The organism is Rufibacter aurantiacus (assembly GCF_017916345.1).
GTDB lineage: Bacteria > Bacteroidota > Bacteroidia > Cytophagales > Hymenobacteraceae > Nibribacter > Nibribacter roseolus.
The window spans coordinates 749,728-807,398 of record NZ_JAFMSV010000001.1; the positions used below are offsets into that span (position 1 = coordinate 749,728).

46 protein-coding genes, 1 tRNA gene and 1 riboswitch (2 of these 48 only partly in view) are annotated in these 57,671 nt (G+C 52.6%); of the genes, 25 read left to right on the plus strand and 22 right to left on the minus strand.

Translation table 11 applies throughout. The features are described 5' to 3' along the window. A protein-coding gene (gene secDF / locus J3P34_RS03030; RefSeq protein ID WP_210486368.1) for a protein translocase subunit SecDF crosses the window boundary here: on the plus strand, nucleotides 1-876 show its 3' end. It extends 2,115 nt beyond the left edge of the window; 876 of the gene's 2,991 nt are visible here — the last part of the coding sequence; the start codon falls outside the window, past its left edge; it ends in the stop codon at nucleotides 874-876. A 421-nt stretch (nucleotides 877-1,297) separates the two neighbouring features. On the opposite strand, the gene J3P34_RS03035 is transcribed toward secDF, so the two are convergent. Continuing rightward, a complete protein-coding gene (locus tag J3P34_RS03035) occupies nucleotides 1,298-3,541 on the minus strand; it encodes a monovalent cation:proton antiporter family protein (protein ID WP_210486369.1) in 2,244 nt (747 codons plus the stop codon). A gap of 290 nt (nucleotides 3,542-3,831) precedes the next feature. After that, nucleotides 3,832-4,236, minus strand: coding sequence for a hypothetical protein (locus J3P34_RS03040; RefSeq protein WP_210486370.1), 405 nt, complete (start codon nucleotides 4,234-4,236; stop codon nucleotides 3,832-3,834). A gap of 278 nt (nucleotides 4,237-4,514) precedes the next feature. Between J3P34_RS03040 and J3P34_RS03045 the strand changes: the two genes are divergently transcribed. Then, nucleotides 4,515-5,396 (plus strand): YitT family protein, encoded by an 882-nt coding sequence (locus tag J3P34_RS03045; RefSeq protein WP_210486371.1) that lies wholly within the window; start codon nucleotides 4,515-4,517, stop codon nucleotides 5,394-5,396. 104 nt (nucleotides 5,397-5,500) lie between these two features. Here J3P34_RS03045 and J3P34_RS03050 read toward each other — a convergent pair whose 3' ends face one another. Beyond that, the gene (locus J3P34_RS03050; protein WP_210486372.1) at nucleotides 5,501-6,925 is read right to left on the minus strand and encodes an APC family permease; all 1,425 of its coding nucleotides are present in this window, start codon (nucleotides 6,923-6,925) and stop codon (nucleotides 5,501-5,503) included. A gap of 609 nt (nucleotides 6,926-7,534) precedes the next feature. Here J3P34_RS03050 and J3P34_RS03055 point away from each other — a divergent pair. Further along, nucleotides 7,535-8,809, plus strand: coding sequence for a NupC/NupG family nucleoside CNT transporter (locus J3P34_RS03055; RefSeq protein ID WP_210466327.1), 1,275 nt, complete (start codon nucleotides 7,535-7,537; stop codon nucleotides 8,807-8,809). A gap of 402 nt (nucleotides 8,810-9,211) precedes the next feature. Here the strand turns inward: J3P34_RS03055 and J3P34_RS03060 are convergent, their stop codons facing one another. Together J3P34_RS03060 and J3P34_RS03065 are read right to left on the minus strand one after the other, a co-directional pair. Then, nucleotides 9,212-10,858, minus strand: a complete 1,647-nt coding sequence (locus tag J3P34_RS03060; RefSeq protein WP_210486373.1) for a peptide MFS transporter — start codon at nucleotides 10,856-10,858, stop codon at nucleotides 9,212-9,214. A 191-nt stretch (nucleotides 10,859-11,049) separates the two neighbouring features. Then, nucleotides 11,050-11,667 (minus strand): NifU family protein, encoded by a 618-nt coding sequence (locus J3P34_RS03065; RefSeq protein WP_210466329.1) that lies wholly within the window; start codon nucleotides 11,665-11,667, stop codon nucleotides 11,050-11,052. Nucleotides 11,668-11,876: 209 nt separating this feature from the next. On the opposite strand from J3P34_RS03065, the gene J3P34_RS03070 reads away from it, so the two are divergent. Next, entirely contained in the window at nucleotides 11,877-13,253 is a 1,377-nt protein-coding gene (locus J3P34_RS03070) for a sodium:proton antiporter (protein ID WP_210486374.1), read from the plus strand. A 730-nt stretch (nucleotides 13,254-13,983) separates the two neighbouring features. Here J3P34_RS03070 and aroC read toward each other — a convergent pair. Beyond that, entirely contained in the window at nucleotides 13,984-15,063 is a 1,080-nt protein-coding gene (gene aroC, locus J3P34_RS03075; protein WP_210486375.1) for a chorismate synthase, read from the minus strand. After that, entirely contained in the window at nucleotides 15,060-16,493 is a 1,434-nt protein-coding gene (locus J3P34_RS03080; protein WP_210486376.1) for a BatD family protein, read from the minus strand. Before J3P34_RS03080 ends, aroC begins: the two co-directional genes overlap by 4 nt. Nucleotides 16,494-16,770: 277 nt before the next feature. On the opposite strand from J3P34_RS03080, the gene J3P34_RS03085 reads away from it, so the two are divergent. Further along, nucleotides 16,771-17,526 carry a ferritin-like domain-containing protein gene (locus J3P34_RS03085; protein ID WP_210466333.1) on the plus strand — a complete coding sequence of 252 codons (756 nt, stop codon included), beginning with the start codon at nucleotides 16,771-16,773 and terminating at the stop codon, nucleotides 17,524-17,526. Between the two features lie 13 nt (nucleotides 17,527-17,539). After that, entirely contained in the window at nucleotides 17,540-18,388 is an 849-nt protein-coding gene (locus tag J3P34_RS03090) for a ferritin-like domain-containing protein (protein ID WP_210486377.1), read from the plus strand. 342 nt (nucleotides 18,389-18,730) lie between these two features. Here J3P34_RS03090 and queG read toward each other — a convergent pair whose 3' ends face one another. After that, nucleotides 18,731-19,705 (minus strand): tRNA epoxyqueuosine(34) reductase QueG, encoded by a 975-nt coding sequence (queG, locus tag J3P34_RS03095; protein WP_210486378.1) that lies wholly within the window; start codon nucleotides 19,703-19,705, stop codon nucleotides 18,731-18,733. Between the two features lie 269 nt (nucleotides 19,706-19,974). Here queG and J3P34_RS03100 point away from each other — a divergent pair, with 269 nt between their 5' ends. Further along, on the plus strand, nucleotides 19,975-20,403 hold the full coding sequence (locus tag J3P34_RS03100; RefSeq protein WP_210486379.1) for a RidA family protein: 429 nt from the start codon (nucleotides 19,975-19,977) through the stop codon (nucleotides 20,401-20,403). A 151-nt stretch (nucleotides 20,404-20,554) separates the two neighbouring features. Here the strand turns inward: J3P34_RS03100 and ruvB are convergent, their stop codons facing one another. From ruvB to J3P34_RS03125, 5 genes are all read right to left on the minus strand, one after another. Beyond that, entirely contained in the window at nucleotides 20,555-21,598 is a 1,044-nt protein-coding gene (gene ruvB / locus J3P34_RS03105; protein ID WP_210466337.1) for a Holliday junction branch migration DNA helicase RuvB, read from the minus strand. A 288-nt stretch (nucleotides 21,599-21,886) separates the two neighbouring features. Next, nucleotides 21,887-22,384, minus strand: a complete 498-nt coding sequence (locus J3P34_RS03110; RefSeq protein WP_210486380.1) for a hypothetical protein — start codon at nucleotides 22,382-22,384, stop codon at nucleotides 21,887-21,889. Between the two features lie 19 nt (nucleotides 22,385-22,403). Beyond that, nucleotides 22,404-23,582 (minus strand): acyl-CoA dehydrogenase family protein, encoded by a 1,179-nt coding sequence (locus tag J3P34_RS03115; protein ID WP_210486381.1) that lies wholly within the window; start codon nucleotides 23,580-23,582, stop codon nucleotides 22,404-22,406. Nucleotides 23,583-23,735: 153 nt separating this feature from the next. Beyond that, nucleotides 23,736-24,599, minus strand: a complete 864-nt coding sequence (locus J3P34_RS03120) for a transglutaminase family protein (protein ID WP_210486382.1) — start codon at nucleotides 24,597-24,599, stop codon at nucleotides 23,736-23,738. A 180-nt stretch (nucleotides 24,600-24,779) separates the two neighbouring features. After that, nucleotides 24,780-27,215 carry a TonB-dependent receptor gene (locus J3P34_RS03125; protein ID WP_210486383.1) on the minus strand — a complete coding sequence of 812 codons (2,436 nt, stop codon included), beginning with the start codon at nucleotides 27,213-27,215 and terminating at the stop codon, nucleotides 24,780-24,782. Between the two features lie 60 nt (nucleotides 27,216-27,275). Continuing rightward, nucleotides 27,276-27,373: riboswitch (TPP riboswitch) on the minus strand. A 161-nt stretch (nucleotides 27,374-27,534) separates the two neighbouring features. Between J3P34_RS03125 and J3P34_RS03130 the strand changes: the two genes are divergently transcribed. Next, on the plus strand, nucleotides 27,535-27,756 hold the full coding sequence (locus J3P34_RS03130; RefSeq protein ID WP_149092422.1) for a hypothetical protein: 222 nt from the start codon (nucleotides 27,535-27,537) through the stop codon (nucleotides 27,754-27,756). Between the two features lie 297 nt (nucleotides 27,757-28,053). Here the strand turns inward: J3P34_RS03130 and J3P34_RS03135 are convergent, their stop codons facing one another. Both J3P34_RS03135 and J3P34_RS03140 read right to left on the minus strand, forming a co-directional pair. Further along, on the minus strand, nucleotides 28,054-28,728 hold the full coding sequence (locus tag J3P34_RS03135) for a YceI family protein (RefSeq protein WP_210486384.1): 675 nt from the start codon (nucleotides 28,726-28,728) through the stop codon (nucleotides 28,054-28,056). A 59-nt stretch (nucleotides 28,729-28,787) separates the two neighbouring features. Beyond that, nucleotides 28,788-29,237 (minus strand): MarR family winged helix-turn-helix transcriptional regulator, encoded by a 450-nt coding sequence (locus J3P34_RS03140; protein ID WP_210466343.1) that lies wholly within the window; start codon nucleotides 29,235-29,237, stop codon nucleotides 28,788-28,790. 152 nt (nucleotides 29,238-29,389) lie between these two features. Here J3P34_RS03140 and J3P34_RS03145 point away from each other — a divergent pair, with 152 nt between their 5' ends. Next, a complete protein-coding gene (locus tag J3P34_RS03145; protein ID WP_210486385.1) occupies nucleotides 29,390-30,034 on the plus strand; it encodes a DedA family protein in 645 nt (214 codons plus the stop codon). 75 nt (nucleotides 30,035-30,109) lie between these two features. After that, complete coding sequence (locus J3P34_RS03150) at nucleotides 30,110-30,691, plus strand: DUF6799 domain-containing protein (RefSeq protein ID WP_210486387.1); 582 nt, start codon at nucleotides 30,110-30,112, stop codon at nucleotides 30,689-30,691. Nucleotides 30,692-30,792: 101 nt separating this feature from the next. Here J3P34_RS03150 and J3P34_RS03155 read toward each other — a convergent pair whose 3' ends face one another. After that, nucleotides 30,793-31,791 (minus strand): enolase C-terminal domain-like protein, encoded by a 999-nt coding sequence (locus J3P34_RS03155; protein WP_210486388.1) that lies wholly within the window; start codon nucleotides 31,789-31,791, stop codon nucleotides 30,793-30,795. A gap of 241 nt (nucleotides 31,792-32,032) precedes the next feature. On the opposite strand from J3P34_RS03155, the gene J3P34_RS03160 reads away from it, so the two are divergent. After that, complete coding sequence (locus tag J3P34_RS03160) at nucleotides 32,033-33,412, plus strand: dicarboxylate/amino acid:cation symporter (RefSeq protein ID WP_210466347.1); 1,380 nt, start codon at nucleotides 32,033-32,035, stop codon at nucleotides 33,410-33,412. 89 nt (nucleotides 33,413-33,501) lie between these two features. After that, entirely contained in the window at nucleotides 33,502-34,086 is a 585-nt protein-coding gene (locus J3P34_RS03165) for a thioredoxin family protein (protein WP_210486389.1), read from the plus strand. Nucleotides 34,087-34,369: 283 nt separating this feature from the next. On the opposite strand, the gene J3P34_RS03170 is transcribed toward J3P34_RS03165, so the two are convergent. Beyond that, entirely contained in the window at nucleotides 34,370-34,825 is a 456-nt protein-coding gene (locus J3P34_RS03170) for a hypothetical protein (RefSeq protein WP_210486390.1), read from the minus strand. A gap of 164 nt (nucleotides 34,826-34,989) precedes the next feature. Between J3P34_RS03170 and J3P34_RS03175 the strand changes: the two genes are divergently transcribed. From J3P34_RS03175 to J3P34_RS03195, 5 genes are all read left to right on the plus strand, one after another. Next, entirely contained in the window at nucleotides 34,990-36,165 is a 1,176-nt protein-coding gene (locus J3P34_RS03175) for an MFS transporter (RefSeq protein ID WP_246853514.1), read from the plus strand. Between the two features lie 120 nt (nucleotides 36,166-36,285). Further along, nucleotides 36,286-38,277 carry a type I pullulanase gene (gene pulA / locus J3P34_RS03180; RefSeq protein WP_210486391.1) on the plus strand — a complete coding sequence of 664 codons (1,992 nt, stop codon included), beginning with the start codon at nucleotides 36,286-36,288 and terminating at the stop codon, nucleotides 38,275-38,277. Nucleotides 38,278-38,578: 301 nt separating this feature from the next. Next, the gene (locus J3P34_RS03185; RefSeq protein ID WP_210486392.1) at nucleotides 38,579-39,937 is read left to right on the plus strand and encodes a M16 family metallopeptidase; all 1,359 of its coding nucleotides are present in this window, start codon (nucleotides 38,579-38,581) and stop codon (nucleotides 39,935-39,937) included. Next, nucleotides 39,937-41,556 (plus strand): M16 family metallopeptidase, encoded by a 1,620-nt coding sequence (locus J3P34_RS03190; protein WP_210486393.1) that lies wholly within the window; start codon nucleotides 39,937-39,939, stop codon nucleotides 41,554-41,556. The genes J3P34_RS03185 and J3P34_RS03190 overlap by 1 nt, the downstream gene beginning before the upstream one ends. 285 nt (nucleotides 41,557-41,841) lie before the next feature. After that, complete coding sequence (locus tag J3P34_RS03195) at nucleotides 41,842-44,178, plus strand: GAF domain-containing protein (protein WP_210486394.1); 2,337 nt, start codon at nucleotides 41,842-41,844, stop codon at nucleotides 44,176-44,178. 677 nt (nucleotides 44,179-44,855) lie between these two features. Here J3P34_RS03195 and fabV read toward each other — a convergent pair. Then, nucleotides 44,856-46,046: an enoyl-ACP reductase FabV gene (fabV, locus tag J3P34_RS03200; protein WP_210486395.1), complete on the minus strand. Its 1,191-nt coding sequence runs from the start codon at nucleotides 46,044-46,046 to the stop codon at nucleotides 44,856-44,858. Between the two features lie 154 nt (nucleotides 46,047-46,200). After that, nucleotides 46,201-46,914: a phosphatase PAP2 family protein gene (locus J3P34_RS03205; RefSeq protein ID WP_210486396.1), complete on the minus strand. Its 714-nt coding sequence runs from the start codon at nucleotides 46,912-46,914 to the stop codon at nucleotides 46,201-46,203. Nucleotides 46,915-47,035: 121 nt separating this feature from the next. Between J3P34_RS03205 and J3P34_RS03210 the strand changes: the two genes are divergently transcribed. Next, nucleotides 47,036-47,290: a hypothetical protein gene (locus tag J3P34_RS03210; RefSeq protein WP_210486397.1), complete on the plus strand. Its 255-nt coding sequence runs from the start codon at nucleotides 47,036-47,038 to the stop codon at nucleotides 47,288-47,290. A gap of 180 nt (nucleotides 47,291-47,470) precedes the next feature. Continuing rightward, on the plus strand, nucleotides 47,471-47,953 hold the full coding sequence (locus tag J3P34_RS03215; RefSeq protein ID WP_210486398.1) for a hypothetical protein: 483 nt from the start codon (nucleotides 47,471-47,473) through the stop codon (nucleotides 47,951-47,953). Nucleotides 47,954-48,023: 70 nt separating this feature from the next. Here the strand turns inward: J3P34_RS03215 and J3P34_RS03220 are convergent, their stop codons facing one another. The 3 genes from J3P34_RS03220 to J3P34_RS03230 all read right to left on the minus strand — a co-directional run bounded on the left by J3P34_RS03220 (nucleotide 48,024) and on the right by J3P34_RS03230 (nucleotide 49,807). After that, nucleotides 48,024-48,443, minus strand: coding sequence for a hypothetical protein (locus tag J3P34_RS03220; protein WP_210466359.1), 420 nt, complete (start codon nucleotides 48,441-48,443; stop codon nucleotides 48,024-48,026). A gap of 429 nt (nucleotides 48,444-48,872) precedes the next feature. After that, nucleotides 48,873-48,954, minus strand: a tRNA-Leu gene (locus J3P34_RS03225). Between the two features lie 133 nt (nucleotides 48,955-49,087). Then, nucleotides 49,088-49,807 carry a phosphatase PAP2 family protein gene (locus J3P34_RS03230; RefSeq protein ID WP_210466360.1) on the minus strand — a complete coding sequence of 240 codons (720 nt, stop codon included), beginning with the start codon at nucleotides 49,805-49,807 and terminating at the stop codon, nucleotides 49,088-49,090. 170 nt (nucleotides 49,808-49,977) lie between these two features. Between J3P34_RS03230 and J3P34_RS03235 the strand changes: the two genes are divergently transcribed. The 6 genes from J3P34_RS03235 to J3P34_RS03260 form a co-directional block, all read left to right on the plus strand. Further along, a complete protein-coding gene (locus J3P34_RS03235) occupies nucleotides 49,978-50,475 on the plus strand; it encodes a CinA family protein (RefSeq protein WP_210486399.1) in 498 nt (165 codons plus the stop codon). Between the two features lie 317 nt (nucleotides 50,476-50,792). Continuing rightward, a complete protein-coding gene (locus tag J3P34_RS03240; RefSeq protein ID WP_210486400.1) occupies nucleotides 50,793-51,464 on the plus strand; it encodes a class I SAM-dependent methyltransferase in 672 nt (223 codons plus the stop codon). 63 nt (nucleotides 51,465-51,527) lie between these two features. After that, nucleotides 51,528-53,360: a M61 family metallopeptidase gene (locus tag J3P34_RS03245; RefSeq protein ID WP_210486401.1), complete on the plus strand. Its 1,833-nt coding sequence runs from the start codon at nucleotides 51,528-51,530 to the stop codon at nucleotides 53,358-53,360. A 405-nt stretch (nucleotides 53,361-53,765) separates the two neighbouring features. Beyond that, on the plus strand, nucleotides 53,766-54,395 hold the full coding sequence (locus J3P34_RS03250; RefSeq protein WP_210486402.1) for a hypothetical protein: 630 nt from the start codon (nucleotides 53,766-53,768) through the stop codon (nucleotides 54,393-54,395). Between the two features lie 179 nt (nucleotides 54,396-54,574). Then, nucleotides 54,575-56,047: a sodium:solute symporter gene (locus J3P34_RS03255; protein WP_210466365.1), complete on the plus strand. Its 1,473-nt coding sequence runs from the start codon at nucleotides 54,575-54,577 to the stop codon at nucleotides 56,045-56,047. 217 nt (nucleotides 56,048-56,264) lie between these two features. After that, a protein-coding gene (locus J3P34_RS03260; protein ID WP_210486403.1) for a sodium:solute symporter crosses the window boundary here: on the plus strand, nucleotides 56,265-57,671 show its 5' portion. It continues 42 nt past the right edge of the window; only the first 1,407 of its 1,449 coding nucleotides appear in the window; the start codon lies at nucleotides 56,265-56,267; its stop codon lies off the right edge, out of view.

Consider the following 57,671-nt stretch of genomic DNA (forward strand, 5'->3'; position numbering starts at 1 on the left):
GTGGCCGTGTTCATTAAAGGCGACCTGCCGTTGGGCGTTGACTTCAAAGGCGGTCGTTCTTACGTGGTAGACTTCAAGAGTGCGGTTCCTGCCTCAGATGTAAGATCTGCCCTGGATGACGAGTTCAAAGGCGCTGGTACTGAGGTAAAAACCTACGGTGCTCCTAACCGCTTGAAAGTCACCACCAGCTACATCGCTGAGAATGAGTCTACCCAAGCCGATGAGACCGTAAGAACTGCCCTGGTACAAGGTCTGAAAGAATACCAGAACCTGAACCCGCAGATTGTAAGCTCTTCTAAAGTGGGCGCCACCATGGCCGATGACATTCAGAAGACAGCCATCATTGCGGTATTACTTGCCTTTGCGGGTATCTTCATTTACCTGGCCTTCCGTTTCAGCCGCTGGCAGTTCAGCTTGGGCGGGGTAATCGCCTTGATCCACGACGTGTTGGTGGTATTCTCCGCCTTCACCATCGCTAACCTGTTCGGGGTTTCCTTCGAGATGGACCAGGTATTCATCGCGTCTATCCTGACCATCATTGGTTACTCAATCAACGATACCGTGGTAGTGTTTGACCGTATCCGGGAGTTCTCTCATGAGAACCCACGTATGAAGTTCCGTGACATTGTGAACCCAGCCTTGAACAGCACCTTCAGCCGTACCATCATCACCAACTTAACCGTATTGTTGGTGGTAATCATCCTGTTCATCTTCGGTGGTGAAACCCTGAGAGGCTTCTCCTTCGCGATGTTGATCGGTTCCTTGACCGGTACTTACTCTACCTTGTTCATCGCCGCCCCAATTGTGGTGGATACTACCAACGTAGATAGAGAGAAACTGGTAGCTGTGAAGCCAACCGTGGTTGCTGCGAAATAACAGCAATAACTTACTCACATAAAAAAAGCCGGGCACCTGCCCGGCTTTTTTGTTTCTATGGTAATTGCAATGGATTCTGTTTAAAGCCTGCCCAAGAATTAACCAGGAAACTGGGCTAAGATTGGTTTTGAAAGCTTTAGGCGCCCGCCGTTGTTGATGTTATCACCAACAACTTCTACTCAGTTCAGTTTAAAGGCAGTTTTGAAAAAAGAGCCGATAAAGGATTGTTGGTGATAACACCAACAATGGGACGGAAGAATGGCACGGAGAGGTTTCTACTTGAAAGCTAAACTGAACTCATAAACTTCCTGTTGTTTCAAGGCCGATTCTAAGAAAACAGCCCTGAAACAGAAGTTAACAAGTTCAACTTTTCAGGATAGTTGGCTGGTTACATACAACATCAAGAAGATACCCGTCTAACCTAAGCGGACATCGCCTGAACATCGCCTCCCTCCAGAGACTTTATTTTCCTGGGGATGCCTACTACCCACACGATGTCTCCTTCCTGGAACACCATCTCAGAGTCTGGGTTAAGGATTCTCTCCCCTCTCCGCTCAAGTCCCACAATCAACCCCTTGGTTTTCTCTCTGATGCCGGAGTTCCGGATAGACTTGTGCAGCAGAACAGAGTGGCTCTTGATTTGAAGTTTCTGCAGACTTACATTTTCGCGCTCACTGTCTGACGGGGAGATTGACTTGGCCTGGATAAACTGCCGGAAAGCCTCCACTTGCTCTTCTGAACCAAACACGTAGAGTTTATCATGAGGGAAGAGTTGCTCGTTGCGGGTGGGCGCCATAAGGGTGCGGTCTCCCCGTTCAATCACGGCCACATTAACTCCGTACTTCTCCCGGATCTGCAGCTCATACAAGGTCTTTCCTACCACTTCGGCTTCGGGCGCCACATCCAGGCTGGTCAGATGAACATTCCAGGGGGTAATGGTGTGGTGCATCTTGGAGGCTTCTTGGATCTCGCGGGCGTTGAGGTTCCGCAGAAACCGGTTCTCGATCCGGATGTAAAAGCGCTGGATTTTTTTGGAGAAGATGACCATGAGCGCCGCTATCACCAACCCTACCAGGAACGCCAGTTGCACCGAGAAGAACTGGATCAGCAAGAACCAAATGAACAGGATAGCGACGGCGATTCTGGCAAAACCCAGAACAATGACCAAACTGCGGTAATTGCGGTTAGCCCAGATGCGGCCCTGTGCCTCTTTCTGCGGATGGTGCACCGCCAAAGCCCAGAGAAACGGCGCCATAAAAACCAGCGTGATGACCGTGGTGATGATGTCGCCTAAGTTGCCTTCCACCACATTTTGGGTGATAAACGGATTCAGGTACTGGGCCGACAAAAGCACAATACTGATGACGATGACCGAGTACACCACCAGGTTGATCACGTAAGACCGGAGCACCAGTTTCCAGTCGCTGGTGGTGGAGATGGTCTGCGTTCCGGAGCTATACTCATTCAAAGACTTCTGCCACCTCTCCGGCAACACCCTCTCCGCAAACTGGTACAAAGGACCAGACAGCCGAATCATGTATGGAGTAGTGAAAGTAGTGATAGCCGAAACCGCCACCGCTACCGGGTACAGAAACTCGCTGGTCACGTTTAAGGTAAGCCCCAGGGTGGCAATAATAAACGAGAACTCCCCAATCTGCGACACGCTCATCCCCGATTGAATAGAGGTTTTGAGACCTTGCCCGGAAATCAAACCGCCCCCGGTGATGCTGATGGCTTTGCCCAGCAACGTGACAATGGTGATAAGCGCAATGGGTCCGGCGTAGGTCACCATCATGGCCGGGTTGATCAGGATACCCACTGAGACAAAGAAGATGGCCCCAAACAAGTCTTTCACCGACGCAATGAGGTGTTCAATCTTCTCTGCTTTGGTGGTCTCAGCGAGAATAGAACCCATGATAAACGCTCCCAAGGCTGGCGAGAATCCGGCCTGGGCCGCCAAAATTACCATGAGCAGGCACAGCGCCAGGGAGACAATGAGCAACGTCTCGTCGTTCATGAGTTTGCTGGCTTTCCGGAGGAAGGTAGGAATAAGGAAAATACCGCCCAGGAACCAGAGCATCAGGAAGAAAGCCAGTTTGAGCACCGCCGTTAGCATTTCTGAACCGGCAAACTGCTGGCTCACGGCCACCGTGGAAAGCAGCACCATGAGTAAAATAGCCACCAAGTCTTCCACAATCAGAACGCCAAAAACCAGGCCGGCAAACCGTTGGGTTTTCACGCCCAGTTCGTCAAAGGCCCGGATGATGATGGTGGTGGAGGAAATGGAGAGAATACCGCCCAGGAAAATACTATCCATGGTGGTCCAGCCTAGGATCTTACCGGTGAGATAGCCCAACAGCAGCATGACCACCACTTCTATCAAAGCCATGATGGAAGAGGCCCCACCCACCTTTACCAATTTCTTGAAGCTGAACTCCAACCCTAGGCTGAACAATAGAAAAATCACGCCTATCTCGGCCCAAATATTAATGTTCTCCAGTTCTACGATGGTGGGAAGCAGGGAAAAATGGGGCCCCACGAGTAAACCCGCGATAATGTAGCCCAGCACCAAGGGCTGCTTCAGTTTTTTGAATAGAAGGGTAGTGATACCGGCAGCCCCCAGTATCAACCCTAAGTCAATGATGAGATGTGGTAAATGCGTCATAGATGAACAGGTGAAAAGAAAATTCTACTGCCCACGTTGAGGCAGCAAAAAGCATCAGAATGCTAAATAGAGGTACCAACCGCAGGAAAGAACAACTCTCCGGCAATCGGTCTGAAAGTGAAAAGGCAAGAAGGAGCAGTTTTTATCCGCCATGAACCAGCGGCATGTCTGGGTCCGGTGACAGGTAAAAACCACTTGATTTTAAATAAACGGCTGGAAAACGTACCAGCGAAAGTACGCCAGTACAGAAGAGGCACGGGCCTCCGGGTTCCCGATAAGGCTCTGGAAACCTAAGGGGCGTTGGGTTGAAGGGAAGAAAGGAGGTATTGTTTCTGGATAAATGCTTCCCCTGGAATCTCTGATGGGGAAGGCAGTAGATAGGCGAGTATCGGAGGATTAAAAGCCTCAGTTGTTTTGGCCAGCACGGCCGGACTTACTTTCAGAAGCGGGGTTTTGGCTGGCTTGGCATCTTTGAAGGCGTGCAAAGCCTCCTGCTGCACCTTTGCGGCCGATAATTTCCCCGCGCCTCTTTCCAGATACGTGGTGGCCGGAGCCGGTTTGCCCGTGGTAAAACTCAGCAGAAACTTATAAACTTCCACCTCCTGCCCGGGCAAGGTGAGCGCCCAAAGCAGCATCACTCCCATAAGGGAGAACTTGAAAGGGGACGTTATTTTTCTGAATACCCGGTGCAGCATTACCGTAAAGTTAAAAATTTTTAGGCCTCCATGCCAACCTAACCCTTAGTCTTTCAGGCATCTCCCTCCTTTCTAATTGGCTTTGCAGGCAAAAAAGGCAGCTTTTTCTGTCCTTAAGCCCCGTTTTCGGCCTGCTTTTTCTAAAAGACTCCTAAAAAGTAAACAGAGCAATTTCTTTTCTGGGCTTAGATGATTTGCCTGACAAGCCCTCTATTTTCATTATCTTGCTTTGCAAGCAACTGTCCGTTCCTGACTTCCACCAGATACTTCTGCCACCCATGATTTCCGCCGCCGCCCAACACGTTGATTTCCGAGCCGAACTCAAAAACATTCCCCTCATTCTGCTAGGAATCCTTTCCGCGGCGATGGGGCTCAAAGGGTTCCTGCTTTCCAGCCATTTCATTGACGGCGGGGTAACGGGCATTTCCATGCTTATCACGCACCTCTTCGGGATACCGCTCTCACTTTTGATTGTGGTCATCAACCTTCCCTTTATTTTCATGGGGTACCGCTATGTAGGGCGGGTGTTCGCCTTTAAGAGTGCCTTGGCCATTGTGGGGCTATCGGTGTGTTTGGCCGTGGTGACTTTCCCGGATATCACCTCAGACAAGATGCTGACGGCTATCTTCGGTGGGGTTTTCATTGGTCTGGGCATCGGCTTTGCCATGCGCGGGGGCGCCGTGCTGGACGGTACCGAGGTGGCCGCCGTGCTGGTGAGCAAACTGTACCCGTTGATGAAAGTGAGTGACGTGATCCTGCTGCTCAACATCATCATCTTCTGTACCGCCGCTTTTTTCCTGGGCGTGGATGTGGCGCTTTACTCCATCCTCACGTATTTCTCCGCCTCCAAGATGATCGACTTTCTCTTGCATGGAATTGAGCAGTACACCGGCGTGACCATCGTTTCCCGGCAAAGCGAGCAGATACGGGTGGCCATCACCGAGAAACTAGGCCGCGGCGTCACCATTTACCAGGGCAAAAGAGGTTTCGGGAAACGGGGCGATAACCTGGAGATCGACATCATCTTCACGGTGGTGACCAGACTAGAAATCCCAGCCCTGCGCAAAGAAGTAAAATTCATTGACCCCGAAGCCTTCCTCATCCAGCAAAGCATTGACGACACTGACGGCGGAATGGTCAAAAGACGGGCTTTGCATTGATTTGCTTAAAACAGAACTGCTTTAAAATGACTCGGCCTGCTGGTTTTAGGCCCGTTTTGATCAAAACGGGTCTAAAACCAGCAGGCCGAGTCTCTAGGACGAACCTAAGCGTGCTTCTCTATCTCGGCAGGCTCCTGATTTAAGACGTTCTTCTTCATAAACCAATAGTACATGGGAATACCGGTCAGCATCAGGATCATGCCAATGCCTGCCTCCCGGGGACGCACAATGATCGTATTGAAAAACAGAGCCACGCAGAAGATCACCATGATGGCCGGCACCACCGGGTAACCCCAGGCTTTGTACGGGCGAGGGGCATCGGGCATCTTACGGCGCAGGATGAATACGCCTAAAGTAGTGGCGCCATAGTAGATGAACACCGCGAAGATGATCATGTCGGTGAGTTGGTCAAAGGTACCGGACAGCACCAGCACGCAGGCCCACACGCACTGGAACAAGAGCGAATTGGCGGGTACCTGGGCCTGGTTCAGGTTGGCCGCTTTCCGGAAGAACAGTCCCTCCCGCGCCATGGCAAAGTAGGTACGGCAACTGGCCAGGATGGTGGCGTTGGTACAGCCCAAAGTAGTCACTAGAATCAGGATGGAAATGAAAAAGCCACCGCCGCTACCCCAGAAGCTTTTCACCGCCTCAATGGCCGCAATCTGGTTTCCGGCTTTGAAAATACCCTCAAGTTCCTGAATGGGCAGCAGCGCCAGATAAGTGGCGTTGACCAACAGGTAAATGGCAATCACGGTGAACACGCCAATGGTGATGCCGCGCGGAATGTTCACGTGCGGATCTTTGATCTCGCCGCCCACAAAGCCCACCGAGGCCCAGCCCTGGTACGCCCAGAACGCCGAGAGCATGGCCGCAAACACCGCGCTGAACGAAACCGGCTGATTGTTGGAGGTCTGCAGGTCAAAGCTGCGGCTGAGGTCGGCGTTTCCGCTGCCCAACCCAAAGAGGATGATAAGGCCAATGCCAATGAACACCAGAACCAGAATGGCGGTGCTCAGCCCGGCTCCTGCCTTCACGCCACGACTGTTGATCCAGGTCAGAAAAATGATGAGCAGAATGGCCGTGAGTTTCACGTTGAAATCGGCGAAGGGATAGAAAATGCCCGCGATGCTCACATCGGCTAACTCCGGCAGCAGCGGCGGCACCGCAGCCAGGCTGTGCAAAGACTGCGCAAACACGTAGGCCAGCGACGAAATACCCGCCGTCTGGATCACGGAGAACAGCGACCAGCCGTAGATAAAGGCGAAGAAGCGGTTGTAAATGCGCTTGTAATAGGCGTATTCGCCGCCCGTATCGGCGAGCAGACCGGCTACCTCGGCATTACTCAGAGCCCCGAACAAGGTGATGATTCCCCCTAAAATCCAGCAGATGAGCACCCACCCCGGCGAATGCAACTCTGCGGCCATGGGCGCCACTTTCTTGTACACCCCAGACCCTATAATGTTGCCAATCACCACCACCACTACCAGCTTAAGGCCCAATGTGCGGTGCAATTGCTTTGTATTATCCATATTTATGACTTATTTCTTACAAGAAACGAATAATCTCAGAAACCATCCTCATTTAGGGCCTCAGAGGTAGTTCCTCTGGGTCCACTCCTGTCCTAAACCAACTCAAAGTCAAATACATATTCCTGAAAGCTGGATCGGGTAAACTTTCCCAATTACGCCAACCTTTCTCGCTGGCTCACGCCCGGCTTTTAGAGCCATTTATTGAAAAATCGGCCCTAAACAAACTTAAACCCCAGATCTTTCCTGATGCTTCGGGACTAAGGATGTAGGACCCATTTTCATGGAAAAAGAACAATTCACTGGCAATTAGAAAAAGGACCAACCTTCTGCGCCGAAGGTGAACAGATAAAATTTTAGGGGCTAAGGTTTTACAGGTAAATATCTGTATTTTTGTCACCATGTTTTTTAACATATCCTACATGACGTCTTCCAGGACCGTTTTCGCCGTGACGACGTTGCTGCATTTGCCTGTTCCTTTTCACTTCCTTTCCTTTTTGGGCAGGCCTGGTAGTCAACGTAAATACCTGAGACGTTCAAAATGATCCATACAAATTACTGGTCATTGGTAGCCCCAAACCCAACTAACATCAAAAAACCTTTCAATTTTATATGAACCGATTTACCGGCCTGATTGGCATTGTTCTAATCTTAGGTATTGCATTCTTACTTTCCAATAACCGGAAAGCCATCAACGTGAGGCTGGTGGTGGTGGGCCTTGCGCTCCAGCTTGGACTGGCTTTTTTTATCCTGAAAGTGCCTTTCGGGCAGATGATTTTCCAGAAACTGGGGCACTACATCACCCAAATCCTGAGTTTCTCTGACCGCGGCGCGGAGTTCGTGTTCGGGGCGCTGGTGAACAAAGAGAAAATGGACCGGGCCTTCGGGGTGGGTAATGACGTAATCTTCTTCTTCAAGATTGTGCCTACTATCATTTTTGTGGCGGTGCTGGTGAGCATTGCCTACCATATAGGGTTAATGCAGCGCATTGTGTCTGTAGTGGCGCGGGGCGTGCACAAACTTATGGGGGTAAGCGGTAGCGAGGCGGTTTCCAACGTGGCCAGCGTGTTCGTGGGTCAGGTAGAAGCCCAGATCATGATCAAGCCTTACCTGCCAACCATGACCAACTCTGAGCTTTTGGCATCCATGGCCGGCAGTATGGCTTGTATTGCGGGTGGTGTGATGGCGGTGTACATCGCGCTTGGCGTTCCCGCGGAGTACCTCATTGCCGCCAGTATCATGGCTGCCCCCGGCGCCCTGGTGATCTCCAAGATTGTTTTCCCGGAGACCGAGGTTTCCGAGACCAAAGGGAAAGTAGGCATCGAGGTAAAGAAACAAGACGCAAACCTGGTAGATGCCATCTCTCACGGCGCTTCAGACGGACTTCGCGTAGGTTTGAACGTGGTAGCCATGCTCGTAGGCTTCATCGCCCTGATTGCATTGCTAGACTATTTCCTGGGCTTTATAGGTAGATCTCTGGCCGGTATGGGAATGTCCCTGGATGCTGTTGGTATTCCGTTGGAAAACCTGAGTATGAAGAGCCTGTTAGGCAGCGTGTTCTCCCTTTTCGCTCTGGCCATGGGTGTTCCTTCCCAAGATATGTTTACCGCCGGCTCCCTGATGGGTACCAAGATCGTGATTAACGAGTTTGTGGCCTACCTTGACCTGGCTGCCATTAAGGCCAACCTGCACCCTAAGACTTTGCTTATCACTTCTTTTGCTCTTTGTGGTTTCGCCAATTTCAGCTCTATCGCTATTCAGGTAGGTGGTATCGGGCAGTTGGTACCAGAACGTAGAAAAGACCTTGCCGCCCTCGGCTTGAAAGCCTTGATCTGCGGTACGCTGGCCTCTTACATGTCAGCTGCACTAGCTGGTATCTTGTTGTAAAAGGACTCTTTTGTGAATAAAGCGCCATCGGCGGCTATCCAGCTTTAAGGGTTGGGTAGTCGCCGATGGCGTTTTAGAGCAGTTTTGGGTAAAATAGCGTCAAATCAGAAAAAGCGGAAATACCTTGTTCGGATTATCAGGAAAAGAGGTACGCACCCCTCCAAGGAGGGGAATAACATGTTTTGAGCTTGATCTTTCGATCTGTCACCTGACAGACCGAAAGATCAAGCTCAAAACCTTCCGCCTGTGGGTTGGTCTGTCAGGGGACAAACCAATGAAACGGGGAACGAAAATGGGACTGGCTAGGACTACACACTACCAAAAACGAAAGGCCGCATGGATAACTAATTCCATGCGGCCTTTCGTTTTCTTTATCGGGCAATTACCCGATTTGCTTTTAGGTTAGATAGCTGGCTTTTCCATAATTCGGCGGAGCCACTTGAGCATGAGCACGAGGGCCAGAGCCGCAGAGACCGTTACCGCGAAATTCACCCAGAAGAAGTACTGTTTGTCATCGTAGGTGTCCCAGAGGCTGGCCAGGATACCGGATAGTTTGTTCCCTATAGAGGTAGCGATAAACCAGCCGCCCATCATGAGGGCTGTCAGGCGCGGCGGACTAACTTTGGAGACCAGAGACAAGCCCATCGGGCTGAGGCAGAGTTCGCCCAGGGTGACCACAAAATAAGTCCCCACGAGCCACAGGCTGGATACTTTGAATTGGCCATTATCGCCGGCCCATACAGCGCCTACCATTACCAGGGTAGAAAGGCCGGTAATGAATAAGCCCAAGGCCATTTTTGCCGGTGTGCTGGGTTCTTTTCCGTTCCGGCGCAGCAACCCAAAGAAGCCTACCACCAATGGCGTTAAGGCAATCACGAAGAACGGGTTGATGGATTGGAACAGCTCGGTGGAAATAAGTGAGAGGGAGTTTCCTTCCTGCGGCCATTCTTCTTTGGGCAGGTTGTTCAGGTAGGGGGCGGGTCCTTCTTTGGTGATCACCTTGCCATCGGCATCGGTGCGGGTACGGAAAGCGGCGTCAAAATCTGGAACGGTGGTGGTTTTGGCATCCACTTGCTGCACCATCCCCAAAGAAGCGGCTGGTTTCTCCAGCACTTCGGGCAGGCTACGGTCAGTATAATACTCGGCCCAGGTGGTGAGGGCGGTACCGTTTTGCTTGAACACGCCCCAGAACACCACCACCACCGCAAAAATAGAGAGCAGCGCCGCAATAGGGTTCTTGTCTTCCTTAGAGGCACGGGCCCAGAGGCTCACATAGAACAGGATAATGGGAATAGAACCAAAGATGAACGCATCAGTAGAGTCTGACCCGAACACATCACCTGGAATTAAGACCCAGCTCAACACACCAACAATGATCGCCGGCAGAATAACTAACCCGAAAACCTTCCATAGCGGCATGTCATGGGGTTGGGCGGGTTTCCGGATGTCGTAGTCGCGGTGGGTTTTATTTCCGGCCCAGAAGATGATGAGGCCTATGAACATACCAATACCGGCCGCCAGAAAAGCGAAGCCCCAGCCGTATTTGTTGCGCAGGTAAGCCGCCACAAAGTTGCAGATAAAGGCCCCCACGTTAATGCCCATGTAAAAGATGTTGTACCCGGTGTCTTTCTTGGGCAGATATTGCGGCTCTGAGTACAAGTTACCCAGCAGCGTAGAGATATTGGCTTTGAAGAACCCGTTCCCGATCACAATAAGGGCCAGCGAAAGGTAGAAGAAGGCATCACCGGGCATGGCCAGGCCGCAGTAGCCCAGCCCCATGAGAACTCCGCCAATGGTGATGGACAGGCGGTAACCCAGGAGTCTATCGGCCAGGAGTCCGCCGATGAAAGGCGTTAAGAATACCAGGGCAATGAAGGTTCCGTAGATATCGGAGCCCTGGTCTTTGGGCAACCCCATTCCGCCGCTCTGGGTATCGGTCATGTACAGGAAGAAAATACCTATCATGAGGTAATAGCCGAAGCGTTCCCACATTTCCGCCAGGAACAGATAATACAAGCCTTTGGGGTGCTTAGAAGCAGTTGTTGACATTAGGGTATATTTTGGAATCTGCTTTCAAAATAGGCAAAAGAAATGGAAATATACCGTTGCCGGAATATAGAACGAGCCTAAAAGGCCAAAATCGGCCTAAAAACCCAACTCTTTCTCTCTGAAACAGAAAAGCCCATGAATGAAAAAGGCCCTGACAGAGCAGGGCCTTTTTCATGTAGTTAGATTATTTCTTAGAGCACAACGCCTTCAGCAACCACTTCGGTTACTTCTGGTACCATGCGCTTCAGCAGGTTCTCAATACCGGCTTTGAGGGTAACGGTGGCAGACGGGCAGCCGCTGCACGAACCTTGCAGGTTCACCGTTACTACGCCTTCTTTGTAAGAACGGAAAGTGATGTTTCCACCATCCTGCTCCACGGCCGGGCGTACGTAGTTTTCCAGCAGGTCAATCACTTTCTGCGAGATTTCAGTGTCCTCAGCAGAAAGGTCAGCAGGAACCTCGGCAGCAGCCGATGCCGCGCTGGTAGTTACCGGGTTGCCCAGGAAAATAGGTCCGCCAGCCTCTACGTATGATTTGATGAACGTTCTCAGCTCAGGGATCAAATGCGGCCACTGCACCGGAGAGTTCTTGGTTACGGTGACAAAGTTGCTCGCGATGAACACGCGGGAAACGTAGTCAAAGTTGAACAGCTCCTGCGCGAAAGGAGAATCTGCGGCACTTTCCACGGTTGGATAGTCCACGCTTCCGCCCTCTCCCAACAAGGTTGAGTTCAGGACAAATTTCATTGACTCCGGGTTAGGGTTCGCCTCGGCGTACACAGAAACCGGTTTGGTTGTATTTTCAGTCATGGCTGTCTTCTTTATATAAAGTAAAAACTTACGCTCAGGTATTTAAGTTTCCAAAATTAGTGAGAATTTCCGATACCTGTTAGTTACTTCTTGGGTACCGCCCATTCTGTGTTTTAAGCCGGTTTTACTTAAACCAGGCCCTAAACGCCCACCCTTTCCCGGATAAACCTTAACTTTATCCGGATTGCTCCTTCCTTCATCACGCGCCTATGCTTTTTGACACCGTTCTGTTGGCGGCCACCGCACCAGATGTACCTGGTTTCCTTATCGCTCCCTTCGCCTTGCTGATTGGCCTAATTGCCACGGGCCCTATTTTCTTCCCGGGTTTCTGGCACCATCAATTCAAGAAAATATCCGTTGGATTGGGTTTGCTGGTACTGGCCTATTACCTTTTTGTGCTGCATGACACGCACCTGCCGGTAGAGACCCTGGCCGAGTATGCCTCTTTCGCCATTCTGCTGAGTTCTCTGTACATCGCCGCGGGCGGAATCTACATCAACGCCAACGCCAATGCCACGCCGCTCATCAACGTAGGGATTCTGCTCTTCGGCGCCATTATTGCCAACCTGATAGGCACCACAGGGGCCTCTCTCCTGCTGATCAGGCCATTCATCAGGCTAAACAACCACCGCATCAAGCCTTACCAGATCGTATTCTTCATCTTTATCGTGAGCAACGCCGGAGGCTTGTTGACTCCGCTGGGCGATCCTCCGCTGTTCATCGGTTTCCTCAAAGGCGTGCCTTTTTTCTGGACCCTGCAGCACCTTTTCACGCCCTGGGTTATTGCCGTGGGCGCCTTATGCCTGATTTTCTTTATTCTGGATAGCCGCAACAAAGAAACCTTTACGCCTAAACCAGAGGTGCAGGCCCGCAATGAAGCCAGAACCGAGTTCTTCTTTACCGGCAAACGCAACCTGCTCTGGTTGGGCGTCATCATTGGTGCTACCTTCCTGAACCCTGCCTCTTATGATTGGTTGCCGTACATTCCGCTAGAAGGCGGCGTCAAAGTTTCTTTTGTGCGGGAACTGGTGCAATTGGCGGCCGCCCTGCTGTGTTTCAAATTTGCCAGCCGAACCGCCCTTAACGGGAACCACTTCACCTTTGACCCCATTCTGGAGGTGGTATTTCTGTTCTTCGGGATTTTCTTCACCATGATGCCTGCCCTGCAACTTTCCGCGGAACTGGCCTCGTCTCCCGAGTTTGCCGCCAAACTGACCCCCTCAGTCTTCTACTGGGTAGCGGGCTCTTTATCCGGCGTGCTGGACAACGCCCCCACCTACGCCAACTTTCTGTCTTTGGGCATGGCCAAATACCACCTCAACTATGCCAGCACCACCCAAGTCTATAACTTCGCCTACGGCCTGGGCCAAACCCCTGAGACCCTGCTGGTGCTGGAAGCCATCTCCATCGGATCAGTACTATTCGGCGCGATGACCTACATTGGCAACGGTCCCAACTTCATGGTGAAATCCATCGCCGAGCAAGCCGGCGTCAACATGCCCCCCTTCTTCCAATACATGTTCAAGTACTCCATCGTCTACCTGTTGCCGGTACTAGCTTTAATTTGGCTGCTGGTGATTTTGTAAGGATTTTGGATGTTATTTGGGGTTTGTTTAGCGGCTGATTTATGGAAATCGGCCTCCAAATTGATCTTGTTTTATAGGGACGGGTATGATTGATAGGTTCTTTGTAGGTACCTCCCGGTTGTTGCGGAGGAGCCGTTGGAGACAAGGCGGTGCCTGGTCTCTACAATCTGCAAATGTCAGAATGCGTGGACTGAGTGGTGTAAACCTACCCCTCCCAATAGAGGAATTCGGGAATGCGAGCCTCTTTCCCGTCTGCAATACCGTCTGCTCATCTGCAATACCGTCTGCTCAAAAGACCTCGTAGGGTCCGAAGGTCCCGCGATTATCTGTGCCAATTGCCGGCCCAGAAGACACAAGGCATTGCATTTCTACAAAGGAAGACCTCACAGGTTTTCAAAACCTGTGAGGTCTGGGGCGTTCCTGCAAACTCATTTCCTTTTCCAGCCTTTCGGTGGAGCGCCTTTGTTTTAGACCTGGTGCCGCAGGCAGGCCAACCTGCCAAGGCTAAAACAGCAGCGCGAGGCCGGAAGGCGGGGCCTCGCGGCCGTGAGCGCACGGAGCCTAGCTATGCAACAATAAAGCTTATGAGCTAACGCTAACAACGGCGCCACGCCAGCACAAACGGACTACGTAACCAGTGAAGCGGCTCCAGAAGATAACCAACACACTCAAAAACAAACTTTTTAAAAACAAAAAAGGCCTGTTTTTCACAAAACAGGCCTTAAACATATCAAACTTTATTCGTCCGCTGCCGCAACACAAAATCAGCGAGCACCAGAGCCGCCATGGCATCTACAATCGGCACGGCGCGGGGCAACACGCAAGGGTCATGCCGGCCTTTGCCTTTCAGGGTGATCTCCTGTCCGCTCTGGTCAATGGTAGTCTGTGGCTGCAGGATAGTGGCCACTGGCTTGAAGGCAACTTTGAAATAGATGTCTTGTCCGTTGGAGATACCGCCCTGGATACCGCCAGAATGGTTGGTGCGGGTTTTCACCTGGCCGTCGTCATCGGTGTAGAAGACATCATTGTGTTGGGAGCCGTACATGCTTACGCCCTCGAAGCCGCTGCCGTATTCAAAGCCTTTCACGGCGTTGATGCTCAGCATGGCCTTGCCTAACTCGGCATGCAGCTTGTCAAACACCGGTTCTCCCAGGCCAGCCGGAACGCCAGTGATCACGCAGGAAACTACCCCACCCACAGTATCCAGCCGGTCGCGAGTTTCCTCAATGAGCTGGATCATGGTTTGGGCCGTCTCGGGGTGTGGGCAGCGCACAATGTTGCTGTCCACCTGGCTCAGGTCGAGCTTGGTGTAGTCAGCGGGCGCGTGGATAGGGCCTACCTGCGAGACATAGGCGGTTATCTGGATGCCTTGCTGGGCCAGGAACTTCTGGGCCAGCACCCCGGCAGCTACGCGGGCCAACGTCTCCCTAGCCGAGCTCCGGCCGCCGCCGCGGTGATCGCGGGAGCCGTACTTTGCGGTATAGGTATAGTCTGCGTGCGAGGGCCTGTAAGCGTTTTCTATGTGGGAGTAATCATGGCTTGCCTGGTCTTTGTTGAAAACCGCCAGCGTGATGGGCGTACCCTGCGTCTGGCCGTTGAAAATGCCGGAGAGGATCTGCACCTGGTCTTTCTCATCGCGGGGTGTGGTGATCTTGGACTGCCCCGGGCGACGGCGGTCCAGGGCGGCCTGGATTTCCTCAATGGCGATGGGCAAGCCGGCAGGGCAGCCATCCACAATTACGCCAACGGCCGTCCCGTGCGATTCCCCAAAGGTGGTGATCCGGAAAATGGATCCGTAGGTATTACTCATTTCCTCTTTAGTATGAAAATAAACGAAGCCACTCCCAGCAGCAGACCCAGCACCACATTGGTGTAAAGGCGCACTTCCTTGAACTGGTCTATGCTGATGAGCTCATTGCTTTCTGTGGCGGCAATATTGTAAAAATCGCCCACATCTTGCGCCCTGATAAAACTATTTTGGTCCTCCTGGCCGCGTACCTGCACCGTAAGCGCTGGCTTTAGCGTGTCATAACGGGCGGTGACGGGATTGAAAAACACCCACTGGAACAACTCCTTCAAGGGGAACTCGCCCGCCTGGCGGCCCACAATGAAATACCGGAACGTCTTGTTCCCCACCAACCGGCCCTGGGTTACTTGTTGGTTTTGCCGTATCTCGGGGGAATAGATTTCCAGCTCGCTGGAGATACCCATGCTCTGCGGGGCCGGCAGGGTCCTGATGTTGCCTTCGCCTTTGATGTTGAAATGGTACACCAGGTTCTGGTTAAGGGAAATGGTTTTGCGGGAAACCTGCTCTTCCAGGCGGAAAACGCCTACGGCTACCTGGTCCCGTAGCGGGTGCGACGGCAATCCGCGCACGGTCACTTCTTTGCTTTGCGCTGAGTAGGTTTTGTTTTCCGGCAGCCGGTTTTGGGTGAGGAGCGAGGGATTTTTCGCGATCTTGTATTTGATCATGCGCAGGCTCACCACCGGAAAGCTGAGCGGCTGCGGTGTGATGGGAAACAGGATGGCCTCATACAGTTTGTAGCGGGTGAACGGCTTCTCGCCTATCTTGATTTTCTCCGGCAGAATTTCCTCCTGCTGCACCACTTCCTCCAGGGTGCTACGCTGTTTCAGTTGCCGCACAATGGTGCCTATCTGCGACTCAAACTCAAAGAAATCCAGCAGGCCCAGGTCGGCATCTGCTACGTAGAACCATAGCGAGACCGGTACCGCTTCCCCCACAAACACCTTTTCTTTGGGCACGTGCAGCGTGAGGAAGGCATTCTCTTTCACGTCTACAAACTCGGGCGCAGCCGCGGTGGCGGGCACAGGAGAGGCCAGGCTATCCTTAGGTGCCGGAGCCGCAGGCACCGATGGTCCCACTTTCACCTTGACACCCGGTACCGCCACGTTCTTTCCGTCTACCACCAGGGTGAAGGGCTTTACGGTGACCTCTCCTTCCTTGAGCGGGGCATATTGCTGGGTGAGCGTGTAAACCATAGAGGTTTTGGTGCCTCTGGTTATGGTGGTGGTAAAGGATTTCTGGGTGCTTTTCTGCAAGCCTTCAATCTCTGGGAATCCTTCAACTTTGGCCGGCCGCACGCCAGGCGACTTTAAAGAAATAGTGAAATATTGGTCAATGGGGATAGCGGTAGGGCCAAATTCTACGGTAGGGCCCTGCGCGCTGCACCAGGCAGCCCAGCCCATAAACCATAGAAAGAAGATAACCGCCTTTTTCATCTGTTTTCTTTGAAACGGCCCTGAAAAGCCGTCTTTTAATTTTTACAAAAGTACGAATAACCGCTCAGCCTCCCTATCTATCTGGCGCATAGTTCAGAAACCTGCCAAAAGAAATACCTCAATTCTCATTTTTTTTCCTGGACCCGAAATCCGGGGCTACAACTCTCCTCGTAGGTCTCGCAAATTCCGCCGGTGAAAGGAGCCGGGCCAGGGCATGGCCTAAGGATGGGTAAGCCTTAGGCTATTGAAATTATTTCATCTTCAATTATTTAAAACTATGGCAAAAAACACAAATTCAGTTCCAGAGCAGGGCATCCTGCAGGGATTGAAAAACCCTCTCAACAGACGTTCTTTCCTTCAGTACACTGGGGCAGGCGTAGCAGCATCGGCACTTTTACTGGCAGGCTGCGATGACGATGATGACATGACCAACACCAACATGTCTGGTACCGTAAACTTGGGTTCCGGCGATGTAGGTATCCTGAACTACGCCTATGCCCTGGAGCAATTGGAGGCGGCGTTCTATACCGCGGTGGTAGCGTTGCCTAATTTCTCCACCCTGTTCACCAGCGCCACAGAAAGACAGGTGCTCACTGACATCCGTAACCACGAGGTAGCGCACCGCGAGTTCTTCAAAGCCGCCATCACCGCCAATGCCGCCAGTCAAATCATCCCAAGCCTGACGCCTAACCTTCCTTCCAGTGCTTTGGCTAGCCGTGCCTCTATTCTGGCAACCGCCAAAACGTTTGAAGACCTGGGCGTAGCCGCTTACAATGGCGCGGGCAAACTGCTTACCAACTCGGCATTCCTGAGCATTGCCGGTAAAATTGTTTCCGTGGAAGCCAGACACGCCGCCGAGATCAGAGACATGATTGAGAACGGCACCTTCGCCAGCGGCGCCGCCGGCATTACCGCAGGCAACATTGTAGACGCCAACGGCCTAGATGTAGCCCTTACGCCAGCCCAGGTATTGGCCGCCGCCCAGCCTTTCATCAAGGAAACCATTAACGCAAGCAGTTTACCAACCACCTAATCAACAGAAAGCCATGAATATCTTCAATATACTAAAAGAGGTAGAGAAAGTAGATCCGGAAATATTTGACCGCATTGATCCGCGCCGCGAAGTCTTCAAACACTTCGGTGGGTTCGGGAAGAAACTGGCTGCTGCCGCTATTCCTATCGCCTTCGGGTCTATGCTGAACAAAGCCTACGGACAGACAACCGCCAACCCATCGGTGAGAGAGGTGCTTGAGTTTGCGCTGTTGCTGGAAAACCTGGAATACCACTTCTACCTTAGAGCCGCTGCCACAGACATTTTCCCGAGTGCCGCCGGTAAAACCGCTTTCGGGGTCATCCGTGACCATGAAAAAGCGCACGTAGACTTCCTGCGGGCCGCTATCTCAGGCATGGGCGGCGCTGCCCCCACCACCTACACCGATGCCAGCTTTGACTGGACCGCCAATGGCTTGTTGGGTAACGCCACCTTCACCAGCTATCCAACCATGCTGGCAGTAGCCCAAGCCTTTGAAGACACTGGGGTAAGGGCCTACAAAGGAGCCGCTCCGGCCCTTATGAGCAATGACACCGTTTTGCAGGCCGCCCTGCAGATCCACTCGGTAGAGGCGAGACATGCCGCGCACCTGCGCCGTATGCGCCGTGACATGACCAATGGCGTGGCTGGCCTCAAACCATGGATCACCATGAAGGACAGAGGCGGACTTCCGGCCGAGTTCCAGGGAATCTATGACGGTGAGGAAAACACTACCCAAGCCACCGTGAACATCACCGGTACCTTCGGCGGGATCACGATTGATGCCAATGCTGCTTCAGAGGCCTTTGATGAGCCGTTGACTGTGGCCCAGGTGAATGCAATTGTAATGCCTTTTATTGCTTAATTTATTTAAATTATACAAAAACAGGCCGGACTTGTACAAGTTCGGCCTGTTTTTGTATAAATACGAACCTAATCAGTATAAATATTTCCACAAAAACTTTTAATATATGGAATTAAAAGATGCATATTTGCGTCTGCATAATATCTAATCCATCATAAATTAAATTACATCTTACTTAAAGACATGTTAGAGTACGTGAAATTGATTTTAGACAAAGTAAGCTTTGACTCGAGTTTGTTTGAAAAAGAACTGCGGAAAAGTATGCGGATGCTAATGCACAAAGAGTTGGAAACCTTGCGCGATTGGTGCTACAATCACTTCTCAGGCACTTATAACACTATTTTAGATAAGGTCTTCGGCAACGTCTTCACTGCCTAGGGAAGGAACGGGCTCAGTGGCCACAAAGTGCAGGTTGCGGGTAAGCCCGTCAAACCCTGTCCGTTTCACTGCCGATTTTCTGAAAACATCCTTAAAAACCTCCTGGGTTAGCTCCAGCCAATCGGTTTTGGAAAGGTGGAGCAACTCTGGATGGGGCGCGAAGGCCGGCTCACGGTGCGCTTTGCTGAAACGGTTCCAGGGGCAGACATCCTGGCAAATGTCGCAGCCAAATACCCAATTCCCAAATTTCCCCTCCACTTCCTGCGGAATCTGGTCTTTCAGCTCAATGGTGAAATAAGAGATGCACTTGCTGCCGTCTACTACGTACGGCTGTGAGATGGCATCTGTGGGGCACGCATCCATGCATTTGGTACAGGTACCACAATAGTCTTTGATGGGCCCATCAGGCTCCAGTTCCAGGTCCAGGATGAGCTCCGCGATGAAAAAGAAACTGCCCACCCCCGGCCGGATGAGGTTGCTGTTCTTGCCTACCCAGCCCAGCCCGCTTTTCTTCGCCCACACCTTGTCCATGACTGGTGCCGAGTCCACAAACACGCGTCCGCCCACCTCACCAATCTCTTCCTGAATGTAGTTGAACAGCGTTTTGAGCTTGTCTTTGATCACGAAGTGGTAATCCTGGCCATAAGCGTATTTGGAAATCTGGAAAGTATCCTCGGCCTGGGTTTCCTCAGGGTAATAATTCAGCAGCAGGCTCACCACCGATTTTGCTCCTTTCACCAGCAGGCGCGGGTCTAGACGCTTGTCAAAATGATTGGCCATGTAGTGCATCTGGCCATGCATGTTCTGGTTTAGCCAATTCTCCAGCCGGGGCGCCTCTTCCTCCAGGAAATCAGCCTTAGACACACCACAGTACATAAAACCCAGTTCCTGGGCTTTCTGCTTGATGAGTAGGGTATGCTTTGGGGCAAGATTGAACATTGGTATTGAGGTAAGCTGTGAGGACAGAACAAAATTGGGGGAAAAGAATTTCACTTACATCGTTTTTCTGCGTTAAGGGTGCGTTTCTGGGAAAATAGGCGCAAAACACCTCATGGTTGGCAAACAAATCCTTCCACTCCGTTGTGGAGGATAAACCCTGAGGTTTCCTTCCAAGTGGTTTATATCCCTAGCAGATGGACCCTTCCTAAACAGGCGAGTAGGGATGTTTTTGGTTTCGGCTGTCAGTATGAAAAACTTTCGCCTACACTATGACCAAATCTTTCTTTACCCTCCTTCTTATTTTACTGGCGTACACGTCACAGGCCCAGGAACAAACCGGGGCCACGCCAAAACTGTACCGTCCTAACCAGGAATGGAATTACGCCCAAGCCTACCGCAGCGGCAACCTTCTATACATCTCCGGCACCGTGGCAAGCGGCCCCATGGACAAAGCCATTGATCAGGTGTACCGCACCCTACAAGCCACTCTGAAGCAGTATAACCTTGATTTCACCCACGTAGTGAAAGAGAATCTGTACACCACCAACATGGAGGAAACCTCTAAGCACCACCTGGTCCGGAAGAAGTACTACGGCACCCACACCCCAGCCGCCACCTGGGTACAGGTAGTTCGGTTGCTGGAGCCTAATGTGGTCTTAGAAGTGGAGTTGATCGCCGAGATCAAGAAAACAGAATAAAGCAGTCAGGAAAAGAAAAACCTCACAGGTTTTTAAAACCTGTGAGGTTTGCACATACATTTTCAAGTACTATTACCTCATAGTGAACGCAGCTCCTACGAGTAGTGTCTTACTGTTTTAGCCTGTTATCACCTAATTAGCCTTAAAACGGCTACTCAGCGTTGTCAAACAAGGTACCGCTGCGCACGTGGTTAGGTGGAATTTTGCCCAGGTGACGGTACGCGGCCTCGGTGGCTTCGCGGCCCCGGCTGGTGCGCTTTATGTAGCCTTCCTGGATCAGGAATGGCTCGTATACCTCTTCAATGGTCTCGGCTTCTTCGCCGCAGGCCGTGGCGATGGTGGAAAGACCCACCGGACCACCTTTGAACTTGTCAATGATGGTGCTCAGGATACGTTTGTCCATCTCGTCCAGGCCGTTATGGTCCACGTCCAGAGCATTCAGGGCAAACTGTGCGATCTCCACCGTGATGGTACCGTCGCCTTTGATCTGGGCGAAATCGCGGGTACGGCGCAGCAGGTTGTTGGCGATACGCGGTGTACCACGGCTGCGGCGGGCAATCTCAAAGGCAGCATCCTCATAGATAGGTGAACCCAGGATCTCGGCGGAGCGCTGTACAATAGAAGTCAACAACTTGGAATCATAGTACTCCAGCCGCGAGTTAATCCCGAAACGGGCCCGCAATGGTGAGGTCAACAGACCGGAACGTGTGGTAGCCCCAATGAGCGTGAACGGATTCAAAGAAATCTGCACGGAGCGGGCATTAGGGCCCGAATCCAACATGATATCTATCTTGTAGTCCTCCATGGCAGAGTACAGGTACTCCTCCACAATGGGGTTAAGGCGGTGAATCTCATCAATGAACAGCACATCGTTGCGCTCCAGGTTCGTGAGCAAGCCTGCCAGGTCACTAGGCTTATCCAGCACCGGACCAGAGGTGATCTTGATATTGGAACCCAGCGAGTTGGCGATGATGTGCGAAAGCGTGGTTTTACCCAGGCCGGGAGGTCCGTGCAGCAGCACGTGGTCAAGTGCCTCGCCCCGCATGATGGCAGCCCCCACAAATACTTTCAGGTTCTCCACCACCTTGGCCTGACCGGTGAAGTCGCTGAAGTCCAGAGGCCGGAGGGCCTTGTCAAACTCCTTCTCGGCGGGCGAAAAGTTATCGGCAGAGCCGCTTAAATAGTCTTCTCTCATGTGTAAAATCTCTTAGCGGTCTAAGCAAAGATTCAGATGTAAAGATAACAGCTATCTGCCTAAAAACGCTCCATTGTTGGTGTAAAAAGCCATCTTTTTGCTACTATTTTTACCAAGACAGATCAACCAAACCAATTATTTTAGCAAAAATATTCCTTCCTTACTTTCTCATATTTAGCCTAAAAACAGAAAAGGCAGCCACGTTCCCGTAACTGCCTTTTCTTAGATTTCTAATGCTGGTTTGGTCATAAACGAAACCAACACATTAACATGGCTTTGCTCCTCAACCTATCTGAGGTCTGCTTCCCAATAGGGCTTTATTTTTTGGAGCTTCCATAGATACAGAACCAACAGGATAGGATCTAGCTTGAAGTTGAGAACGAAACCTTCAGACCTATCCACAAAAGGAAGTACAAACAAGGCAATCACACAAGCCACCAAGCCAATAATGGCATCAAAAACCCCTAATTTGACAGCCCAATCCTTTTCGGTCCATAATCCGAAGGCGGTTACTCCCTTTATCAATATCAGCAACGTAAGGATAATACCAGTTGGCGAAATGGGGTTGGTGGTCTCAAATCCATATAGAGAAATAGAAAAGCTTAACCCCATAACGGCCATGATTACTCCTATAGGTACTAAAGCCGCCATGAGGAGGAACATCCAGATAAAAATCTTCATCCACCAAGGCAACAAATCACGCCTTCTGCCTTTTACTTCTTCTAAGCTTTTGGTATCTACTAAATCCTCAAATCCAAAATAGGCGTCTTTCTGACTTTCTTCCATTTTTTCTCTCTACCAAAGCCTATTTGAAAGCCTGAATGCCGGTGATGTCGGCGCCGGTAATGAGCAGGTGGATGTCATGGGTACCCTCGTAGGTGATGACGCTTTCCAGGTTCATCATGTGGCGCATGATGGGGTATTCGCCGGTGATGCCCATGCCGCCGTGGATCTGCCGCGCCTCGCGGGCTACGTGCAGGGCCATGTCTACGCTGTTGCGCTTGGCCATGGAAATCTGCTGGGTGGTGGCTTTCCCTTCGTTTTTGAGCATACCCAGACGCCAAACCATGAGTTGGGCTTTAGTAATTTCAGTGACCATCTCGGCCAGTTTCTTCTGTATGAGTTGGAAAGAGGCGATGGGTTTATCAAACTGGATGCGCTGCTTAGCATAGTTCAAGGCGCTTTCATAGCAGTCAATGGCGGCTCCGATGGCACCCCAAGAGATACCGTAGCGGGCAGAGTCCAGACAGCCCAGCGGACCTTTGAGACCGTCTATGTTGGGCAGCAGATTCTCTTTCGGCACTTTCACGTTATCAAACACCAGCTCCCCAGTGGTGGAGGCACGCAGACTCCATTTGTTGTGGATCTCGGGGGTGGTGAAGCCTTCCATGCCGCGCTCCACAATGAGGCCTTTGATGCGGCCCTGTTCGTTTTTGGCCCACACCACGGCCACCTGAGACTCAGGCGAGTTGGAAATCCAGAGCTTGGCGCCGTTGAGCAGGTAATGGTCGCCCATGTCTTTGATGTTGGTGACCATACCGCCCGGGTTAGACCCAAAATCTGGCTCTGTTAACCCGAAACAGCCCAGCCACTCACCGGAGGCCAGCTTGGGCAGGTATTTCCGGCGCTGCTCCTCAGAACCGTAGGCGTAGATGGGGTACATGACTAAAGAACCCTGCACCGAGGCCGTGGACCGCATTCCGGAGTCGCCACGCTCAATCTCCTGCATGATGATGCCGTAACTGATGTAGTCCAGCCCGCCGCCGCCGTACTCCGTGGGGATGGTTGGCCCGAAGGCTCCTATCTCACCGAACTTGGGCACAATCTCAGACGGGAAGTGCGCGTCCTGCGCCCATTTCTCAATGTTGGGGGAGATTTCGCGCTTCACGAAGTCGCGCATGGTCTGCCGGATAAGCTTGTGCTCATCGGTGAGCAGGTCGTCTACGTTGAAATAGTCTGGGGCGCCGGAGTTGTCTGAAGCCATAGTTTTTGGGGTTAACTTCGATGTCTGTTTCCAAACTTAGCAAGAAACCGCACCTCTGCCAACACTTGTTAGCAAAACCTTTCACGCCGCTGGTTTGGCTCTTCGTTTTAGGGCTCTTTTCAGGAAATCAGGGCAGAAACAAACCCCGGCCACCTACTTCGCGGAGTTATAGCTGACTTTCAGCTTTTGATAGACTTGCCCTAATTGGGCAATCTCCTGACCGTACTGGTGCAAGTTGGTCTTCCCGGTAAACGCCTGGTAGCACTTCGGGCCCAGGGTAGCAAGGCTAGATTGCCAGGCTGCCCAGTCCGGTAAAGTTTGCAGCCGCTGGCCATAGTATTGATTAAAGGCCTGCACCAGGTAGTGCTGGGTGCGGTCTTCCAGCAGCTCTCCGCCGGAGCCCAACACAAAGATGGCCATGGGCACAATCATGTCATGGCCGGTGGGGTCCAGCAACTGCCGTTCCTCAAAAAGGACGCGGCTCTTGAGCCAATCCTGCAGCCCCACAAGACCCAGCGAGGGATCTACCGGTTGCCACTGTTTGGTGGCGGCATCGTACACTTCCAGCCAGACATGGTCATTGTGCTGCCGTCCGAAGACAGACCCTCTGTTTCCTTTTTCCTGCACCAACTGGCGGGCATTCTCCTGCCGTTGCTCACTTTCTTTGTGGAGGTTGATTTCCTGCACCGTGCGCTGCTGCACCTGCAGTTCTTTCAGCATGGCTTTAGTGATGGAAGCCAGTTCAGCGCAGTTCCCTCCGCCCCGGGCGATGATCTGTTCCACCGTGCGTTTCTGGTAATCGGTGGCTTTCCACTCAAAATGCTGCACCAGCCAATGCACCACTTCCTGGGTCTTGGCAAAGTCGGTGGGTGAATCGGCGGTGAATTCCCGGGCAAACTGCCGGTAGTCTTTCTTAATCAGTTGCAGCCAGTCAGCGTCCGTTCTGCGCTGCGCCGCAGCCTGAGAAACAACACAGAAGAGTGCCGCAAGAAGTAGTAATGGGAAAAGCTTTTTCATAGATATTGAGGTATTGGGGTTTAGTTATGGGTTTGATGAGTGACCGTTTGTAGGGCATGGACCCAAAAAAAATCGCCGGAGTTGCATCTGATGTGCAACTCCGGCGATTTTTGTTTCAGGTAAAGGTGAAAACCTAATTCAGACCAATTCCCATTTTAGGTCGATTTTTATAAAAAAGGCTTAGAAGCGCAGGCTGATCTGGGCCATGAAATTGCGGGGTGCCTGCGGGAAATAGTAGTTGTAGTCATAGCGGGTGGCGTCTCCGGCGTACAGCTCGGTGAAGGTATAGCCGTTGGCTTCGTACTCTTCGTTGAAGACGTTGTTCACCATTAGGCCCAGTTCCACTTCTTTCATCCAGTTCACCGGTCTGAAACGGTAGAACACGCGGGCATCCCCTACCTCATAAGGACGGATGCGGCGATTCTGGCTGGCGGTGTTGTCCAGGAATTGCTCACTCACGGTCTTGAACTGGAACGCGAACCGAAGGCCGGTCAAGGGCTGTACCTCCATCTGGGTAGAAGTCACAAAACTAGGCGAATACGCAATGGTGGTCTCGTCATACTGATTTACCACCACATCCTCGGGGTTGTAGTCAATGGGCAGGGTCTCGGTGAACTGCTTGATGCGGTTGCGGCTCAGGGAGAAGTTGGTAGACAGACGGGCCAAATCACCCAGACCCACGCCGGCGGCCAACTCTGCACCGGTGCGATAGCTTTCCGGGATGTTGGTCCTCAGGGCGGTTCCTACGTTATTGAGCTGGCCGGTCAGCACCAGTTGGTCTTTGTAGTCCATGTAGAAGTAGGTTAGATCAGTGGTGAAGCGCACTGGTAGGCCGTTCAGTTCTCCCAGGGGGTAGTTCAGGCGGTAACCGGCCTCGTAGTCGATCATGCGCTCTGCCTTGGCTCTATCGTTGGCCGGACGGTCCACAAAGTCTGAGCGGGTGGGCTCACGGTGACCTACCGCTACCGAGGCATACAGGCTGTTCTGGCCTGAGAAGGCGTAGGTGATACCCGCTTTCGGATTGAAGAAATTGTAGTCGGCACGGGTGGTGACGTCGCGTTGGTCATCATCAATGCCGTTCACCTTGTAATCTACCCTGCGGAGCTGCAGATCCCCGAAGAGGCTCAGTTTCTCGGTGGCCTGCAATGTGGCCTTGCCATACACGTTGAAATCGGTTTTCTGGGCATCGCCCTCGTAGTAGCGGTGGCGCGGCCGGATGGTGGAGGCGTACTGCGCCCAAATCACCTCCCCGAAGTGGTCTCCGGCGTAGCGGTTCCAGCCGCCGCCCAGCACCGCGGAGAGTTTGCCCTGTCCGTTGTACTGCAGGGAGAAAGTACTGCCATAAAAATCATTGTCCAGCCATTTGCGGCTCACCAGATCGGTGCGGGTGATAGCTGCTCCACCTGCCGTCACCGGCGGAATGTTATAGTTGGTGAGGCGTTCGTTCACCTTATACTGCTCATAGAACCCAAAACCGCGGGTATAGTGCAGGGCGGCGTTCAGGGTAAGGGCCCGGCTGAACTCGTGGGCGTAGTGTAGTTGGTAATGGTACTGCTGGTAGTCGTCTACCTCGTTGTCATACGGGATATCGGTGCTGCCGTAATCAGTGCCGGCGGAGTTGAAGGTGCGGTCTGTTTTCAGGGTCTCCTCGTCTACCCCGTTCCAGGCCTGGTAAGTGACTTCATGGCCACCAAACACCACCAGTTTCAGCAAATCCTTGGCTCCATAATAGCCTCCTGACAGGTAGAATGACTTCAGGTTGGAGGAAGCCCGGTCAATGTAGCCATCTGAGGTGATTCTTGATAAGCGCCCGTCCACGGCGAATTTGCCGCCCAGCAGACCGGTGCCAAACTGCACGTTGTTTTTCCAGGTGTTGTATGAGCCGAAGGCGTTGTCGGTGCGGGCGTAAGCTTCGGGGCTGGCATCCTGGGTCTGCAGGTTCAGGCTGGCGCCGAAGGCTCCCGGTCCGTTAGACGAAGTTCCCACGCCGCGCTGAATCTGCACATCCTGCAGAGAAGAGGCGAAATCTGGCATGTTCACGAAGAAAACGCCGTGGCTTTCGGCATCATTCACCGGAATTCCGTTCACCGTCACGTTGATGCGGGTGATGTCTGAGCCCCTGATGCGCATGCTGGTGTAGCCTACCCCGGCGCCGGCATCTGAGTTGGTCACCAAAGAAGGCGTGTTTTCCAGCAGATAAGGCAGATCCTGCCCAAAATTGCGGCTCTCCAGTTCTTGTTTGGTCACGTTGGTGTAGGTGGTGCCGGTTTTCTCATTGGCGCGGGTGGCAGTCACCAGTACTTCTTTGGTAGCCACGCTGGTGCGGGTAAGGCTGAAGTCCAGCGGCTGGGACGCGGGTACGGTGACTGCCTGGGTGGCGCTGGCGTAGCCCAGGTAGCTGATCTGCAGGTTGTAATCGCCGACAGGCAGATTGGAGAAGGTGAATCGGCCGGCGGCATCGGTGAGGGTGGCGCGGTTCCCGGTACCCAAAGTAACGGTGCTACCAGTAAGCGGAGCCTGGGTGGCAGCATCTACTACGCGGCCAGACAAAGTGTTCTGTGCCATGGCAAACCAAGGCAGCAGGCAGCCCAAGAGCAGGGCTAAAGCTTTTTTCATGTGAAAATTGAAAAATAGATAAAACAACCAGGAGCCACCAGGGGCCGGTGCTCCCACTCTGTTTTGTTCCCTTGTTTTTCCCTTCGCCGGCATTACCCGGATCAGGTTCAATGGGTATGATCTCAGCCCGTTATATTAAGGCACCCCTAAACTGAGGCAAAGCTACGCCCGCCTTCCTGGAAAACCAATTAGGGCCGGCATAACTTCAAATATTTTTTTGCCGATGCGGTCAACATAGCAAGGCCCCCATACGTTGAACAAAAAAGAGTCGCCTACTAGGCTGTGGATGTGATGTGAGACTTTTAACTCATCGGATTTTATGATGATCGTATACTCTTTGGCCATGTTTGCCCTGATTGCCTTTTTGGCGCTGGCCCCACGTAAAAGAATGAGCGTACCGCCGCAAGATGACAACGATGATGACGGGGGCGAACCAATCAATGATGGTTTACCCGATCTGGACCTCCCACCAGGCATCTGCCTGCCCATCAATGACTGGGAACCTGACTATAACCGGTCTTTGGTAAAGAACACCCTTTGACATAACCAGTTTTTTGCCCCAATTGCCAAAACCCGGAAGCATGGCCCTGAAGGCTAAGCTTCCGGGTTTTCGTTTTCGGGTTGATTTTATGGAAATGGGCTCAAAGAGGGAACCCACCTCTGACCCTCCCAGGAGGGGAAACATCAACTATTAACCGGAAAAACCGATTTTCGGGATACTTGCTTTTGGGCAGTGCTTCCCTGCTTCAGATTGAGGTCTGTTTTGAAAAAAGGGCACAAAAAAGCGGCCAGGACCTTACTGGAAGATCCTAGCCGCTTTTAGTATGTTTTGGTCTGCTTATTTCTTGGCTACTGCCTCTTGTCTGGCTACCAGCTCAATGTTCAGTTCAACGTCATCCATGATGGCTTTGTCGCCCAGGTTCTCAAAGAAGTTGCCGGAGCGGAATTTGATATCCCACTTGGTACGGTCAAATTTGAGGTTGGCTTTGGCGGTGGCCACGCCTTTTTTCACGGTTACCAGCGCCGGGAAGGATATCTGGTTTGTAATGCCTTTGATGGTAAGATCGCCGGTGATGGTGTAGTTGGCAGCATCGCCTTTGGCATTCTGCTTAGGTGTCAGGTTGGTGATGGCGAACTTGGCCGTAGGGTTTTTCTCCACCGAGAAGAAATCATCAGATTTGAGGTGGTCTACGAGTCTTTTGTTTGAGCCGCCCTGCAGGTCAGTATTGGTGATGGAGGTCATGTCCATGATGAAGGTTCCGCCGCGCAGGTTCGCTTTCTCCAGGAGAATGGTACCGCTGGCCAGCGTGATGTTGCCGGTGTGCTCGCCGGTTACCTTGCGGCCAACCCAGGTGATTTTGCTTTCAGCGGGGACTACTTTGTAGTTCTGAACGGCGGGCGCCACCACGGTTGCAGCGGCTTTTGCCTTGCCAGGCGTGCCTGGTGCCACCATTTTAAAGGCAGAAACCCCTACAGCGGCCGCTACCATAACAGAGAGTAAAACTTTTTTCATGGAGATACTGGTAAGTGGTTTAGTAGAAATTGCTTTTAAGGGTATAAGGTATAAAAATTTCAGCTTCTGACTTTATCCAGGAGATTATTTAAAACCTCGGCCTCTTCCTCAGTCAGGTTGTTCAGGCCGGTGAAACCCGCGTTGCCTAGGCCATCCATCTCGGTGAGCAGATCAAGTCCTTTCTGGGTGATGAGGATATCCACGGTGCGGCGGTCAGTGGGGCACTGCTCACGGGTAACCAGTTCCTTGGCTTCCAGTTTGTCTACAATGCGCGAGGCGTTGGAGGTTTTGTCCAGCATGCGATCTATGAGCAGGTTCACCGTGGCCGGCTTGGGAAACTGTCCCCGCAGGATGCGCAACACGTTGTACTGCGGCAGCGTGACCCCGTAAGACTTGAACATAGCAGACTGCCTTTGCTCCAACCAGTTAGAAGTATACACCACGTTGATGTACGCTTTCTGGTAAACGTCCTTGAAAACACTCTGCTTTATTTCTTCTTCTATTTTCATCTTAACCTCCAGTCTTCAGGCGATACTCAAATATATGTTCCTACCGCAAAATCAGCAACTTAGCGGGGCTTTTTCTGCGGCGGGCGCAAAGATACTACCAACATCCGGCTTCCTTCGTGCGTATTTCCCGTGAATCTATCTCTAATAACCGCATGGCAGACATTTTTTTGGTTTCCTGGGCAGATCTGTTCTCCAGCCCCGAGAACATGATCCGGTACGGCGGCCTCACCCTTATCCTGGCCATCGTGTTCCTGGAAACCGGGCTGCTCATTGGGCTAGTCATTCCCGGAGGCGACTCCCTTTTGCTGGCTACCGGATTATTGGCGGGCGCCGATGTGCTCACAGTGCCGCTGGCCGTACTGCTGGTCAGCATGACCGCGGCAGGCATTGCTGGCGACCTGTTGGGCTTTACCATAGGCCGCCGCATGGGCAAAAAACTCTACCGGAAGCAGGACACCTGGTATTTCAAGCGCAAGAACCTGGAGCGCGCTGAGAAGTTCTACCGTGAGAAAGGCAAAATGGCCATTGTGCTGGGCAAGTTTGTGCCGGTGGTGCGCACCTTCAATCCGCTGTTGGCTGGGGTTACCGGCATGGAAATGGCCAGGTTCCTGCTCCTGAGCAGCTTGGGCACCGCCCTCTGGATCTGCTCCCTGGTATTGGCCAGTTATTACCTAGGCCAGCAGTTTCCGCAGTTGAAAGACTATCTGCACTACGCTATTCCGGTCATTATCCTGCTGTCTATCCTTCCGGGTATCTTCCAGTACTGGCAGGAGCGCCGGAAAAGCGCCAATGCGTAAGCTAGCTCATAGCTCCGTTTTCGGGCTGTTTTAGAGAAATCATCGTATAAATACTCAAAACCACCATTGACCTATATGATCCAACGTTACCTTTTAGCCGGAGGCCTCTTTCTGGGCATTGCCCTTGCCCCGGAGATGGTTCAGGCCCAGAATGCCTATATTGGGAAAAGTGAGCGCGGCCGCACCACCACTACCAGCGTCGCCCCTTTGCGGCAGGGCCTTATCATGCGCAACGGCAAGATGATGGAAATAAACGGCCAGCAATTCACCCCCTTGACCCAGGCCCGGACTTTTCCCAACGGCGTCACCCTGCAACCCAACGGCACCCTGACGGCATCGGGTGGAGAGGCCATCCAGTTGAATGAAGGTGACCATGTAGACCTCAAAGGCAACATGCACCGCACCACCGTGATCACGCACAGAAGCACCACCATCACCGGCGATACCACCGGCATAGGCAAACAGCTCCTGCAGGCCCAACAAATGAACGACCGCCTCAGGCTCCTACAGGAAAAACAGCGGGTGTTACAGCAAAAGGGCGAGCTCCTGCAGAAAACCGTCCAGAACAAGCCCAGCCAAACCGAGCTTAAGAAACTAGACGCCGACTTAGCCAAACTCCAAGGGCAACTGGCCACCGAAGAAAAGAAAAAGCAGTAGCCCCTTCTCTCACGTAAAAACAGAACGCCTCCCAATGATCTGGGAGGCGTTCTGTTTTAGGCCGGTTTCTGGAAATCAGCCTTAAATCAATATTTTCAGCATTATGGCTGTTCTACGGGGTACAGGCGGCCGGCTTCTTCTTTTACCAGTTTGAATGGCTCATCTTTCACCACCAGCATGCCGTCCAGGTCCAGCAGGTGCACGCCGTGGGCCAGTTGCAGCGCCGACCAGATGGCCATGGACGTTTCCATCATGCACCCGATCATGGTTTTCAGGCCCATGGCCCGGGTCTTTTGCAGGATAGCCAGTCCGTTGAGGTAGCCGCCGGCTTTCATGAGTTTCATGTTCACCCCGTGGAATTGTTGCTGCAGCAGTTCCCAGTCGGCGTGGTCGGTGACAGATTCATCCGCGAAGAGATCATAGGGCGAGCGTTTCTTCAGGTAAAGGTATTCTTCCTGCAGATCTGAAGGCATTGGCTGTTCAATCATGAGCACGGGGTATCTTTTCAGCCCCTCAAAGAAGCGCATAAGGGAATCTGGGTCCTGCCAGGCCTCATTGGCGTCAATGATCAGGCCCTGGTTTGTGGCTTTGGTCACCTCAGAGAGCATGTCTAGGCCGCTTTCCTGGTTTACCTTCACTTTGAGATACTCAAACCGGTGCAGGCCATGTTCTTTGGTGAAGGCGGCAATCTTACCGGGGTCCATGATGGGGTAGGAATACGCCGTAGGGGCCGAGGCCACGGATTGTACGCCTAAAAACTCAGTCACCGTCTGTCCGTTTTTCCGGCAGAGGTAATGCACAAAAGCCGATTCTATGGCGAACCTGAGCGCGGGCAGCACCGGGTGCAGGCTCATGAGGTGCTGCAGTTCTTCCACGGAACCTACGTGGGACAGGCCGTTGGCCTGCAGGGTCTGGAACTGCTCTTGCAGCAGAACGGGGGTTTCGCCGTAGCGGGTGTTGGGGGCGGCTTCTCCCCTTCCCTGAAATCTCTCGTCACCAACGGTCACAAACAGATTGGTTTTCACATCTGAGGCATTGCGGGAGATTTTCCAGGTATAGCGCAAGGTGAGGTCCCGGGCCTCCAAATTCCAAAGTAGCATAGTAAATAGTAGGGGTTGCAAGCCTCAAGTGTAGTAAAAAAGACGCAAAGGCCAATAAAATTCGTGCTTTTGCCCGCATCTTTCAAAAACGGCCCCAGAACGCCTTGCCTCTTTAGGAACCGGAAGAAAAAAGTATATTTGTAGGTTCCAAGACCTTAGCCAGCTCTTTTGGGCCGGCGAACAAACTAAACCAAAACCTCCGCTCTTCCTTTTTCCTGAAGGAAGGGAGCTTAATTCATTTATGAAAAAATCCACGCTCGCCATCTCGGCTTTTGTGATTCTCACGGTGGCTGTTGTGCTCACGTTGTGCCAGAACTACGGCCTTCTCTCTCTCCCCGAAGTAGCCCTGACCGGTATCCGCTGGGTGGGTATTGCAGTGCTCCTGCTGTTTGCCCGCCAGAAGAAATCCCTCACCACCTGGATTCTGGTGAGCATGGTGGTAGGCGCTGAGATAGGCTACTCTTTCCCTGATTTCGCACAGGGCCTGAATGTTTTAAGCAAGATTTTCCTGAAGATGGTGAAAACCATCATTGCGCCGCTCATTTTCGCTACGCTGGTGGTGGGCATTGCCGGTCACTCTAACCTGAAACAGGTGGGCAAGATGGGCGTGAAGGCCCTGGTCTACTTTGAGATTGTGACCACCATTGCCCTTTTCATTGGGTTGGCCGCCATCAACCTGAGCCGCGCCGGCGATGGTATCCAGCTCAAAGGCCAGACCAGCAGCGAGATCACTGCGCCGCCCGCCCAGACCTGGCAAGACATCATCCTGCACATCTTCCCGGAGAACATCGCCAAATCGGTGGCCGAGGGACAGGTACTGCAGATTGTGGTGTTCAGCGTGCTCTTCGGGATTGCCCTGGCTATGCTGAATGAGCGTAAGCGCCGCCCGTTGCTGGAAGTAACCGAGAGCCTCGCGGAGACCATGTTCAAGTTCACCAACATCATCATGTTCTTCGCGCCTATTGCGGTGGGTGCTGCCATCGCCTACACCGTGGGTCACATGGGCTTCGGGATTCTGGTGAACCTCTTCAAACTGCTGGCTACGCTGTACGTGGCGCTCATCGCGTTCCTGCTTTTAGTATTGCTGCCTGTAGCGTTGATTTTTAGAATTCCGGTGAAAATGTTTGTGCAGGCCATCGCGGAGCCGGTGTCTATTGCTTTCGCTACCACCAGTTCTGAGGCCGCTCTGCCGCGCGCCATGGAAGCGATGGAATCTATTGGGGTGCCACGGAAGATTGTGGCCTTTGTGATGCCCATGGGCTACAGCTTCAACCTGGACGGTTCCACCCTGTACCTGTCACTGGCGTCTATCTTCGTGGCGCAGGCCGCGGGTATTGAGATGCCTTGGGAGCAGCAGTTGTTGATGGTTTTCACCCTGATGTTGACGAGTAAAGGGATTGCCGGGGTGCCGCGCGCTTCTTTGGTAATTCTTTTGGGTACAGCCGCGTCTTTCAACCTGCCGGTAGAGCCTATCTTCATCATCCTGGGCATTGACGAACTCATGGACATGGCCCGGACCTCGGTAAACGTGATCGGGAACTGTCTGGCCACCGCTGTCATCGCCCGTTGGGAAGGAGAGTTCGTGGACCTGGAGGCACCAAGGGCGCTGGAGACTGTCTAAAACAGAATCTGGCCAGAGGATATCTTTTGCGCAGGAAAATTCGTTTCTCCTTCATCTCCGTGTCTTAACTTCTTTAAAATACTTTGCAGATGCATTTCCGTTTGTGTTTTGTTCCTTTCCTGGCCCTGGGGGTTGTTGCCTGCTCCCGCCCGGCCGCTAATTCTTCCGTTGAACAGTCTGGGTACTCTGCCGCCGGGCAAACAGGTCTGGACGCGAACAAGAACCGGGAGGAGAAAAACAAAGCTGGCAACGAGAACATCCTTATTGGGGCCGTGGACCGCGCTGCTTTTGAGAATGCGCCTTACAGCACCTGGTTCCACCCGGCCTACCAACGCTATACGCCCAACCAGAAGATCATGGAAGAACTGGTGCCTTTGCTGGAGAACATCACCGTGAAAGCCTATATGGGCAGCTGGTGTGAGGACAGCCAGCGCGATGTACCCCGCTTCTACAAGCTACTGGACCAGGCCCATTTCCCGCATTCCCGCCTGCACCTTATTAGCCTGCGCGAAGACAAAACCGGCCCCAACGGTGAGGAGAAACTGGACAATATCACGGCCGTGCCCACTTTTATTCTGTACCGCGAGGGCAAAGAACTGGGCCGCATTGTGGAGACCGCCTATCCTACCCTTGAAATGAACATGCTCACCATCATCAAAGGCACAGGTAAATAAGCGTTTCAGGCCTGTTTGAATTGAAACAGCCCAAAAACGCCTTTCATATTACCAAAAAGAGAATCCGGATTCTTCCTGAGCACATCAGAAGGAATCCGGATTCTCTTTTTATTCAGCCTGTTTTATGGCCGGTATATTAAAAATGGAGCGCAAAAGCCCTGGTAAATGCCTGCGCATTTTCAGCCTGATTAATTTAAAAGGTCTTTAAAACGGAAATATCGCCTCTCCGCACCAGGTCAGTATCTGGATTTGAAGGTAAGCAGGAATCATGCTTGACGGTGCCTTATCGGCTCTTTTTCAGGCATTGGGTAAGCCAGGTTTCGGCGGCGGCACGGTCTTCGAAGAGTTTTACTTCAAATTTGCCTTTGATACGGGCCTGCAGCTGATCTGCAGACTGCGCCGAGAAAGTGCTGAGGTTATCCAGGTGGGCCCAGTATTTCAGGCCGGATTTTACGGCATACGGAATCCAGTTCTGCTCCAGCCAATCCATTGACCCATCCCAACGGCCCACCAGGTTCCGGTTATCGTTCAGTACGGCGGAGCAGCCTTTGGCTTGCATCCAGTCCAAATATTTGAAGGCCCCTTTGGCCACGTTGTCATGGGTGGGGTACCCAATCCAGTTGTTATAGATCCAGGGCCCTTGGGGCTGAAGATCAATCTGCAGGAAAATTTTTCCGGTAGAAGAGAGCATTTCTTCCAGGCGCGTAGAGGTTTTTTCCTCTGATAGCGGTTTGTACATTAAATGTATAAAAAGACAGGTAGGAGTTGTTTTTGCGGGATTAATCGCCTTCTGCCGGGCTGGTGCGCACAGGCCACTAGTGCTTGGTTTACAGGCGAAACCACGGTTATAGCCATGTACAGAAACCGCCCTTGTTTAGTTCCTTCCCGTAGAAAGATGTATTTTTGCCCGAATTTTATTCGCTCATGCTTTCTTCTGCTTCTCTCCCCCTCTCCAGAAAAACCCATAGAATAGCCGTTGGCACCCTGTTTTTCATGCTGGGCCTTTGCTTTTCCAGCTGGGGTTCCCGCATACCTTCCATCCAGCAAAAACTGCATCTCTCCGAGGCTGAGTTAGGCGCCGTGCTCTTCGCGCTGCCGGTGGGCCTGATGTTGTCTTTGCCGTTCACGGGTTGGCTTACCTCTAAAATAGGCAGCCGAAAGGTGGTCACCATTGCCCTGCTTTTATACAGTTCCACCCTGGTGCTCATTGGCATGAGCCAGAGTGTGCTGCACCTTACCCTGGTGCTGTTCCTCTTTGGCTTTGGGAGCAACATGGCCAATATCTCGGTAAATACGCAGGCCGTGGGTGTGGAAAGCCTTTACAATAAATCCATCATGGCTTCTTTCCACGGTTTGTGGAGCCTGGCCGGTTTTGTGGGTGCCGCCATTGGTACGCTCATGATCGGGGCCGATGTGGAGCCGCTGCAGCATTTCTTTATTATTATGGCGGTGATAATTGCGGGTCTGGCCATTGCCTACCAGTACCTCTGGCCCAAAGATGCCCCCGCCCCCGCAGATCAGCCGCTGTTTGTCATGCCAGACAAGTCGCTCATGGGTTTGGGCTTGATTGCGTTCTGCTCCCTTATCTGCGAAGGCGCCATGTTTGACTGGAGCGGTGTGTATTTCCAGAAAGTGGTGGGTGCCCAGAAAGCCTGGATCGCCGCCGGTTATACCGCCTTCATGAGCACCATGGCTTTCACCCGCTTCATCGCCGATTGGCTCACCACCAAACTGGGCCTGAAAAAGGTGCTGCAGCTCAGCGGTACGCTTACCGCGTTTGGGCTGGCCATCTCGGTGATCTTCCCGCACATGGTCACGGCTATCATTGGTTTTCTGCTGGTGGGGGCCGGGGTATCGGCGGTGGTGCCGCTGGTGTACGGTGTGGCCGGGAAAAGCAAAACCATGGCGCCCAGCATGGCCCTGGCGGCGGTGTCTACCATCGGCTTTGCCGGATTCCTGGTGGGTCCTCCCCTCATTGGCATGCTGGCGGGCCTGAGCAGTTTGCGCCTGTCCTTTGCCATTATCGCGCTTATGGGCGTGAGCGTGGCCCTGCTTTCGCGCCGCGTCAAGGCGGAGTAGGCGCGCTGCTCCGTTTTACTCTGATTTTATAAAAGCGGCCTTAATTCACGCTACAGGTGGGGTGATTTAAGGCCGCTTTGTTAATTTTACCTCAAATTCCACCGCTTTTCACCTAAATCAATGAAACGACGTAAGTCTTTTTCAGCACTCCTAATCTTCCTGTACCTGATGAGTTCTTCCGGCGTTTGGGCACAGTCCCATAAGTTTGACCAGTACCCTACCCCTGTAGAGGCGGACCTCTGGACGACGTATTCCCCGAAGGCTACTACCTTCAAGCTTTGGTCTCCGGTGGCGGAAGAAGTGGTGGTAAAACTCTTTGACCAGGGCAACGGCGGCTCGGCGCGGGAAAAATTGTCTATGGTGAAAGGTGAGAAAGGCTTGTGGTCACTCACCGTGAAGCGAGACCTGAAGGGCGTGTACTATACCTTCCACGTAAAAACCGGCGGCCACTGGTTGGACGAAACGCCCGGCATCTATGCCACAGCAGTGGGTGTGAACGGGCAGCGGGCCATGGTGCTTGATTTGGCTTCCACTAACCCCGCCGGTTGGGCGCAGGACAAAGGACCTTCCGTAAAAACGCCTAATGAAGTGGTTCTATGGGAAGCCCACGTGCGCGACATCACCACGCACCCTTCCTCGGGCAGCAAGAATGTGGGTAAGTTCCTTGGCCTGGTAGAGCCTGGCACCAAAAACAAAGCAGGACAGGCTACCGGCATTGACCACATGAAGGACCTGGGCGTGACGCACATTCACCTGTTGCCCTCCTTTGACCACCGCTCCATTGACGAATCTGCCTTAAACAAACCGCAGTTCAACTGGGGCTATGATCCGCAGAACTACAACGTGCCCGAGGGCTCTTATTCCTCAGATCCTTTCCACGCCGAGGTCCGCATCAAGGAATTCAAGCAGATGGTGAAGGGTTTCCATGACCGCGGGCTGGGCGTGGTGCTGGACGTGGTCTACAACCACACGGGCCTCACCAAAGGCTCTAACTTCAACCTGGAGTTCCCAGATTACTATTACCGCCAGACCCCCGAGGGGAAATATTCAGACGCCTCGGCCTGCGGGAACGAAACCGCCAGTGAGCGCGCCATGGTGCGAAAATTCATCATAGAGTCCTGTAAATACTGGGTCCGGGAATACCACCTGGACGGTTTCCGGTTCGATCTCATGGCCATCCATGACCTGGAGACCATGAACCAACTCACCGCCGAGCTGAAAAAGATCAACCCCAACATCATCATCTACGGTGAGGGCTGGACCGCCGGCCAAAGCCCCCTGCCCGACAATGCCAAGGCCCTCAAAGCCAATACGCACCTCCTGCAGCACACCGCCGCCTTCTCAGATGACATCCGGGATGCCATCAAAGGATCGGTCTTCGATGAAAAATCTAAAGGCTTTGTGAGCGGCGCACCTAACACCGAGGAATCCATCAAGTTTGGCGTGGTGGGCAGCATCGCGCATCCGCAGGTGGAGGTCAAGAAAGTGAACTACTCCAAAGCGCCTTGGGCCCGTGAGCCCTGGCAGGCGGTTTCCTACGTGTCCTGCCACGATAACCTGACGCTCTTTGACAAGCTGAAAGCCTCCAACGAGAAAGCCTCCGCGGACCAGCTCAAAAGAATGCACCTGCTCTCCAACGCCATCGTGCTCACAAGCCAGGGAACGGCTTTTCTGCACGCGGGCGTGGAACTGATGCGCACCAAGAACGGCGAGCACAACAGCTACAACCTCCCCGATGCCGTGAACCAAATCAACTGGAACTGGAAAACCGCCCATCAGGATGTCTTCACTTACTACAAGAACCTCATTGCCCTGCGTAAAGCCCACCCGGCCTTCTGGATGCCTTCTGCCCAGATGGTGAACAAGCACCTGGAGTTCAAAACCACTTTCCCCGGCCTGGTGGGCTACCAACTTAAAGACCACGCGCACGGCGATTCCTGGAAGAACATTCTGGTGTACTACAATGGCCGCGAAACCGCCGCCGACATCCGCCTGAACGGGGAATGGACCGTAGCCGCCGAGGGAGAAACCATCCAGCCGCAGGGCGGCCGCAAGGTGAAAGATAAAATAGCCGTTCCGCCGGTGTCTATGCTCATCCTTTACCAGGAGTAGTTTTCGACTTCGTTTAAAACAAGAATTACCTTCATGCCATTTCGGGGCTGATTTATGGAAATCAGCCCCGAAATAGTTTTAGGCCCACAAGTACCTGGGCCGTCTCAGTTGTTTCCTTCTGCTAAGTCTATTCTTCAAATCTCCCCATCACCATTGGCTAGATTTCAATTTTTCAGGGCCAAAGCAAAATCCCGTTTTCAGGCCGATTTATAGGAAACTGGCCTAAAACGGTGTTCCTTTTGTAAATTGGCACTTTCTTTGGCCGTTAGTTGCCATACCATTAATTAACCTTATTCTTTATATGAACAAAACAAAGCTGTTCTCTCTTTTGGTGCTTTGCTGCACGCTCGTTTCCGGGGTGTGGGCGCAGGGCCAAAGCGGAGACAAGATTCTGCCGTACCCTATCCAGCAGAAGAAGCTGGCCAACGGACTGAACGTGGTCACAGTGCCGTTCAACAGCCCGGGACTGGCGGCCTTTTACATTGTGGTGCGGGCGGGCTCGCGCGAGGAAGTGGAGCCGGGCAAGACCGGGTTCGCGCACTTCTTTGAACACATGATGTTCCGGGGCACCGAGAAATACAACACCAAGGAGTACGAGGCCGTCCTGAAATCCATCGGGGCCTCGGCGAACGCCAACACCTCTACAGACCGCACCGTCTACCACATGACCGGCAACGCCGATATGCTGGAGAAGATGTTTGAGATGGAGGGCGACCGTTTCCAGAATCTCAAATACTCGGTGCATGACTTCAAGACCGAGGCCGGCGCCGTGAAAGGTGAGTACACCAAGAACTCGGCCAGCCCGTACTCGCAGCTCAATGAGCTGGTGTACAGCACTGCCTTCAAGAAACACACCTACTCGCACACCACCATGGGCTTCTTCAAAGACGTGGTAGACATGCCCAACCAGTACGAGTACTCCAAGGTGTTCTTCAACCGGTTCTATCGCCCGGAATATGCCACTATTGTGGTGGTAGGCGACGTGAAGCAGGAAGAAGTGAACCGGCTGGCGCAGAAATACTTCGGGAACTGGAAACGTGGCAATTACCAGCCTAAGATTGAGACCGAGGCCCCGCAGAAAGAGACCCGTTTTGCTCACGTGAAACAGGCCGGTTTCCCGCCGTACCTCATGCTGGGCTACAAAGGCCCGGCTTTCTCAGACAAAAGCAAGGAGTTGCCGGCCCTGGATTTGATGACCAGCATCCTGTTCGCGCCTACTTCTGAGCTGTACAAGAAACTAGTGCTGCAGGAGCAGAAGGTGCGCTTTGTGGGCGGTGGCCCCAGCTTCTCCCGTGACCCTAACCTCATCAGTGTATCAGCGTCGGTGGTGAAGGCCGAGGATTTGCAGTACGTGAAGGACGAGATCGTGAAAGCTATTGAAGAGATGAAAACCAAACCGGTAGACGCCCAGAAACTCGCTGATACCAAATCAAACAACCGCTACAGTTTTGCCATGGGCATGGACAGCCCAGACGCCATCGCCAATTCGCTGGCGCGCTTTATCTGGCTTAACGGCGACCCAGAGTCCATCAACCGCATCTACGCGCTGTATGACCAGGTAACCCCGCAGGACATCATGGCCGTGGCCAAGAAATACTTTGTAAACACCGGCCTCACCATTGCCACCATTTCCCCTAACGACCAAGGAGGCGTGAAATAATGAAAAAGATACTCACCTATATACTGCCGCTGGCACTTTCGCTATCGGCTTGCCAGAAACAACCGCAGACCTCCGCATCAGACACCTCGGCGCAAGCCGCACCCACGGAGAAAAAGCTGGAGTTCATCAAACCCATTGAGGTGGTGGAACTGGCTCTGCCCGAGTCTGACAAAGTGATTATGAAGCTGATGTTCCGGAACGGCTCCGTGACCGACCCGGCCGGGAAACAAGGCCTCACCTACGCTACCGCCAACACCATCATGTCGGGCGGGACGCAGGAACTTACCAACACGCAGATCCAGGAGAAAATCTACCCTATGGCGGCCCGTTACGGTGCCACCGTAGACAAAGAAGCCACCGTGTTCACCTTCGCCGTGCACAAAGACTTCCTCGCGCAGTTCTACCCTATCCTGAAAGGGCTGGTGCTCACGCCCCGCTTTGAGGCCGCCGATTTCAACCGTGTGAAGTCTAACCAGCAGAACTACGTGGACCAGGTCATCAGGACGTCTTCTGACGAGGACTACAGCAAGAAAGCGCTGGAAGACCTCATGTTCCGGGGCACCAATTACCAGCATACCGCGCAGGGCACCAGCGCCGGTGTAAAGGCTATTACCCTGGAAGATGTGAAAAACCACTACCGGAATTTCTTCACGCAGGGCAACGTGACCATTGGCATTGCCGGCAGCTACTCGCCGGAATTCTTGCGCCAGTTGAAGAATGACCTCAAAGGCCTTTCCGCCACGCCGGCCTCCTTGCCGCAGGTGGCCCAGCCCCGTAAACCAAACGGCGTGGAGGTGGAGATCATCAGTAAACCCAGCGCGCTGGGCTCGGCCATTTTCACCGGTTCGCCGCTAACCATCACCCGTTCCTCAGATGATTTCGCGGCTTTGATGATAGCTAACTCTTACCTGGGTGAGCACCGAAAAAGCTATGGGCAGCTGTATGACAAAATCCGGAGCACCCGCTCCATGAACTACGGCGATTACTCTTACATTGAGTGGTACGAGAACGGGGGCGGCAACATGCTGCCGGTAGCCGGGGTGCCGCGCACCGCCAACTACCACGCCCTCTGGATCAGACCGGTGCAGACCGCCGAGGGGCTTAAAGACCAGTACAAGGAGCTCAGCAACATCAACGTAGGGCACGCGCATTTCGCGCTGCGGCTGGCCTTACGCGAGGTAGACAAGATGGTGAGGGAAGGCATCAGCAAAGAGAACTTTGAGCTCACCCGCCAGTTCCTGCGCTCCTACAACAAGCTCTACATCCAGACGCCTGAGAAACGCTTGGGCTTTTTGCTGGACTCGCACTTCTACGGTCGCAAAGACTACATTGAGGAGATGGATGCCCTGCTGGCCAAACTCACCGTGGACGATGTGAACCGCGCCATCAAGAAGTACTGGACCGCCGATAACGTGTTTGTAACCATCGTGACGGATGACAGCGAAGCCCAGCCTTTAGCGGATGCCCTGAAAAACAACACGCCTTCGCCTATGAGTTACTCCAACGTGGTGAAAGAAGGCCTGCCGCAAGCCGTGAAAGACGAAGACGCGCAGATCGCCAACTTCAAACTGAACGTGACCAGCGTGCGCGTGGTGAACACCAACGACACTTTTAAATAACCTTCCTCTTATCACCAAATTATGGAAAGCCGGTGCCCAAGCATCGGTTTTTCTTTTTAGGTCTCAGCTGTTCTGGGCACGTTTTCCGGTTTCAGGTCCATTTTCAGGATTCCAGACCCAAAACCCTTCCGGGCTTGGGTTATCGTTGCCTTCAGGTTTAGTTTAAGCCGGTAGACAGGGCCCCGCTCTCCCAATTTAGTGTCTGTTTTCCCTTGAAAAGCCAGGCTGTTTAATAGAAAGGCTTTTTATGTATCTGCCCTCCTGTTTTTGCGTTAAAAGCCCTGTATGCAATCCAACGATTATCAGATAAGTGTCTCTACTTTTCCGTTCAAGGCCAGTTTAAGCCTAAAGCCTATTATTACTTATTGGAAACAGTTTCAGGATGACTGCAAGAGCAGTTTCACGCTAAGCGCCCAGGAGATAAGCCGCCAACTGCAGGAGGTACCGGAGCTGTTAGACCCCATCACCGATGTCACCACGCTGAACGATGAGCACCATTGCCTCATTGACCTGCTCATGACAGCCATTTTCCCGCCGGCCACCCATGAGTCTGAGGCCAGTGGCGCGGTAAGTCCCCGCTATGATGCCAGCTTCTACTACACCCGGCCTTTCAAGCAGATCATCCTCAACGACCATAACCACCTCAAGCGTCCGCTCAACATAGACGAGCACCGCATGCTCTTTAACCGCGTACGCATGGTGTACCTGCTTATTCTGGAGAAATTCTACCAGGTGCAAGTGCCGCATGAGGAGTTCCTGATCTATACCGTGCCAGACTACCAACTGGGGCTCTACCGCCATTACAACGTGGTTTTGAACACCCAGTTCCTGGACATTACGGTAACTCAGACCCTGCCCGAGCTCAGTGAGGAAGATATCCAGACCATGCTGGACAACATCCGCGACATGGACATCTGGATGGAGCTGTTGCCGCCCCAGAACTTTGAGATCAGCGGTTTCTACATCATGAACCTGCTGGACGTCACCGACCAGGAAGTACTGTCATCGCTCAAGAACGATTTGCTGGAGCGCGACGTGATGCTGGCTCCTGACCGGTTTGAGCAACTGCAGGAAAAAATAAGGGTGCTGTTCAAACGACCGCACCTGCAATTGGGTGTGGCGGCTTTCCATAAAAACAAGAGCGCGTTCGTCAACTTCGGAAACAAGATCAACCACAGCTTTCTGCTGCAGAGTGAAATCACCAGCTCCAGCTACGCCGGTTTCAAGGCCATTTATGACGAATTGGTACGAGAGGGAGAGCCGCTGGTGATCAAGAACGTGGAAAATACCGTGCAGCTGCCAGAAGGCGTGCGCGAGGAGATGCTGACCATGGGCATCAAGAATATTGTGCTGGCCCTGCTGCGCTACGGCAATGACCCCATTGGTATTCTGGAACTGGGTTCGCCCAACCCTGGTGACCTGGACAATTTCTCCATTGCCAAGGTGGAGCAGTTTCTGCCCCTGTTTTCAGTGGCCGTGAACCGCAACTCAGAAGAGATTGAGGCCCGCGTGCAGTCCGTGATCCGAGAGAAGTTCACCGCCATACACCCGGTGCTGGAATGGCGTTTCCGGGAAGCAGCCATGAACCTGCTGGACAAGATCAACGCCTCGCCCATTGCGCCCAACCCCGAGATGGAGGCCATCATTTTCCCCGATGTGTACCCGCTCTACGCCGTGGCCGATGTGCGCAGTTCCAGCACCGAGCGGAACACCGCCATCCTGGGCGACCTGGTAGAACACCTGGAACTGGCCGAGGCGGTGCTGAGGAAAGCCGTGGAGGTGCATTCGCTGCCCATTCTGGACGAACTGCGGTTCTCCGTCTCCAAGCACCTTCGCCAGCTTAAAACGGGCGTGCTGGTGCAGGACGGCATCACCATCTTTGAGACCCTGCGCACCCAGGTAGAGCCCATGTTCCAGTTCCTGGAAGTCACCCATCCAGAGCTGATGGAAACCATTAACCTCTACCGTGAGGCCATGGACCCCAACTTGGGTATCCTGTACAAACGCCGGAAAGCCTTTGAGGAAAGCCTCACGCTTATCAACGAGACCATTTCTGAGTACGTGGAGCAGGAAGAGCTAAATGCCCAGCAGATGTACCCGCATTACTTTGAGCGCTTCGTCACCGATGGCGTGGAGTTCAACATCTACGTGGGCCAGTCACTGGTGGAGAATCTACCTTTTGACATCATGTTCCTGCGCAACCTGCGGCTCTGGCAACTGATGGTAATCTGCGAGGTGGCCCGCCGTACGCAGGCCCTCAAACCAAAGCTGAAAGTGCCCCTGGAAACTACCCAACTGATCCTCATCCACAGCCAGCCGCTGGCCATCAGGTTCAGGCAAGACGAGCGCAAGTTTGACGTGGACGGCGCCTACAACATCCGCTACGAGATAGTGAAGAAACGCATTGACAAGGCCCTGGTGCGCGACACTGAGGAACGCCTCACCCAACCCGGCAAAGTAGCCATCGTCTACTCCCAGGCCCGCGAAGCCAACGAGTACCTGGAGTACATTGAGTACCTGCAGAACAAAGGCGTTTTAACCGAGAACGTGGAACAACTGGAGGTGGAAGACCTGCAAGGCGTCAGCGGCCTCAAAGCCCTGCGGATAGAGATCAAGTGCTGAGTGAGTGAGTGAGTGAGTGAATGGTTGATTGAATGAGTGAGTGGAAAATCGGCAGCCGTCAACCCACCCCTACCCCCTCCGAGGAGGGGAATATCGGGTAACGTAAAAGCTTAGAGAAGAAAAATTCAGAATAGATAAGATCTTTAAACGGGTTTGCAAATCCCCTCCTCGGAGGGGTAGGGGTGGGTTGACGGCTGCAGATCTACTTTCAAAGAGCCTTCTTCCCAGCCACCTCCCAGTCACTCTCCCTCTTGATTCCAACCCGATTTTCTAAAAACAGCCTTAAAACCCAATTTGCTCTACAGTGTAAGTTGTCGGTTCTCCAAACGGCCTTGTCATCCCCCTACCCCCTTCAAAGGGGGACGGAATGCGTGCAATCCAGGGAGAATCAACGTGTAAGATGGAGAAGGAAAGAATGAAACTAACTTACCTGTCCCCTGACAGGCCAAATCATCCTTCTGATATAAGGTACATTCTTCAGTCTGTCAGGGGACAGACCAAGGAAGAAGGTCTATGCACCGACTAGCCATTCCGTTTTAAGCCTGAAAAACTGAAAGGACCTTGAAAACGAACCAGAAGCCTCCATAATTGAGGTGCTCCAATTCATTTACAAGGTCCTTTCTGGAAAAGATAAGTAAAGCTTCTTACGCTTTTACTTTTTGATCTTCTTATTCAGTTTATACCAGGCCTGGCACTTCCACTACCTCATTTACATCAGTGCCGTACTCCACGCCTTCCACTTCAAATCCGAACAGGTTGAAGAAATCGGTGCGGTAGCCTTGGAGGTCGCCAATTTGGGGGAGTGTCTCGGTAGTGGCTTGCTCCCAGAGGGCGGCAACTTCGGCCTGCACGTCATCGCGCATTTCCCAGTCATCAATCCGGATGCGGCCTTTCTCATCTACCGGCACGTCTGCCCCGGTGAAAAGTCTTTCCTGGAACAGGCGCTGGATCTGCTCAATGGTACCCTCGTGGATGCCTTTGGCTTTCATCACTTTGTAAAGCAAAGAAATGTACAGCGGAATCACCGGGATGGCTGAGCTGGCCTGAGTCACCAAGGCTTTATTCACAGACACATAGGCTTTCCCGTTCAGGTCCTTGAGGGAATCGGAGATGGTGAAGGCGGTGGCCTCCAAGTGGTCTTTCGCCCGCCCGATGGTGCCTTTACGGTACACGGCCTCGGTCAAAGCCGGCCCGATGTACGAGTACGCCACGGTGGTGGCACCCGGTGCCAGCAAATCAGCAGCTTTCAGGGCATCAATCCACATGGCCCAGTCCTCGCCGCCCATAACGGCCACGGTGTTTTCAATATCTTCCTCAGAGGCTGGCGTGATGCTCACCTCAGACACGTTGCCGGTATGGAAATCAACGGTTTTATTGGAGAACGTCTGCCCGATAGGCTTCAGCACGGAGTTGTGGGTAACGCCGGTTTTGGGGTGCACCCGGCGCGGAGAGGCCAGGCTATAGATCACCAGGTCTACCTGACCCAGATCGGATTTGATAAGGTCCAGCGTTTTCTCTTTGATCTCGTCAGAGAAGGCGTCGCCGTTGATGCTTTTGGCGTACAGACCGGCTTCGTGGGCGTGTTTCTCAAAAGCGGCGGTGTTGTACCAGCCCGGTGAGCCTGGTTTCCCCTCGGCCGAAGGCTTCTCAAAATACACTCCAATCGTAGCCGCGTTGGCCCCGAAGGCGCTGGTGATTCTGGACGCCAGCCCGAAACCGGTGGAGGCGCCAATCACCAATACTTTTTTAGGGCCTTCCACAGAACCCTTGGATTTCACATAGTTGATCTGGTTCACTACATTCTGCTCGCATCCTTTAGGATGGGCGGTAAGGCAGATAAAGCCACGTACTCTTGGCGTAATAATCATATAATGCTGGTTTAACAGACGGGTCTGTACGTATGGGATGTCGTTTGCTGGCGTAAATTTGTCAATTTTATTGACAAAATACACCAGCATCAGCGCTTTGCTACCGGGTTTAGAGGCTAGTTTTTAGAAAACGAGCTCAAACAGAGTATTTCTCTTACCTCTGCTGCATCTCTTTGTCTACCCGCCGGCCAAATCTACGCTGCAGTTTGTTAAGCAGGAATATGGCGATGATGAGCCAGAAAATGCCCGCCGCCCAGCCCGCCAGCACATCAGAGGCATAATGCACGTTGAAGTACACCCGGCTAAAGCCGATGAGCAGAATCCAGATGGACAACAAGATGCTGAGAACCCACTTGAGCCAGACCTGCCGCACATTGGTCCAGACCAGGTACACGAGCAAACCCCAGAACGCGCCGCCGATCATGGCGTGCCCGCTGGGAAAACTGTTGCCGCTCACATGGAAAAGGGCGCTGGAAGGCCTGGGCCGGTCAAAGAAGATTTTCATGCTCTGGTTGAACAGCGTAGTGGTGGCCGAGATGGCAATGATCTTGAGCGAATAGAACCGCCATTTCTTAAAGACCAGGAAAAGCAACGCCAATCCCAGAGACCCGAAGATGAGGAAATTCTTGGACCCGAAAAACGTGATAAAGTACATGGCATCTGTGGTCTCGGGATCTTTGAGATCACCGGCGAAGGCAAAAGCCGCCTGATCAAGGGCCTTCTCCTGCTCAATGAACACTACAGTGGCCATCCAGAAAAACAACAGTGCGCAGCCCACAAACACCAGCCATGCCACCACCATCTGCAGCGTTACCACCGCCAGAAACGTCCCCGCTTTCTTTCCTTTCTGTTCCACTTCCTCCTGCATAGGCAAGTCAATCTTTTCCCCGCTTGTACGCAAGAGAGCCCCCAGATAGATACACCATCAGTCTTCTTCCTAGCCGGGCCCGCCTAAAATCCGGGACCCGCGCCTGCTGCGTATATGGGGTATGTTGTACCTCTTAGGCTTTCTCTACCTTGATTTCGCCGGCCGCGCCGACTATCTGTTGACGCACGGTCGTCACCTGGCCAGCCGTACCGAGGGCAACTATGAGATTCAGCTATACTGGACCAGAAACTTCTTTGCCGAGGTCTATTTCTCCAGCCTCAGCGGCCGCAATGAGCAGATCAATGCGCTCACCGAGGAGCCAGATTTCACCGCCTACTTGGATGGAATAAGCCTGAACAATTTACAAATACAGTGAGGGTTGCCCTATCCAGAAAAAGACGCACAGGCTAAAGCGTGTTTAGGTCTTCCTGGGCAACCATCCTTAGGTGGCTACATAAATTTACCAGACCAGGGGCTAAGCTATAGGAAGAAATTCACAAGGCTTTGAAAGAGAGTTCTTAACAAAGGATTGCTATCTTAGAAGAAACAAAGGACTATGAGAAAAATTATACTTGTTTTATTAGCCCTCACCGTTTCATTTGGGGGTATGGCCCAAACCACTTTGGCGCTTGCCACAAGACCTAAAGCAGGGGCTGCCATCAACCTGTCTTTGCCTTCTTCAGCAGAGGAAACCTACCCGTACGTTTACACCAAAAGAGCAGACCGCTTTTTGTTAGTAGGCTTGGCCTTGATTATTGTCAGCGCGGGTTACTACATGATGGCACCGGGCTTATACAAGAAACCATATGATCCCACACTGGAATACAGCTATGCCCTGGCAGAAGCAGCCAAAAGCAACCCTGCGGCCTATCAACAGCTAACTAATGAATACAACCAGGCCATGCAGGTCTACCAACAACAAGCCAGTGAACGCAATAAGAAAGTCAGGAATACCCGGGCGGCTTTTGCTGCGGCTTTCACCGTAGGCATGGCGTTTGATTTGGCGGCTATCTTAACATTTAAAAAGGGGGGGCAGTAGATTTTTGAATTAAGAATATGGGGCTTTTTGATGTTACTGTCCGCATGAAAGCCATTAGTCAGGCACTAGTCTATTGTGCCGGCGCCTTCAACCATGCTACTGCAGATTCCAAATCCGCGAAAACCCTGAAACTTATAGTTGAGCCTACTTTTTGAAAAATCTCGTTTACCGCTGATATAGCTCGGGTTTCCAGGTTTAGAATAGAACTGTTAAGCCTGGCAAACCTTTCAAGACGAGTCAAGGTTAGTTTAAAAAGAAAGTCATTTATAGTCGCCCTATAATCCCTATCCTCCATCTTCTCCACTGAAACATTCGTTGAATCCAGAATCAGATTTTTCACAACGTAGTTAAGAACATTGTCAGAAACTATCTCCAGGGCATGCTTCAGTTCATTTGCACCAAACTCCTCTACACTGGGCAGCTTAGCCAACATAATATCCTCAGCCGGTTCGTAGTTAATAGTAATTAACCAATTTTGGAGTATAAGCATTACTGTACTTTTTCATAAAATTATTTTAAAAAATACAAAAAAGCATAAAAGCACGTTAAACCCTTCTATTTCCCCGTTGAATCGGCCTTGATGCTCGTTGAAATTTTAAGATGTTTTAGGTGGTAAGACTTTCACCAATATTGAAGGAAGGTAGAAACAAGATAGATAGTGATTCAACTGCTTACAGTGTCCAAAATGCTATCCAGTGCTTTGCTAGTGAGAGGCTATACCATTTGTTTATTAGGCGTTAATCCAGAAACGTGGTGATTTCGTCATCGTCAATCAGCAGAACCTTTTAAATTCCTTCATAAGAAATTCAAGGTTGATAGGATTGGTGAGAAGCATTGAGCCACAAAGATGCTCATACTTTTACATCCACCTCAAAACAAAAAAGCCTTGCAACTTTTCAGTTACAAGGCTTTTCTTTTGTGCGCAGGGGGAGATTCGAACTCCCACACCCGAAGGCGCTGCCGCCTGAAGACAGTGCGTCTACCAATTTCGCCACCTGCGCATCAATGTCCCTTAATTGCTTTAGGGAGCACAAAACTACCTACTTTTTCTTTATCCGCAATAGCTGTGCCTACTTTTTTGCGCAAAATTTTTCCTGTTTTATATTTCGCCCACGCGCTCAGGCACTTATTTTTTCAGGACACCACCTGCCCCTCGCCTTTCACCACCGGGTTAAGGTTCCGCTTGGAGAATTTCTCCATTCGGTTCAGCAGAAAAATGGCCAGAATAACCCAACCCAGGCCCGCGGCCAACCCGGCCAGCACATCGGTGGCGTAGTGCACATGCAGGTACACCCGGCTAAACCCGATAAACAAGATCAGCAACGAGAGCAACGTGATCAGCAGAAAGCGCCAGGCAGGCTCCTCAACGCTTTTGTAGACCAGGTAAATGAGCAGGCCGTAGAAGGAGGCGCTGATCATGGCGTGCCCGCTGGGGAAACTGAGTCCGTAAGACTCCACCAGGTGCGGCACCAGCGGCCTTGGGCGGTTGAACAGGTACTTGAGTAGCAGGTTCAGGGAAATACTGCCCACCGCAATCACCGGCACTTTCACAGAGTACCATTTGTGTTTCTTCACAAAAAGGAAATACCCGATGAGCATAAGCCCGGCTCCCGAGATGAAATTGCGCGAAGCCAGAAACGTGATGCCCTTGATAAACTCGGTCAGGCTGGGGTTGGCCCGTTCATCGGCCCAGGCGAAGGCCTTACTGTCAAACTTAAGTTCCTGACCCGGCAGCACTTCTTTGGCCAGCCAGAAAAACACCACCAAACACAGAATAAACACCGTCCAGATCACTACCAACTCCACGGTGAACAACGCGGTACTGGCCACAAATTTCCGAAATCTTTTTTTCATAGTCTCAAGTCAAGGCGACGGCCATTTAAAGGCTGTTTTCAGAAAACAAGGCCCAAAACGGCAAGATTCTTAAAATACGTAACCGGCCAAGTCCATGTTTGGCTAGGCTGTTTGGGCAACCTGCGCCCCTAAAAACAGTATCATGCCTCATAGGCCAAACAGGAAACCGTATGAAACCAGAAGAACTGACCCAGCTCATGATGAAATTGAAAGACAAGGACCTCTCCCTGGCTTTTGCCGAAAGCTGTACCGGCGGCAGCCTGGCTGCGGCGCTAAGTGAGGCCACCGGCACCACCGATGTCTTTCTGGGCAGCATGGTTGCCTACAGCGCTGAGGCCAAAAACAAGGTTCTGGGCGTGAAAAACGAAACTCTCAAGCTCTACACCGCCGAGAGCCAGCAGGTCACCAACGAGATGGTGCAGGGTCTCTACAAACTCCTGAAGGCTGATGTCTGCGTGGCCGTGACCGGGCTCTTCGGGCAGGGCGGCTCCGAGACCGCCGAAAAACCCATCGGGACTACGTTCATCTCCATCCTTTTCAAAGAAAAAGTGGAGGAGTACCGCCAGGTTTTCAAAGGCGATGCCCAAAAGATGCGCGACCAGGCCCAGGACTTTATCTTCAACAAACTCAGCGATACCGTTGACCGGCACTATCAGCATGCCGTGTAAGGTATCCTCGGGCTCATACCGCCCTATCAAAACCCATTTTTGTCAAAGCTGTTTTCATAGCTTTTTCAGATAACTGAGCCTGAAACAGGATTGAATTGCCACGGCTGTAAGACAGGTCAACTTTGTTGGCCAGGGTTGGAGTTTAAAACCCCACATCCGTCCTTATAAACGCTTAAATGCAGCCAGGTACCGCTACAAAAGGAAAGAAAATGCTTAGCCTATTCTCCGCCCTTTTCTGATTTCCCTGACCGACGGGTATTTGTTTTTGGGCTACTTTTGGGAAAGCGGCTCTAAAACAGCTCAGCTTGTTTCTTCAGATGCAGCCAAGCCTAACTCCAGACTTCAACTTTATCGCGCCGGTGTATGACGTCCTGGCGCAGCTGGTCTATGGCAAAGCACAAAAGCAGGCGCAGGCACATTTTCTTTCTTTGATTCCGGAAAAGGCGCGGGTGCTGGTTCTGGGCGGCGGCAGTGGCTGGATTCTACCCGAACTCCTGCGCCAAAGCCAACCAAATCATGTATTGTTCCTGGAGTCCTCCGCCATAATGCTACAGCAGGCCCAAAGAAGATTCACCCAGACATTAATTCAGGACAAGGTGGAATTCCGGCTGGGCACCGAGGCTGACCTTCGGCCCGAGGAAAGATTCCACGTAGTGCTCACGCCTTTCGTGCTGGACCTTTTCCCTCCCGAGACAGCCCTCGCCATGATGCAGCGGCTGGACCAGGCCCTTCTCCCTACTGGTCTCTGGCTCCATACTGATTTCCGGTTAAGCTCCTCTCCTACCCAAAGACTCTGGCAGAAACCCATGCTGTGGGCCATGTACCGGTTCTTCAGGGCAGTCAGTCACATCCCGGCAAAAGGCTTGCCGCCGTTTGAGGCGCTTTTCGCAAAACTGGGCTATAAACCCCGGCAGCAGGCCTTCTTCTTCCAAACCTTCATCTGCGTCCAGGTTTACCAGAAGCCAGGCTCCCCTGCCCAGGACAACTAAATAGGCGCCGAGTGTAAGATTCTAGGATTGATGTGTATCTTGGGGGTTGAAACATCCTCCTCCATGAAGAAAACACTCTTCACTGCCTTGGCCGCCGCGGCCCTGGCGTTTGCTACTCCCGCAATGGCGCAACAGAGCGTCAACTACCAGGTATCCTTTGAGAACGCGGTTCACCGCGAAGCCACCATCATTGCAACCTTCAAAGGCGTGACCGCGCCGGTGCTGGAAGTGAGAATGGCTCGCTCATCGCCGGGGCGCTATGCCTTGCATGAATTTGCCAAAAATGTGTACAATGTGCAAGTCACCGACGGACAGGGCCGGACTTTGCAAGTGAATCGCCCCAACCTGCACCAGTGGAACGTATCGGGCCACGATGGCACCGTAACGGTGAAATACACCCTCTTCGCTGACCACCCAGATGGCACTTACGCAGGGGTAAATACCACCCACGCCCACCTGAACGCCCCGGCCACTTTCATGTACGCCAACGGCCTGGAGAAAGCGCCCATTCAGGTAACGTTCACCCCACCGGCTGGCCAGAACTGGACCGCCGCCACCCAGCTCAAGCGTGAAGCCGCCCCACTTACCTTCTCGGCCCCAGATTTTCAGTATTTCATGGACAGCCCCACCGAACTGGCCAACCTGCAGTGGCGCGAGTGGACCGTGCAAGAGAAAGACCGCACCCAGAAAATAAAGATAGGCCTGCACCACAACGGCACCCCCGAGCAACTGGACGAGTACACGAACCGGGCCAAGCGCATCGTGGCCGAGGCACAGGCAGTGTTCGGTGAGTTGCCAGCCTTTGACTTTGGCGAATACACCTTCATTGCCTGTTATTTGCCCGGCACCCCGGGCGATGGCATGGAGCACCGCAACTCTACTGTAATTACCAGTTCCCGTTCGCTGGAGGCTGGCATGAACCCTAACCTGAGCACCCTGTCGCATGAGTTTTTCCACGCCTGGAACGTGGAGCGCATCCGACCCCAAAGTCTGGAGCCATTCAATTTCGCGGATGCCAACATGAGCGGCGAACTGTGGCTCGCCGAGGGTTTCACCAGCTACTACGGCACTTTGCTCCTGGAGCGGGCCGGGGTTTCCTCCCAAGCCGATTACCTCCAGAATGCCGCCTATCCAATTACCTCGGTAATGATTTCCCCGGGCAAGGCGTATTTCTCGCCGGTGGAGATGAGCCAGCAGGCGCCTTTTGTGGATGCTTCCCGTTCGGTGGACCCTACCAACCGCACCAACACGTACATCTCCTACTACACCTATGGCAACGCCATCGCCATGGGGCTGGACTTCACCCTGCGCACCAGGTTCAAGAACCTGTCTCTGGACGACTACATGCGCCTGCTCTGGCAGCGCCACGGCAAACCCGAGAAACCTTACACCCTGCCTGACCTGGAACGCGCCTTGGGTGATCTGACCAAAGACCCGGCTTTCGCGCAGGATTTCTTTAAACGGCACATTTCCGGCAAGGAGACCATCCCTTACGAAGCCCTGGCCCGCGAAATGGGATTTGCTTTGCAGGCTTCCAAAAATGCAGTGCTGGGCTGGGAAGGACTTAAGTTCCAGAACGACCAGGCCACCATTGCCCAGGGCACCTTCTCCAACAGCCCGCTCTACAAAGTAGGCCTGGACCGCGACGATGTCCTTTTAACCATGAATGGCCAGAAACTGACCTCGGAGAAAACCCTTGACAGCCTCCTGACCAAATTCCAACCCGGTGATCAGGTGCAACTGGAGGTAATTCAGCAAGGCACGAAGAAAACGGTGCCGCTTACGTTGGCGCAAGATCCTGGATTGGCCCTGGTACCGCTGGAAAAAGTAAACCAAACTGTCTCCAAAGCCGCCAAAGCCCGAAGAGAAGCTTGGTTGGCTAAGAAAAGCAAGTAGTTCAAAGCGTAAACCTCCTTTTAAAAGTTGAAAAGGAGGTTTACGCTTTATAGGGGTAACTCTCTTTGAAGGGCAATTTGAAGAGCAACTCTTTTCTCTGCCATCCTACTGCTGTTATCCTGCCCCTATCCTATGTGTCATCCTGGAAGGATCTTGTAGGCGAACAGCAATGTCGCTTGGGTAAACGTCTTTCTCGTTTGCTAACAAGATCCTTTCAAGATGACAATAAAGTAGGAAAGAAACACCCCTGTTTCAGCCCCGCTTTTCAGAAATCAGGCTTGAAACGGAAAAGGGTAAACTATTGAGGGGAGTTCTTGCGTTAGAGGCTTAAATACCTTTATCTTAGCAGGGTAGCGACCCACCAAGTCATGCAGGCTTTCTGGCAGCGCTTATTCAAAATCCAAGATGTCAAACAAACTCATACATACCTTCATTGCCTTGCTGGTCTGGGTGGCAGGCGTGCTTCCGGCTCAGGCGCAGGATGTGACCACCCGCACCTCTTCCCTGGACTCAATCAAAGCCTCGGCTCCGTTTGTTCCCCGGGTGAGCTATGGCCTAAATGCGGGCGCGGCGTTCAGTAACTTCGGATCGGTGTCTTATGTAGAGCCCCGGTTGCAGTACCAGGTATCGCCCAAGTTCCACGTGTTCAGCAGCCTGACCATGCTACAGACCTGGGGAGGGCCTACTTTCAGAACCACTACCGGCGAGGGCACTTCTACGTTGATGACTTCCGCTCCCAGCCGCCAGTACTTGTTACACGTGGGCGGTACGTACGCCATGACCGACCGGCTTTTGCTCAGTGGCAGTGTCTGGAAAGACCTGAACCCATCAGCGGCCAACCGCTGGAACAACAGCAATCCTTTGACTTACGGCCGACTGCCTAACCAGGGCTTTCATTTTCAGGCCCAGTACCAGGTAGCGCCTAACTTCACCGTTTCGGGTGGGGTGCGTTACAGCAACGGCGGCAATGCAGGTTATGGCTACGGTTACGGCGGCGGATATCCGGGCGGGTTCAACTCTCCCTGGGGCTTCTAAGAAAACCAGCCGTTTTTAAGATATTGCATCAAAAGCCTTCCCTCTATAAGTGGGGAAGGCTTCTTTTTGTCCTTCGGCTCCGGTTTTGCCCTCATTCTTTCAATTACGCCCTATTCTTTTTTGGTTATATTTGCCTTTGCACCAAAAACTAAAACGCACAAAACCCTACTTCCCCGCACATGTCGTCAACGCTTATCCTGGGTATCATTGCCGCTTATTTCTGTATCCTTATCCTCATCTCTTTTCTCACAAGTAAAAAAGGAGAATCCACCGATAGCTTCTTCCTGGCCAACCGCCAGTCGCCGTGGTACGTGGTGGCTTTCGGGATGATCGGGACCTCGCTTTCCGGGGTGACTTTTATCTCGGTACCGGGCATGGTGGAAAAGGCTCAGTTTTCTTATTTGCAGCTCATTCTGGGCAACATGCTGGGGTATTTTGTGGTGGCGCTGGTGCTCATGCCTTTATATTATCGGCTTAATCTGGTGTCTATCTACACGTACCTGGAGCAGCGTTTCGGGTATTGGTCTTATAAAACGGGCGCCGGGTTCTTCCTGCTGTCCAGAACCCTGGGCGCTGCCCTGCGCCTGTACCTGGTAACCGGGGTCTTGCAACTAGCCGTTTTTGACAATCTGGGCGTGCCTTTTGAGGTGACCGTGATCATCACCATCGGGTTGATCTGGGTATATACCTTCCGGGGCGGGATGAAAACCATTATCTGGACCGATACTTTCCAAACCCTGGCCATGCTCATCTGCGTGGGCATCACCATCATCACCATCTCGCAGGACCTCAACCTTTCTTTCAACGGTATGGTGAACACCATCAGCGAGAGCAAGTTCTCGCAGGTGTTTTTCTGGGACGTGAAAGACTCCAAATACTTTTTCAAGCAGTTCTTCTCTGGCTTCTTCATTTCCATTGTTATGGTAGGCCTGGACCAGGACATGATGCAGAAAAACCTGAGCTGCAAAAACCTGAAGGAGGCGCAGAAAAACATGTTCTCCTTCACCCTGATCATCCTGTTCGTGAACATCCTGTTCCTGAGCCTGGGCGCCTTACTGTACCTATACGCACAGTCAAAAGGCCTTACCTTGCCTGAGAAAGGCGATAACGTATTCCCGTTCCTGGCCCTGAACTACTTCTCGGCTTTCATGGGCATTGTGTTCATCCTGGGCATCACGGCCATCACCTACGCCTCGGCAGACTCGGCCCTCACGGCTTTGACCACCTCTTTCTGCGTGGACTTCCTGGACTTCAAGAATCGCCCCGAGGCGCAGCGCATTAAACTGAAGAACTGGGTGCACCTTGGCTTCTCGGTGACCATGGCGGTGGTGATTGTGATCTTCAAGATTGTGAACGATGAGAGCGTGGTGCAGGCGGTGTTCAAGGTGGCGGGCTACACTTACGGACCGTTGCTGGGGCTCTACTCCTTCGGGGTGTTCACCAACCGTCCCGTGCGCGACAGCCTGGTGCCTTTAATCTGCGTGTTGGCGCCTATCTTAACCTACATTATCAGCTTGAACTCCGTGAATTGGTTCTGGGGCTACGAGTTCGGGTTTGAGGTGTTGATCCTGAACGGCTTCCTCACGTTTATGGGCCTTTACTCCATCTCCCGGAAAAGGTCTGAGTTTGTGGATGTAACCCAAGCCTATTAACAACATCTTTTTGCGAGCCCCTGCGCTTTGGGCCTGTTTTACAGAAAACAGGCCCAAAGCGCAGGGGCTTGTTGTTTGTCCCGGAACTGGTTTTGCGGCTCTTTTCCCGAAAGCAGGCCTAAAACAGCTTTCTTCCGTGTACTTTTGCGCAGGCAATTCCCCACGGGATAGCCTCATGTAATTCTTAATTCCCGATTCTTAATTCCTAATTCTCCCAGTGTCTCCTCTGCTTATCCTCGGCATCATTGTCGCTTATTTCTGCTTGTTGCTGGCCGTTTCCTTTATAACCAGTAAGAAAGGCGAGTCAACGACCGCTTTCTTTTTAGCCAACCGTGAGTCGCCGTGGTACGTGGTGGCGTTTGGCATGATCGGGACTACGCTCTCGGGCATCACGTTTGTGTCAATCCCGGGTATGGTGGAGAAATCGGGGTTCACGTACCTGCAGATGGTACTGGGCTACGCGCTGGGTTACCTGGTGATTGGGCTGGTGCTGCTGCCGCTATATTATCGGCTGCAATTGGTTTCCATCTACACGTACCTGGAGCAACGGCTGGGATTCTGGTCTTACAAAACCGGCAGCGCCTTCTTCCTGCTCTCGCGTACCATGAGCGCGGCTTTGCGGCTGTACCTGGTGGCGGGCGTGCTGCAGTTGGCGGTGTTTGGGCCGCTGGGCGTTCCGTTTGCGGGCACAGTGGGCATTACCATCGCTTTCATCTGGGTGTACACGTTTAGGGGTGGCATGAAAACCATTATCTGGACCGATACCCTTCAGACCCTGGCCATGCTCCTGTGCCTGGGCATCTGCATCTGGGTTGTTTCTGAAGAACTGAATCTTTCCTTTACAGGAATGGCCAGGGCCATAGTACAGAGCAAATATGCCCAAGTATGGGTTTGGGACGCCAAAGCGCCTAATTTCCTCCTGAAGCAGTTAGTGGCCGGGGCCTTCATCACCATTGCCATGACGGGCCTGGACCAGGACATGATGCAGAAGAACCTGAGCTGCCGCAACCTGCCCGAAGCCCAGAAGAACATGTTCTGGTTCACGGTGATTTTACTGGTGGTGAACCTCTTGTTCCTGATCCTGGGTGCCCTGCTCTACTTCTACGCTACCCAGAAAGGAATCCTGCTGCCCAGCAAAGGAGACGATGTCTTCCCCGAGCTGGCTCTGCGCCATTTCCCGGCCGTGGCTGGGTTGGCGTTCATCCTGGGTATCACGGCCATTACCTACGCCTCGGCCGACTCGGCGCTTACCTCGCTTACCACCGCTTTCTGCGTGGATTTCCTTCATTTTCAGCATCGGCCGGAGGCTCAGCGCATTCGCTACAAAAACTGGGTGCACCTAGGTTTCTCTGGATTGCTGATGGTGGTTATTCTGCTATTCAGGCTGTACAACGATGAAAGCATCATCGCTACGCTTTTCACGTTGGTGGGCTACACCTACGGACCCTTGCTGGGCATGTACAGTTTCGGGCTGCTGACCAAACGTACGGTGCAAGACAGGTTCGTGCCGGTGATTGGCGTGCTGTCGCCAGTGCTCACTTATGTAATCAGCGCGAACTCGCAGGAGTGGTTCTGGGGCTACCAATTTGGCTTTGAGGTGCTGCTTTTGAACGGCCTGCTCATG

What these genes read in the sequence shown, in the direction of transcription:
- J3P34_RS03240 (WP_210486400.1), top strand. Translation starts at nt 50,793, where the DNA reads ATGCAGCCAAGCCTAACTCCAGACTTCAACTTTATCGCGCCGGTGTAT.
- aroC (WP_210486375.1), bottom strand. Translation starts at nt 15,063, where the DNA reads ATGAGTAATACCTACGGATCCATTTTCCGGATCACCACCTTTGGGGAA.
- J3P34_RS03205 (WP_210486396.1), bottom strand. Translation starts at nt 46,914, where the DNA reads ATGCAGGAGGAAGTGGAACAGAAAGGAAAGAAAGCGGGGACGTTTCTG.
- J3P34_RS03150 (WP_210486387.1), top strand. Translation starts at nt 30,110, where the DNA reads ATGATCCAACGTTACCTTTTAGCCGGAGGCCTCTTTCTGGGCATTGCC.
- J3P34_RS03070 (WP_210486374.1), top strand. Translation starts at nt 11,877, where the DNA reads ATGCTTTTTGACACCGTTCTGTTGGCGGCCACCGCACCAGATGTACCT.
- J3P34_RS03115 (WP_210486381.1), bottom strand. Translation starts at nt 23,582, where the DNA reads ATGGCTTCAGACAACTCCGGCGCCCCAGACTATTTCAACGTAGACGAC.
- J3P34_RS03120 (WP_210486382.1), bottom strand. Translation starts at nt 24,599, where the DNA reads ATGAAAAAGCTTTTCCCATTACTACTTCTTGCGGCACTCTTCTGTGTT.
- J3P34_RS03220 (WP_210466359.1), bottom strand. Translation starts at nt 48,443, where the DNA reads ATGCTTATACTCCAAAATTGGTTAATTACTATTAACTACGAACCGGCT.
- J3P34_RS03055 (WP_210466327.1), top strand. Translation starts at nt 7,535, where the DNA reads ATGAACCGATTTACCGGCCTGATTGGCATTGTTCTAATCTTAGGTATT.
- J3P34_RS03130 (WP_149092422.1), top strand. Translation starts at nt 27,535, where the DNA reads ATGATGATCGTATACTCTTTGGCCATGTTTGCCCTGATTGCCTTTTTG.
- J3P34_RS03165 (WP_210486389.1), top strand. Translation starts at nt 33,502, where the DNA reads ATGCATTTCCGTTTGTGTTTTGTTCCTTTCCTGGCCCTGGGGGTTGTT.
- J3P34_RS03160 (WP_210466347.1), top strand. Translation starts at nt 32,033, where the DNA reads ATGAAAAAATCCACGCTCGCCATCTCGGCTTTTGTGATTCTCACGGTG.
- J3P34_RS03235 (WP_210486399.1), top strand. Translation starts at nt 49,978, where the DNA reads ATGAAACCAGAAGAACTGACCCAGCTCATGATGAAATTGAAAGACAAG.
- ruvB (WP_210466337.1), bottom strand. Translation starts at nt 21,598, where the DNA reads ATGAGAGAAGACTATTTAAGCGGCTCTGCCGATAACTTTTCGCCCGCC.
- J3P34_RS03045 (WP_210486371.1), top strand. Translation starts at nt 4,515, where the DNA reads ATGATTTCCGCCGCCGCCCAACACGTTGATTTCCGAGCCGAACTCAAA.
- J3P34_RS03125 (WP_210486383.1), bottom strand. Translation starts at nt 27,215, where the DNA reads ATGAAAAAAGCTTTAGCCCTGCTCTTGGGCTGCCTGCTGCCTTGGTTT.
- J3P34_RS03100 (WP_210486379.1), top strand. Translation starts at nt 19,975, where the DNA reads ATGACCAAATCTTTCTTTACCCTCCTTCTTATTTTACTGGCGTACACG.
- J3P34_RS03145 (WP_210486385.1), top strand. Translation starts at nt 29,390, where the DNA reads ATGGCAGACATTTTTTTGGTTTCCTGGGCAGATCTGTTCTCCAGCCCC.
- J3P34_RS03060 (WP_210486373.1), bottom strand. Translation starts at nt 10,858, where the DNA reads ATGTCAACAACTGCTTCTAAGCACCCCAAAGGCTTGTATTATCTGTTC.
- J3P34_RS03210 (WP_210486397.1), top strand. Translation starts at nt 47,036, where the DNA reads ATGTTGTACCTCTTAGGCTTTCTCTACCTTGATTTCGCCGGCCGCGCC.
- J3P34_RS03215 (WP_210486398.1), top strand. Translation starts at nt 47,471, where the DNA reads ATGAGAAAAATTATACTTGTTTTATTAGCCCTCACCGTTTCATTTGGG.
- J3P34_RS03140 (WP_210466343.1), bottom strand. Translation starts at nt 29,237, where the DNA reads ATGAAAATAGAAGAAGAAATAAAGCAGAGTGTTTTCAAGGACGTTTAC.
- J3P34_RS03230 (WP_210466360.1), bottom strand. Translation starts at nt 49,807, where the DNA reads ATGAAAAAAAGATTTCGGAAATTTGTGGCCAGTACCGCGTTGTTCACC.
- J3P34_RS03090 (WP_210486377.1), top strand. Translation starts at nt 17,540, where the DNA reads ATGAATATCTTCAATATACTAAAAGAGGTAGAGAAAGTAGATCCGGAA.
- J3P34_RS03135 (WP_210486384.1), bottom strand. Translation starts at nt 28,728, where the DNA reads ATGAAAAAAGTTTTACTCTCTGTTATGGTAGCGGCCGCTGTAGGGGTT.
- pulA (WP_210486391.1), top strand. Translation starts at nt 36,286, where the DNA reads ATGAAACGACGTAAGTCTTTTTCAGCACTCCTAATCTTCCTGTACCTG.
- queG (WP_210486378.1), bottom strand. Translation starts at nt 19,705, where the DNA reads ATGTTCAATCTTGCCCCAAAGCATACCCTACTCATCAAGCAGAAAGCC.
- J3P34_RS03085 (WP_210466333.1), top strand. Translation starts at nt 16,771, where the DNA reads ATGGCAAAAAACACAAATTCAGTTCCAGAGCAGGGCATCCTGCAGGGA.
- J3P34_RS03050 (WP_210486372.1), bottom strand. Translation starts at nt 6,925, where the DNA reads ATGGATAATACAAAGCAATTGCACCGCACATTGGGCCTTAAGCTGGTA.
- J3P34_RS03245 (WP_210486401.1), top strand. Translation starts at nt 51,528, where the DNA reads ATGAAGAAAACACTCTTCACTGCCTTGGCCGCCGCGGCCCTGGCGTTT.
- J3P34_RS03185 (WP_210486392.1), top strand. Translation starts at nt 38,579, where the DNA reads ATGAACAAAACAAAGCTGTTCTCTCTTTTGGTGCTTTGCTGCACGCTC.
- J3P34_RS03110 (WP_210486380.1), bottom strand. Translation starts at nt 22,384, where the DNA reads ATGGAAGAAAGTCAGAAAGACGCCTATTTTGGATTTGAGGATTTAGTA.
- J3P34_RS03080 (WP_210486376.1), bottom strand. Translation starts at nt 16,493, where the DNA reads ATGAAAAAGGCGGTTATCTTCTTTCTATGGTTTATGGGCTGGGCTGCC.
- J3P34_RS03255 (WP_210466365.1), top strand. Translation starts at nt 54,575, where the DNA reads ATGTCGTCAACGCTTATCCTGGGTATCATTGCCGCTTATTTCTGTATC.
- J3P34_RS03250 (WP_210486402.1), top strand. Translation starts at nt 53,766, where the DNA reads ATGTCAAACAAACTCATACATACCTTCATTGCCTTGCTGGTCTGGGTG.
- J3P34_RS03170 (WP_210486390.1), bottom strand. Translation starts at nt 34,825, where the DNA reads ATGTACAAACCGCTATCAGAGGAAAAAACCTCTACGCGCCTGGAAGAA.
- fabV (WP_210486395.1), bottom strand. Translation starts at nt 46,046, where the DNA reads ATGATTATTACGCCAAGAGTACGTGGCTTTATCTGCCTTACCGCCCAT.
- J3P34_RS03040 (WP_210486370.1), bottom strand. Translation starts at nt 4,236, where the DNA reads ATGCTGCACCGGGTATTCAGAAAAATAACGTCCCCTTTCAAGTTCTCC.
- J3P34_RS03195 (WP_210486394.1), top strand. Translation starts at nt 41,842, where the DNA reads ATGCAATCCAACGATTATCAGATAAGTGTCTCTACTTTTCCGTTCAAG.
- J3P34_RS03190 (WP_210486393.1), top strand. Translation starts at nt 39,937, where the DNA reads ATGAAAAAGATACTCACCTATATACTGCCGCTGGCACTTTCGCTATCG.
- J3P34_RS03035 (WP_210486369.1), bottom strand. Translation starts at nt 3,541, where the DNA reads ATGACGCATTTACCACATCTCATCATTGACTTAGGGTTGATACTGGGG.
- J3P34_RS03155 (WP_210486388.1), bottom strand. Translation starts at nt 31,791, where the DNA reads ATGCTACTTTGGAATTTGGAGGCCCGGGACCTCACCTTGCGCTATACC.
- J3P34_RS03065 (WP_210466329.1), bottom strand. Translation starts at nt 11,667, where the DNA reads ATGACTGAAAATACAACCAAACCGGTTTCTGTGTACGCCGAGGCGAAC.